The 57,671-nt window shown below is 69.1% G+C and carries 52 protein-coding genes, 1 tRNA gene and 1 CRISPR repeat array (1 of these 54 cut by a window edge); of the genes, 38 read left to right on the top strand and 15 right to left on the bottom strand.

Translation table 11 applies throughout. From position 1 onward, the window contains the following. From RUR_RS04215 to RUR_RS04195, 5 genes are all read right to left on the bottom strand, one after another. Positions 1-872, bottom strand: partial view of a chitinase gene (locus RUR_RS04215; RefSeq protein WP_283133513.1) — the 5' end (the start) only. 910 nt of this gene lie to the left of the window's left edge; the window shows 872 of its 1,782 coding nt (coding positions 1-872); its start codon is at positions 870-872; the stop codon falls past the left edge of the window. Next, entirely contained in the window at positions 869-2,710 is a 1,842-nt protein-coding gene (locus RUR_RS04210) for a cellulose binding domain-containing protein (protein ID WP_283133512.1), read from the bottom strand. The genes RUR_RS04215 and RUR_RS04210 overlap by 4 nt, the downstream gene beginning before the upstream one ends. A gap of 8 nt (positions 2,711-2,718) precedes the next feature. Further along, positions 2,719-4,281 carry a cellulose binding domain-containing protein gene (locus RUR_RS04205; RefSeq protein ID WP_283133511.1) on the bottom strand — a complete coding sequence of 521 codons (1,563 nt, stop codon included), beginning with the start codon at positions 4,279-4,281 and terminating at the stop codon, positions 2,719-2,721. Between the two features lie 252 nt (positions 4,282-4,533). Next, the gene (locus RUR_RS04200; RefSeq protein ID WP_283133510.1) at positions 4,534-6,774 is read right to left on the bottom strand and encodes a glycoside hydrolase family 18 chitinase; all 2,241 of its coding nucleotides are present in this window, start codon (positions 6,772-6,774) and stop codon (positions 4,534-4,536) included. 522 nt (positions 6,775-7,296) lie between these two features. Further along, positions 7,297-7,370 (bottom strand) — tRNA-Leu (locus RUR_RS04195). Positions 7,371-7,451: 81 nt separating this feature from the next. Here RUR_RS04195 and RUR_RS04190 point away from each other — a divergent pair. The 6 genes from RUR_RS04190 to RUR_RS04165 all read left to right on the top strand — a co-directional run bounded on the left by RUR_RS04190 (position 7,452) and on the right by RUR_RS04165 (position 13,374). After that, positions 7,452-8,039, top strand: coding sequence for an ANTAR domain-containing response regulator (locus tag RUR_RS04190; RefSeq protein WP_283133509.1), 588 nt, complete (start codon positions 7,452-7,454; stop codon positions 8,037-8,039). Positions 8,040-8,491: 452 nt separating this feature from the next. Continuing rightward, the gene (locus RUR_RS04185; protein WP_283133508.1) at positions 8,492-9,637 is read left to right on the top strand and encodes a branched-chain amino acid ABC transporter substrate-binding protein; all 1,146 of its coding nucleotides are present in this window, start codon (positions 8,492-8,494) and stop codon (positions 9,635-9,637) included. Positions 9,638-9,760: 123 nt separating this feature from the next. Beyond that, positions 9,761-10,726, top strand: coding sequence for a branched-chain amino acid ABC transporter permease (locus RUR_RS04180; protein WP_283133507.1), 966 nt, complete (start codon positions 9,761-9,763; stop codon positions 10,724-10,726). After that, positions 10,723-11,826, top strand: a complete 1,104-nt coding sequence (locus tag RUR_RS04175) for a branched-chain amino acid ABC transporter permease (RefSeq protein ID WP_346349012.1) — start codon at positions 10,723-10,725, stop codon at positions 11,824-11,826. The genes RUR_RS04180 and RUR_RS04175 overlap by 4 nt, the downstream gene beginning before the upstream one ends. Continuing rightward, positions 11,823-12,644 (top strand): ABC transporter ATP-binding protein, encoded by an 822-nt coding sequence (locus RUR_RS04170; protein WP_428846950.1) that lies wholly within the window; start codon positions 11,823-11,825, stop codon positions 12,642-12,644. Before RUR_RS04175 ends, RUR_RS04170 begins: the two co-directional genes overlap by 4 nt. After that, the gene (locus tag RUR_RS04165; protein WP_283133506.1) at positions 12,634-13,374 is read left to right on the top strand and encodes an ABC transporter ATP-binding protein; all 741 of its coding nucleotides are present in this window, start codon (positions 12,634-12,636) and stop codon (positions 13,372-13,374) included. Before RUR_RS04170 ends, RUR_RS04165 begins: the two co-directional genes overlap by 11 nt. Positions 13,375-13,623: 249 nt before the next feature. Here the strand turns inward: RUR_RS04165 and RUR_RS04160 are convergent, their stop codons facing one another. Continuing rightward, positions 13,624-14,196: a DUF4352 domain-containing protein gene (locus RUR_RS04160; protein WP_283133505.1), complete on the bottom strand. Its 573-nt coding sequence runs from the start codon at positions 14,194-14,196 to the stop codon at positions 13,624-13,626. A gap of 195 nt (positions 14,197-14,391) precedes the next feature. On the opposite strand from RUR_RS04160, the gene RUR_RS04155 reads away from it, so the two are divergent. The 3 genes from RUR_RS04155 to RUR_RS04145 are packed head-to-tail and all read left to right on the top strand — an operon-like array spanning position 14,392 to position 17,004. Continuing rightward, positions 14,392-15,309, top strand: coding sequence for an ABC transporter substrate-binding protein (locus RUR_RS04155; RefSeq protein ID WP_283133504.1), 918 nt, complete (start codon positions 14,392-14,394; stop codon positions 15,307-15,309). A gap of 4 nt (positions 15,310-15,313) precedes the next feature. After that, the gene (locus RUR_RS04150; protein WP_283133503.1) at positions 15,314-16,234 is read left to right on the top strand and encodes an amino acid ABC transporter permease; all 921 of its coding nucleotides are present in this window, start codon (positions 15,314-15,316) and stop codon (positions 16,232-16,234) included. A gap of 17 nt (positions 16,235-16,251) precedes the next feature. Further along, positions 16,252-17,004: an amino acid ABC transporter ATP-binding protein gene (locus tag RUR_RS04145; protein WP_283134005.1), complete on the top strand. Its 753-nt coding sequence runs from the start codon at positions 16,252-16,254 to the stop codon at positions 17,002-17,004. 719 nt (positions 17,005-17,723) lie between these two features. Here the strand turns inward: RUR_RS04145 and RUR_RS04140 are convergent. Further along, entirely contained in the window at positions 17,724-18,137 is a 414-nt protein-coding gene (locus RUR_RS04140; RefSeq protein ID WP_283134004.1) for a PaaI family thioesterase, read from the bottom strand. Between the two features lie 96 nt (positions 18,138-18,233). On the opposite strand from RUR_RS04140, the gene polA reads away from it, so the two are divergent. Further along, positions 18,234-20,933, top strand: a complete 2,700-nt coding sequence (gene polA, locus RUR_RS04135) for a DNA polymerase I (RefSeq protein ID WP_283133502.1) — start codon at positions 18,234-18,236, stop codon at positions 20,931-20,933. 252 nt (positions 20,934-21,185) lie between these two features. Further along, positions 21,186-21,604: a CRISPR direct-repeat array (repeat unit 30 nt; unit sequence GCCACAGATCATCCCTGGAGGGATCGCAAC). Between the two features lie 25 nt (positions 21,605-21,629). On the opposite strand, the gene RUR_RS04130 is transcribed toward polA, so the two are convergent. Continuing rightward, positions 21,630-21,878, bottom strand: a complete 249-nt coding sequence (locus RUR_RS04130; protein ID WP_283133501.1) for a hypothetical protein — start codon at positions 21,876-21,878, stop codon at positions 21,630-21,632. Between the two features lie 446 nt (positions 21,879-22,324). On the opposite strand from RUR_RS04130, the gene RUR_RS04125 reads away from it, so the two are divergent. From RUR_RS04125 to coaE, 4 genes are all read left to right on the top strand, one after another. After that, complete coding sequence (locus RUR_RS04125; protein ID WP_283133500.1) at positions 22,325-23,404, top strand: polysaccharide deacetylase family protein; 1,080 nt, start codon at positions 22,325-22,327, stop codon at positions 23,402-23,404. A 199-nt stretch (positions 23,405-23,603) separates the two neighbouring features. Next, positions 23,604-25,076 carry a 30S ribosomal protein S1 gene (gene rpsA, locus RUR_RS04120; protein ID WP_283133499.1) on the top strand — a complete coding sequence of 491 codons (1,473 nt, stop codon included), beginning with the start codon at positions 23,604-23,606 and terminating at the stop codon, positions 25,074-25,076. Between the two features lie 875 nt (positions 25,077-25,951). Then, on the top strand, positions 25,952-26,464 hold the full coding sequence (locus RUR_RS04115; protein WP_283133498.1) for a GNAT family N-acetyltransferase: 513 nt from the start codon (positions 25,952-25,954) through the stop codon (positions 26,462-26,464). 2 nt (positions 26,465-26,466) lie between these two features. Next, positions 26,467-27,045: a dephospho-CoA kinase gene (coaE, locus tag RUR_RS04110; RefSeq protein ID WP_283134003.1), complete on the top strand. Its 579-nt coding sequence runs from the start codon at positions 26,467-26,469 to the stop codon at positions 27,043-27,045. Here the strand turns inward: coaE and RUR_RS04105 are convergent. After that, the gene (locus RUR_RS04105) at positions 27,034-27,807 is read right to left on the bottom strand and encodes a sporulation protein (RefSeq protein WP_283133497.1); all 774 of its coding nucleotides are present in this window, start codon (positions 27,805-27,807) and stop codon (positions 27,034-27,036) included. The two genes, coaE and RUR_RS04105, sit on opposite strands and share 12 nt — an antisense overlap. A gap of 497 nt (positions 27,808-28,304) precedes the next feature. On the opposite strand from RUR_RS04105, the gene uvrB reads away from it, so the two are divergent. Both uvrB and RUR_RS04095 read left to right on the top strand, forming a co-directional pair. Further along, positions 28,305-30,413: an excinuclease ABC subunit UvrB gene (gene uvrB / locus RUR_RS04100; RefSeq protein WP_283133496.1), complete on the top strand. Its 2,109-nt coding sequence runs from the start codon at positions 28,305-28,307 to the stop codon at positions 30,411-30,413. A gap of 2 nt (positions 30,414-30,415) precedes the next feature. Continuing rightward, the gene (locus tag RUR_RS04095) at positions 30,416-31,348 is read left to right on the top strand and encodes a GNAT family N-acetyltransferase (protein WP_283133495.1); all 933 of its coding nucleotides are present in this window, start codon (positions 30,416-30,418) and stop codon (positions 31,346-31,348) included. On the opposite strand, the gene RUR_RS04090 is transcribed toward RUR_RS04095, so the two are convergent. Further along, on the bottom strand, positions 31,296-31,895 hold the full coding sequence (locus RUR_RS04090; protein ID WP_283133494.1) for a DUF4126 domain-containing protein: 600 nt from the start codon (positions 31,893-31,895) through the stop codon (positions 31,296-31,298). The genes RUR_RS04095 and RUR_RS04090 overlap by 53 nt on opposite strands. A 9-nt stretch (positions 31,896-31,904) precedes the next feature. Then, positions 31,905-32,573, bottom strand: a complete 669-nt coding sequence (locus RUR_RS04085) for an acyltransferase (protein ID WP_346349011.1) — start codon at positions 32,571-32,573, stop codon at positions 31,905-31,907. A gap of 146 nt (positions 32,574-32,719) precedes the next feature. Here RUR_RS04085 and pyrG point away from each other — a divergent pair, with 146 nt between their 5' ends. From pyrG to RUR_RS03985, 20 genes are all read left to right on the top strand, one after another. Continuing rightward, on the top strand, positions 32,720-34,417 hold the full coding sequence (gene pyrG, locus RUR_RS04080) for a CTP synthase (protein ID WP_283133493.1): 1,698 nt from the start codon (positions 32,720-32,722) through the stop codon (positions 34,415-34,417). Continuing rightward, positions 34,410-35,054 (top strand): NUDIX domain-containing protein, encoded by a 645-nt coding sequence (locus RUR_RS04075; RefSeq protein WP_283133492.1) that lies wholly within the window; start codon positions 34,410-34,412, stop codon positions 35,052-35,054. The genes pyrG and RUR_RS04075 overlap by 8 nt, the downstream gene beginning before the upstream one ends. A gap of 18 nt (positions 35,055-35,072) precedes the next feature. Then, a complete protein-coding gene (locus RUR_RS04070) occupies positions 35,073-36,023 on the top strand; it encodes a site-specific tyrosine recombinase XerD (protein WP_283134002.1) in 951 nt (316 codons plus the stop codon). A gap of 107 nt (positions 36,024-36,130) precedes the next feature. After that, positions 36,131-37,102 (top strand): ParA family protein, encoded by a 972-nt coding sequence (locus RUR_RS04065; RefSeq protein ID WP_428846948.1) that lies wholly within the window; start codon positions 36,131-36,133, stop codon positions 37,100-37,102. Positions 37,103-37,314: 212 nt separating this feature from the next. Then, positions 37,315-38,130, top strand: coding sequence for an ABC transporter ATP-binding protein (locus RUR_RS04060; RefSeq protein ID WP_283133490.1), 816 nt, complete (start codon positions 37,315-37,317; stop codon positions 38,128-38,130). A 194-nt stretch (positions 38,131-38,324) separates the two neighbouring features. Beyond that, a complete protein-coding gene (locus RUR_RS04055; RefSeq protein ID WP_283133489.1) occupies positions 38,325-38,603 on the top strand; it encodes a hypothetical protein in 279 nt (92 codons plus the stop codon). A 38-nt stretch (positions 38,604-38,641) separates the two neighbouring features. Continuing rightward, positions 38,642-38,902 carry a hypothetical protein gene (locus RUR_RS04050; RefSeq protein ID WP_283133488.1) on the top strand — a complete coding sequence of 87 codons (261 nt, stop codon included), beginning with the start codon at positions 38,642-38,644 and terminating at the stop codon, positions 38,900-38,902. A 74-nt stretch (positions 38,903-38,976) separates the two neighbouring features. Beyond that, complete coding sequence (locus RUR_RS04045; protein WP_283133487.1) at positions 38,977-39,237, top strand: hypothetical protein; 261 nt, start codon at positions 38,977-38,979, stop codon at positions 39,235-39,237. A 31-nt stretch (positions 39,238-39,268) separates the two neighbouring features. Beyond that, positions 39,269-39,529: a hypothetical protein gene (locus RUR_RS04040; protein ID WP_283133486.1), complete on the top strand. Its 261-nt coding sequence runs from the start codon at positions 39,269-39,271 to the stop codon at positions 39,527-39,529. Positions 39,530-39,588: 59 nt separating this feature from the next. Further along, positions 39,589-39,837 carry a hypothetical protein gene (locus tag RUR_RS04035; RefSeq protein ID WP_283133485.1) on the top strand — a complete coding sequence of 83 codons (249 nt, stop codon included), beginning with the start codon at positions 39,589-39,591 and terminating at the stop codon, positions 39,835-39,837. A gap of 287 nt (positions 39,838-40,124) precedes the next feature. Continuing rightward, positions 40,125-41,327 (top strand): dipeptidase, encoded by a 1,203-nt coding sequence (locus tag RUR_RS04030; protein WP_283133484.1) that lies wholly within the window; start codon positions 40,125-40,127, stop codon positions 41,325-41,327. Between the two features lie 4 nt (positions 41,328-41,331). Further along, the gene (locus RUR_RS04025) at positions 41,332-42,288 is read left to right on the top strand and encodes an Lrp/AsnC family transcriptional regulator (protein ID WP_283133483.1); all 957 of its coding nucleotides are present in this window, start codon (positions 41,332-41,334) and stop codon (positions 42,286-42,288) included. 513 nt (positions 42,289-42,801) lie between these two features. Further along, entirely contained in the window at positions 42,802-43,710 is a 909-nt protein-coding gene (locus tag RUR_RS04020; RefSeq protein ID WP_283133482.1) for a segregation and condensation protein A, read from the top strand. A gap of 42 nt (positions 43,711-43,752) precedes the next feature. Then, positions 43,753-44,334 (top strand): SMC-Scp complex subunit ScpB, encoded by a 582-nt coding sequence (scpB, locus tag RUR_RS04015; protein ID WP_283133481.1) that lies wholly within the window; start codon positions 43,753-43,755, stop codon positions 44,332-44,334. Further along, complete coding sequence (locus RUR_RS04010) at positions 44,331-46,208, top strand: pseudouridine synthase (RefSeq protein ID WP_283133480.1); 1,878 nt, start codon at positions 44,331-44,333, stop codon at positions 46,206-46,208. Before scpB ends, RUR_RS04010 begins: the two co-directional genes overlap by 4 nt. A 20-nt stretch (positions 46,209-46,228) precedes the next feature. After that, positions 46,229-46,594, top strand: coding sequence for a chorismate mutase (aroH, locus tag RUR_RS04005; protein ID WP_283133479.1), 366 nt, complete (start codon positions 46,229-46,231; stop codon positions 46,592-46,594). Continuing rightward, positions 46,594-47,643, top strand: coding sequence for a prephenate dehydrogenase (locus RUR_RS04000; protein WP_283134001.1), 1,050 nt, complete (start codon positions 46,594-46,596; stop codon positions 47,641-47,643). The genes aroH and RUR_RS04000 overlap by 1 nt, the downstream gene beginning before the upstream one ends. Positions 47,644-47,672: 29 nt before the next feature. Continuing rightward, positions 47,673-48,341, top strand: a complete 669-nt coding sequence (cmk, locus tag RUR_RS03995) for a (d)CMP kinase (protein WP_283134000.1) — start codon at positions 47,673-47,675, stop codon at positions 48,339-48,341. Positions 48,342-48,444: 103 nt separating this feature from the next. Further along, positions 48,445-49,821 (top strand): ribosome biogenesis GTPase Der, encoded by a 1,377-nt coding sequence (der, locus tag RUR_RS03990; RefSeq protein ID WP_283133478.1) that lies wholly within the window; start codon positions 48,445-48,447, stop codon positions 49,819-49,821. Positions 49,822-49,873: 52 nt separating this feature from the next. Beyond that, entirely contained in the window at positions 49,874-50,653 is a 780-nt protein-coding gene (locus tag RUR_RS03985; RefSeq protein ID WP_283133477.1) for a DUF4288 domain-containing protein, read from the top strand. Between the two features lie 162 nt (positions 50,654-50,815). Here the strand turns inward: RUR_RS03985 and RUR_RS03980 are convergent, their stop codons facing one another. Further along, the gene (locus RUR_RS03980) at positions 50,816-52,381 is read right to left on the bottom strand and encodes an MFS transporter (protein WP_283133476.1); all 1,566 of its coding nucleotides are present in this window, start codon (positions 52,379-52,381) and stop codon (positions 50,816-50,818) included. Continuing rightward, positions 52,378-53,058 carry an LppX_LprAFG lipoprotein gene (locus RUR_RS03975; RefSeq protein ID WP_283133475.1) on the bottom strand — a complete coding sequence of 227 codons (681 nt, stop codon included), beginning with the start codon at positions 53,056-53,058 and terminating at the stop codon, positions 52,378-52,380. The genes RUR_RS03980 and RUR_RS03975 overlap by 4 nt, the downstream gene beginning before the upstream one ends. 51 nt (positions 53,059-53,109) lie before the next feature. Here RUR_RS03975 and RUR_RS03970 point away from each other — a divergent pair, with 51 nt between their 5' ends. Both RUR_RS03970 and RUR_RS03965 read left to right on the top strand, forming a co-directional pair. Continuing rightward, the gene (locus RUR_RS03970; RefSeq protein WP_283133474.1) at positions 53,110-53,565 is read left to right on the top strand and encodes an SRPBCC family protein; all 456 of its coding nucleotides are present in this window, start codon (positions 53,110-53,112) and stop codon (positions 53,563-53,565) included. 2,068 nt (positions 53,566-55,633) lie between these two features. Further along, positions 55,634-55,924, top strand: a complete 291-nt coding sequence (locus tag RUR_RS03965) for a DUF6087 family protein (RefSeq protein ID WP_283133473.1) — start codon at positions 55,634-55,636, stop codon at positions 55,922-55,924. 221 nt (positions 55,925-56,145) lie between these two features. Here RUR_RS03965 and RUR_RS03960 read toward each other — a convergent pair whose 3' ends face one another. Further along, positions 56,146-56,547 carry a hypothetical protein gene (locus RUR_RS03960; RefSeq protein ID WP_283133472.1) on the bottom strand — a complete coding sequence of 134 codons (402 nt, stop codon included), beginning with the start codon at positions 56,545-56,547 and terminating at the stop codon, positions 56,146-56,148. Between the two features lie 129 nt (positions 56,548-56,676). Continuing rightward, entirely contained in the window at positions 56,677-57,492 is an 816-nt protein-coding gene (locus RUR_RS03955) for an alpha/beta fold hydrolase (protein ID WP_283133471.1), read from the bottom strand. Positions 57,493-57,671: the final 179 nt, after the last annotated feature.

Genomic DNA, 57,671 nt, shown 5'->3' with positions numbered 1-57,671 from the left:
CCGAAGGCCAGGTTGATCACGTCCCACTCCGCCGGCACGTCCGCCATCCGGACGTAGCCGGAGCCGTTGGCGAACGAGGCGTGCAGGTAGCCGACCATGACCCGCTTCGGCAGGTCGTTCGGCGGGGGAATGTCCCGGTTCGGCGTCCCGGTCACCTCGGTCGACTTGGCGGACTCGCCCACCGCGTTGAACGCCGACACCTGGAACCGGTACGCCCTGCCGGTGGTCAGGCCGGTCACCGTGTGGGCGGTGCCGGTCGGGGTGGCCACCGGTGTGGTCCCGCCGTCCTGGTAGAGGCGGTACCCGGTGGCGCCCGCCGAGCCGGTCCAGGTCAGCCGGACCGTGGTCTCGGTGACCCCGTCCACCTGGAGCCCGGTCGGCGTGGCGGGGGGCAGCGCCTGGCCCGGCTGCCCGTCCAGCACCACGTCGTCGGCGTGGAAGGCGCCCTGGCCGAACCAGCCGTTGACGTAGATCGTGACGCTCGTGGTGGTGGCGCCGGTGGTGAAGGAGGTGGTCAGCTGCCGCCAGGCACCCGAGGAGGCCCCCCAGGTGCTGACGTCGGTGGTCCCGGTGCCGGAGGCGCCGAGGAAGACGTAGCTGCCCTGGATCCAGGCCGACAGGGTGTACGGGGAGGACGGCCGGACGCTGACCGTCTGCTCGCACCGGCCGATGTCCCCGGACCCGGCCGAGGACTCCAGGGCACCCGCCCCGGTGCGGACCGGGGTGGTCACGACCCGTCCGGTGGATCCGCAGCTCCAGCCGGTCAGGCCGTTCTCGAAGCCCGGGTTTCCGGCGATGTTGGCGGCGAAGGCCGGAGTGGCCGGGACCAGTACGGCCGCGATCAGCGCGAGCGCTGCGAGTATCGCTCTCATCCGGTGAACCCCTTGAAGATGTTGGTGAACTCCCACGTCGACTGGGCGACGCCGCTGCAGCTGGGCAGGACCTGGCCGTTCGGGCAGCCGCCGTTGTCACGTCCGGTGGACCAGAAGCCGATGAAGGCGATTTGGTTGGCGTTGGCCCAGGTCAGCAAGGTACGGGCGTTCGCCTGGGTGGTGGTCATCCCGGTGTCGTTCCGGCCGATCATCGGGATCACGCCGAGCCGCTTCTTCAGCTGGGCGTCGGTCTTGGCCGGCCAGATGGCCTTCATCTGGTTGAGGGTGGCCTGGGCGGCCGCGGTCATCGCGGTGCCCCAGTCGCCGGTGTACCCGAAGTTCATCAGCATCGGGTTGACGTGCACGTCCAGGCCCTTGGCCGCGGCGTCCTGCAGGATCGAGTAGGAGAACGGGTCGACCCCGTAGTCCTGGCCCTGGATCCGCAGGGTGTAGCTGACCACGGTGCCGCGCTCGGTCTGCAGCTGCTTGAGGGCGGCGTTCACCTTGTTCGCGTCGATCGACGCCTCGACGTCCACGTCCAGGTGGTTGGTGCCGACCAGGTCGAGCACCTGCTTGTACGCGGCCAGCAGGGAGGCGGTGGTCCCGCAGACGTGCTCCAGGTACGGGCCGACGGCGCCGCCGGTGGCCACGACGACCTGCCCGCCCATGCCCTGGATGGCCCGGACGTCGTTGATGATCCGGGTGTCGTTGATCGGGATCGTGCCGCCCCAGGTCGGGGTGCAGCCGGTGCTGCTGCCGAGGGCGAAGGCGAGGGTGTAGTTCTTCACCCCGGTCGCCGCGGCCGAGGTGGCCATGGACGGCGTCGGGCGGGTGATGTCGATGTACGGCGCGTAGCGGATCTCGCCGGGCGGCGGGACGTCCCCGAGGGTGGTGCCGCTCACCGGGTCGCTGTAGGGGGAGCAGTCGTTGCTCGCGTCACAGGCCCGCACCTTGAAGGCGTACGGCGTGTTCGCGGTGAGCCCGTTCGCGGTGTAGGTCAGCGTGTTCCCGAGGACCTGGACCGGGGTGCCGTTGTCCCGGGAGACGTCGTAGCGGACGACGCCGACGTTGTCCGTCGAGGCGGACCAGGTGACGGTGAGGCTGGTCCGGGTGGGGTTGCCCACCGCCACGTTGCCGGGGATCGTCGGCGGGCTCGGCTCGTTCGGGCCGAGGGTGCGGGCGGGCAGGTTCGCGGTGTAGGCCGAGCAGTTGTTCGAGGAGTCGCAGGCCCGGACCTTGAAGGTGTGCGCGGAGTCCGTGGCGAGCCCGGTGGCGAGGAAGGTGAGCGTGGTCCCGGGCACCTGCACGGCGGCGCCGTCGTTGCGGGACACCTCGTAGCGGGCGATGCTCCCGCTGTTGTCGACGGAGGCGTTCCAGCGGATGCCGATGCTGTCCTGCGCCCGGGTGTCGACGGCGAGGCCGGTCGGCACGGTCGGCGCCTGGGTGTCCCCGGGCCCCTCACACGGGGCGCCGTTGAGCTTGCAGTTCAGCGGGACGCCGGTGCCGGTGTTGACCCAGCCGAAGACGGCGGAGGCGTTCGGCGCCAGGTTGCCGTTGTAGTTGCGGTTGGTGAAGGTGTAGTGGTTGCCGGTCTTGACCATGAGGGCGTCCCAGTAGGAGCCCACGCTGCTCCCGGCCGGCAGGTCGAACTCGACCTTCCAGGTCGGAAGGGTCGCGGTCCCGGTGTTGGTCACCCGGTACTGCCCCGTGTACCCCCCGCCCCACTCGCTCGCCTTGGTGAACACGGCGGTGTCGGCGTGCGCCGTACCGGCCGTACCGAGCAGGATCGCGGCCGTCGCCGTCACGGTGGCGACGGCCATGCTGATCAGTCTTCTCATAAAGGTGGTCACCCCAGGTACGAAGCGAAGATGCGGGAGAACTCGTACGGCGTCTGCGGGACGTTGGTGCACTGCCACAGCGGCCCGGTGCACGCGTTGCGGTCGCGGGTCACGTCCCAGAAGGCGAGGACGCCCAGCTGCACGCTCCGCGCGAACGTGACGAGCTGCCGGGCGTCGGCCTGGTTGTAGATGTAGTGGTCGTCGTTCTCGCCGAGCATCGGCGTCACGCCGACCATCTTCCACAGCTGGGCGTCGGTCTTGGCCGGGTACAGGGTGCGCAGCTGGGCGAAGGTGCTCTGCGCCGCCTGGACCGCCGCGTCGCCGTAGTCGACGTTGCGGTAGTAGTCCATGGCCATCACGTTCACCACGTCCACGTTCACCCCGGCGTCCCGCGCGGAGCGGACCACGTTCAGCCCCTGGGGGGTCAGTCCCTCGGGGAGCACCGGGAGGGTGAGCGAGACCTTCAGGGTGGGGTGGGTCTGCTGGAGCCGGGCGAGCACCTGCGACCTGCGGTTGACCGACGCGGTGTCGGCGACGGCGCCGCCCTCGATGTCGAGGTCGATGTGCTTCAGCCCGTAGGTGGTCACCACCTGGTTGTACTCGTTGTACAGGGCGTTCGCGTCGGTGCACGCCTGGGCCAGCTCGGTGTGCGCGGCACCGCCGAACGAGATCTTCACATCGCCGCCGGCCGCGCGCAGGGAGTCGATCCGGTCCTTGGCCCACGCGGTGTCCGGGTCGTAGGCCTGGAACCACGAGGCCTTGCAGGTCCCGCCCTGGGCGGTGACGAACCCGAGGGTGAAGCCCTTCAACCCCGAGGCGGCGGCCATGGCCGCCAGGTCCGGCGTCGGCCAGGAGCCCATGTCCACGTACGGGGCGTGCGTCAGGCCGGGCGGGGGCGGCGGGTCGCCGGTGGTGACACCCGGGACCGAAGGTCCGTACCCGGAGCAGTTCCCGGATCCGTCGCAGGCCCGCACCTTGAAGGAGTAGGTGGTGCGCGCGGCCAGCCCGGTCGCCGTGTACGTCGTCCCGGTCACCGAGACCGGCGGGTTCACGTCCCGTACCACGTCGTAGCGGGGCGCGACCCCGCTGTTGTCGGTGGACGCGTCCCAGGCCAGGCCGATGGTGGTGGCCGTGGCGCCGGTGACCCGGAGCCGGGCCGGCACCGTCGGCGCCTCGGTGTCGCCGCCGCCGGCGCACGGCCCGCCGTTGAGCTTGCAGTTGAGCGGGGTGCCCGATCCGCTGTTGACCCAGCCGAAGACGGCGGAGGCGTTCGGGGCCAGGTTGCCGTTCCAGGGGCGGTTGGTGAAGGCGTAGTGGTTCCCGGTCCTGACCATGGTGGCGTCCCAGGAGGAACCCACACTGCTCCCGGCCGGCAGGTCGAACTCGACCGTCCAGCCGGACATCGTGGTCGTCCCCGAGTTGGTGATCCGGTACTCCCCGGAGTACCCGCTGCCCCAGTCCTGCGCCTTGCCGAAGGTGGCCGTCGGCGAAGCCGCGTGGGCGGGGGTGGCGATCAGTCCGGAGGAGAGCACTAGTGCCGCCGTGGCGACCACTAAGGCCCGTAGTCTCATGACAAGCCTCGTGAAGGTGGGGGGTGGGGGGTCGGAAACGTATGCCGTACGGCCGGCGGGGGGTCAGATGCTCCGGCCGTACGGCATACGCGTCTTCTCGTTCACGCCGGCCGCCTCAGGCGTCCGGCCGTCAACGATGTCGTGGGTCCAGGTGCCGTCGGGACCTGGAGCGAGGTGAGCGGGCGTGGGGGTCGTGGTCCGGCGGGGCCGGGGTACGGCGGGCGTGGGCGCCCGCCGTACCGGATCAGATCGTCAGCGCAGGCCGGTGTCGATGGCGGTCATCAGCTCGCCGTCGTCCCCGCTCATCTCCCAGACCATCAGGCCGAGCAGGTTCTTGGACTTGGCCCATTCCGCCTTCCGTTGGATCGACCAGGCGTCGTCGAAGGTCCACCACTGCCCGTTGTTGCCGGTGAAGCAGTAGCTGGAGACCGACTGGACGTCGTGGTAGACGGTGCAGCCCGGCACCCGCTGGAAGAGGGTCTTGTAGCTGCGCGTCCCGGCTTCCACGGGGAAGTCGCCCGGTGCGGCGCCGTTGGCGGTCTGCCACTCGCCGTTCCGGCCCGCGGCCCCGGCCTGGACCTGCTGCCAGCCGCGGCCGTAGAACGCGATCCCGAAGCTGAGCTTGCGTGGGTTCACGCCCCGGTCGAGGTAGTGGTTGATCGCCTTCTCCACGCTGAAGTCCGGGTTGTAGGGGCTGTCGGAGTCGATGAAGAGGTTGCCCTGGTGCCCGGCCCGGTTGGGCTCCCAGCTGTTGTCGCTGCCCGCGCCGTGGAAGTCGTACCCCTGCACGTTGGCGAAGTCCAGGTAGTTGAAGATCTGGCTGATGTCCCAGCCCGCGTCGATCTTCACCGGGTCGGCGGGGGTGAACGCGGTCAGCAGGTAGGTCTTGCCCGTCTGGGCGCTCAGCGCGTCCAGCTCGCTCCGGAAGAGCGCGAGCAGGGCGGTGAGGTTCGCCTTGTCGTTCGGGCTGATGTGGTTGCCGGCGTGGCCCTCGGCGCCCGGCCACTCCCAGTCGATGTCGATGCCGTCGAAGACGCCCGCGGCGACGCCGGGGCCACCGCGCCCGTCGGAGATCGGCAGGTCGCCCTTGATGTACATGTCGATGCACGACTTGACGAAGGCGGCGCGCTTGGCCGGGGTCGAGGCGGCGTCGGAGAAGTACTTGGAGTAGGTCCAGCCGCCCAGGGAGATCAGCGACTTCAGGTGCGGGTGCTTCGCCTTGAGCTTCTTGAGCTGGTTGAAGTTCCCGGCGAGCTTCTGGTCCCAGACATCGCCCACGCCGTCCACGGACTCTCCGGCGCCGAAGGGCTTGGTGTAGTCGGCCCATGCGTCGCCCGCGTTGTCACCCTGGTTGGGGTCCTGCGGGTTCGGCGTCGTCGCCCTGTTCACACCGTTCATACAGGTGTGCTGGGTCGGGTGGATGTTGGAGAAGGCGTAGTTGATGTGGGTGAGCTTGGCCGCCGCACCGGTGGTGTCCAGGCTCTTCATGGTGTAGCCGCGGCCGTAGATGCCCCACTGCACGAAGTAGCCGACCTTGACCCGCTGAATCGGGTCGGGGCCCGTGGTGGTGCCGGTGACCGGGCCGCTCTTGGCCGACTCGTTGTTCGCGTGGTCGGTCGCGCTGACCGTGTAGGTGTGGCTGGAGTTGTTCGCCAGGCCCGTGATCACGGTGGAGGTACCCGAGGTGACGGTCTTGACGGGTGTGGTGCCCTCGTAGACGCGGTAGTCCCTGACCACGCCGCTGTTGTCGGTGGAGGGGTTCCAGGCGAGGGCGATGCTCGTCCCGGTCACCCCGGTGACCCGGAGGTTGCCGGGGACGGTCGGGGGCACCGTGTCGTTGCCGCCCCCGGTGGTGACGGTGACCGGCGCGCTCTTGGCCGACTCGTTGTCGGAGGGGTCGACCGCGGTGACCGTGTAGGTGTGCGTCGAGGTCGGGGCCAGGCCGGTGATCGTCGTGCTCGTGCCCGAGGTGACGGTCTTGACGACGGCGGTGCCCTCGTAGACGCGGTACTCCTTGATCGTGCCGCTGTCGTCGGTGGAGGCGTTCCACCGCAGGTCGACGCTGGTGAAGGTCTGAACCGGACTGGTCAGGCCGGTGGGCACGCTCGGTGGGGTTCCGTCACCGCCGCACGGCGCGCCGTTGAGTTTGCAGGCCACGGGTACGGCGTTCGCGCCGTTGCCCGAGCCCAGGAAGCCGAAGCTGACACGCCCGCCCACCGGGACGGTGCCGTTCCAGCTGAGGTTGTCGAACACCCAGTGCTGTCCGGTCCGGGTCATCCTGGCGTCCCACGCCGAGTTGATCTGGGTTCCGGCGGCGAGGTCGAACTCCACCTTCCAGCTTGTGAGCGGGGCGCTGGAGCCGTTGTTGATCGTGATCGATCCCTGCCAGCCCGTGCCCCAGTCACCGGTCTTGGTGAAGGTCGCGGTGGCCGCGGCGGCGTTCGCGCTGATCGGCGCGAACAGGGCGAGGATCAGAGTTGAGATTGCTGTCAAGATGAGAATCGGGAATGTACGTCGCATATTCGCTCCTCAGGCGAGTGGGCATCTGGGGGGTGATGAGAAGCGGTGCGTTTTGGGATACGCGTGGGCCTCCAGTGGTGCTGGGGAGGGGTCCATGCGTTTCCGCACTTGAGCGACGCGGATACGGGTGGTGCACGTGCCATGTGATCTCCAGGGTGAGGTAACTAATAGTAAAGTTTCCTATTAGTTGAGCGGATCGTAGCCCCCTGAGCAGCGCGTCGCAATACTTTCTCCGGGGCGATTTATAGGCACGGTAAACCAGTCCAGGTCGGCGACCGAACCAGCAGTCAAATTCGTCAGTCGTCGCCGGGGCTCGGCTGGGGGCGCTGGTACGGGTCGGGCTCCGGGGTACGTATGGGACACACCCGTACCCGATCGGAGTGATCACGCTCCGTCACGCAGGGTAAGCGGGTGTGGTACGAACCCCGGCGAAGTGGAACCACCGGGTTGTCACCGGGAGAGCCACCCGGAATCGGGTGTGTGGCCGGGCGTGGGTGCCCCGAGTGGGATTCGAACCCACACTAGACGGTGTTTGAGACCGTTTCCTCTGCCGGTTGGGATATCGGGGCGTCGTCCGGGCGCACCCCGGCCAGGGGTGGTGCCGTACCGGACGTGGTCCTAATGTAGCGGACATCTGTACCCTGGCGCTCGTGAGTGAGACGCAGCGGCGAGTAGTGATCGCCGAGGATGAGGCCCTGATCCGTCTCGACCTCAAGGAGATGCTGGAGGAGGACGGTTATACAGTCGTGGGCGAGGCCGGGGACGGTGCGACCGCCGTCCGGCTCGCCGTCGAACTCCGGCCGGACCTGGTCATCTTGGATGTCAAGATGCCGGTGCTGGACGGGATCTCCGCGGCGGAGCAGATCACCGCCGACCGCGTCGCCCCGTGCCTGATCCTCACGGCCTTCTCCCAGCGCGACCTGGTCGAGCGGGCCCGGGACGCGGGGGCGATGGCCTATCTGGTGAAGCCGTTCACCAAGAGCGATCTGGTGCCCGCGATCGAGATGGCGGTCAGCCGGCACGAGCAGATGGCCGCGCTGGAGGCCGAGGTGAGCACGCTCACCGAGCGGCTGGAGACCCGGAAGCTGGTCGAGCGGGCCAAGGGCGCGCTCATGCTGGAGCACGGCTGGAGTGAGCCGCAGGCGTTCCGCTGGATTCAGAAGGCCTCGATGGACCGGCGGATGACCATGCGCGAGGTGGCCTTGCTCGTGCTTCCGGACAAACCTGCCGAAAGCTGATTTTTCCTACCAGAGGTGCTGGGATCCCCGGGGGTGCGGGCTGTCCGTCGTACCTGAACATCAGGTTGTCGTGGATTCTTTGCGGGAGCCAGTTGTTTATACGAACAGTTGTCTGTACGAATGGACAGATTGCCCACTCGGGGTCCCGTAAATCATGCAGATTTGCCAGTGTGGTGGATCATGTGGCTGGCAGTGTTGCCACCCGTGGGATGGGTATGGGCAAGGGTCCGGATTTTCGCGTCGTCGCTGGCTAAGAACGGTGTGGTAACGAAGCGATAACTCAGGCCGCACGTGTATCGACCCGTTATGTCTTGGAGCTGTACTACACCAAGACCCGGGAGAAACATTCCCACCGGGGTGCTCCGCTTACCTGATCCGACGACGGATCCGGCGAAAGGAAGGCAACCTTGCGGCCCAAGATCGCTCGCCTTGGTGGCGCGCTAGCCGCCAGTATGGCGTTGACTCTCACCCTCGCAGCCTGTGGCGGCGGCGACAGCACCGAGCCGGCGGCGTCGGGAGGCGGGGACAGCCCCACCACCTTGAAGATCGGCTTCATGGGAGACCTGACGGGCGAGAACTCCGCCATCGTCATTCCCCCACGGAACGGCGCGAAGCTCGCCATCGACGAGTACAACGCCAAGAACCCGAAGATCAAGGTTGAGCTGGTGCCCTACGACAGCCAGGGCAACCCCGACCAGGCTGTGCCGCTGGCGCAGCAGGCCATCACCCAGGACAAGATCGTCGCTCTGATCGGCCCCGCGTTCTCCGGTGAGTCGAAGAACGTCGGCCCGATCCTGGAGCAGGGCAAGATCCCCAGCATCTCGGCGTCGGCGACCAACCCCGACCTGTCCAAGAACGGCTGGAAGTACTGGCACCGTCTGGTCGCCACCGACGCGGCCCAGGGCAAGGCGGTCGCCGACTTCCTCGCCAAGGCGACCTCGGCCAAGAAGGCCTACGTCATCGACGACAAGCAGGAGTACAGCGTCGGCATCGCCGACGTCGCCTTCGAGACGCTGAAGGCGGCCGGGGCCACGATCGAGCGGGACAAGATCGACCAGGACGGCTCCGACTACTCCTCCACCGTCACCAAGGTGAAGGCGTTCGCCCCCGACCTGATCTTCTACGGTGGCTACTACGCCCAGGCCGGCCGGCTGCTCAAGCAGCTCCGGACCGGTGGCGTGAAGGCCGCCTTCGCCTCCGGCGACGGCTCGCTGGACCAGAACCTCGTCAGCGGCGCCGGTGCCGACGCGGCCGAGGGCGCGGTCGTCGGCTGCCCGTGCTTCATCCCCTACGGTGTCACCGAGGGCCCGGTGAAGACCTTCGCCGACAACTACAAGAAGGCGTACAACGCCGACCCGGCCATCTACGCCACCGAGGGCTACGACGCGGCCACCGCGTTCCTCCAGGCCATCGAGAAGGGCCACACGACCGGCGAGGCGATCAACACCTACCTCTCCACGGTCGACTTCACCGGTGTCTCCAAGCCCGTCAAGTTCGGTCCGGACGGCGAGCTCGGCGCCACCACCATTCACATCTACCGGGTCAAGGGTGGTCAGATCACCTGGCTCGGCGACTCCACTGTCGCGAAGCTCGACTGACGAGCTTGGGCCAACCCCCCGTTAACCCCTGACGAGCGTGGAGGCGGGAGCGTTTCATCATCGCTCCCGCCTCCGCCGTAACCGGCGACACAAGGCCGTCGTCCCGTCTTGAAGGCGACCAACGTGCTCAACGACTTTATCGATCAGTTCGGCCCCTCCACCGTCGGGGGGCTTGCCGCGGGAGCGATTTACGCGCTCATCGCCCTGGGCTACACCATGGTCTACGGCGTCCTGCGGCTGATTAACTTCGCTCACTCCGAGATTTTCATGATCGGCACCTTCTCCGGGCTCGCCGTCATCATGACCCTCGGGGTCTCGGAACCGCAGTCCGGAATCGCCCTGATCGGGCTGCTCCTGCTGCTCTCCGTGGTTGCCATGGTCGGTTCCGGTGCCGCGGCCGTGGCCCTGGAACAGATCGCCTACCGGCCCCTTCGCAAGAAGGGATCCTCCCGGTTGGCGGCGCTGATCTCCGCCATCGGCGCCTCGATCTTCCTGCAGGAACTCTTCGCCATCGTTGTCATCCCGCACCTGTACGACCACCCCCGCGGCCGCGACAACATCGGCACCCAGCAGCTCTTGGACAAGGAGCCGCTCTTCACCCTGGGCAACACCGACGTGCGGCCCGACCACCTCATCGTCATCGTGGCCTCCATCGCCATGATGATCGCGCTGGACTTCTTCGTGAACCGCAGCCGGATCGGCCGCGGCATCCGCGCCACCGCGCAGAACCCCGAGACCGCCGTGCTCATGGGCATCAACATCGACCGGATCGTGCGCATCACGTTCTTCGTCGGTGGCTGCATGGCGGGTATCGCCGGCCTTCTCTATCTCCTGCAGTTCGAGGAGACGCGATACAACATCGGTTTCGTCCTGGGTATCAAGGCGTTCACCGCCGCGGTCCTCGGCGGCATCGGCAACCTGCGCGGCGCCCTGCTCGGCGGGCTGGCCCTGGGTCTCATCGAGAACTGGGGGGCGATCTTCTTCGGCTCCGCCTGGAAGGACGTGATCGCGTTCACCGTGCTCGTCGTGATCCTCATGTTCCGTCCCACCGGCATCCTCGGTGAGTCCCTTCAGGTGGCCCGCGCATGAAGACCGCTGTCGAGAAACCCGCGAAGAGCGGCAACCCGCTGACCGGCGCCCGGCGCGGCTTCGGCCGGGCCATGGACCGGGTCCGCGACCGTTGGGCCGACGCGCCCTGGTGGCAGCGGTGGACCGTGTACGTCCTGCTCATCGGGCTGGCGCTGATTCTGCCGAGCGACTTCTTCGCCTCGTTCATGTCGCCGCACACCCACTGGCCGTCCCTGCTGTTCAACCCGATCGGCGTCTACATCCTGCTCGCCGTCGGCCTGAACATCGTCGTCGGCCACGCCGGACTGCTGGACCTCGGGTTCGTCGCCTTCTACGCCATCGGCGCGTACAACATGGCGCTGATCGGGACCAAGTTCGGCTGGAACTTCTGGGCGATCCTGCCCATCGGCATCCTCATGACGGCGGTGTCGGGGATCATCCTCGGCGCACCCACCCTGAGGCTGCGCGGCGACTATCTGGCGATCGTGACCCTGGGCTTCGGTGAGATCGTCAGGATCATCGCCGAGAACACCGACGCCATCGGCGCCTCGCGGGGCATCACCAACATCCCGCACCCGCCGAACATGTTCGGGCTGGAGTTCCTGCTCGACCCGCTTCCGTACTACTACCTGCTGGTCGGCGTGGTCGTCGCCGTGATCATCTTTGCGCGGCGGCTGGAGCGCAGCCGGGTCGGCCGGGCGTGGACGGCGATCCGGGAGGACGAGGACGCCGCCGAGATCATGGGCGTCCCGACCTTCAAGTTCAAGCTGCTCGCCTTCTTCATCGGCGCCATGATCGGCGGGCTCACCGGTGTGGTCTGGGCGAGCAAGGTCATCGCCATCCAGCCGGCCAACTTCCCGTTCATCCTCTCCGCCACCATCCTGGCCGCCGTGGTCCTCGGCGGATCCGGCAACCTTCCCGGGGTCATGGTCGGGGCCTTCCTCATCGCCTGGCTCCCCGAGCGTTTCCGGGGCCTCGCCGACTACCGGATCCTCGCCTTCGGCGCGGCACTGGTGATCATGATGGCCCTGCGGCCGGAGGGTCTGCTGCCGTCGAGGCAACGAAAAGCGGAGCTGTCCGAGGGATCGGGCACCGAGGCGTCCGCGGAGGTGGGCAAGTGACGACGACCGATGCCGAGCGGAACGGCGACGCGCCGCTGGATGTGCGGCCCGTACTGCTGGAGATGCGGAACGTCACCATGCGGTTCGGTGGTGTCGTGGCGCTGAAGGACGTGGCGCTCCGGGTCCGCGAAGGCGAGATCTTCGGGCTCATCGGCCCGAACGGCGCGGGGAAGACCACGGTCTTCAACGTGGTGACCGGCGTCTACCGGCCGACCGGCGGTTCGATCCACTTCGACGGCTCGAAGATCAGCGGCCTCAAGCGCTACCAGGTGACCAAGCGCGGCATCGCCCGGACGTTCCAGAACATCCGCCTCTTCCACAACATGACGGCGATGGAGAACGTCCTGGTGGGGGCCGACGCCCACCACCGGACCGGCGCGGTCGGCGCGGTCCTCGGGCTCCCCTGGCACCGCCGGGAGGAGAAGAACGGCCGTGAGGAGGCCCTGCGCCTGCTCGAGTTCGTCGGGATCCCGGGCCGGGCGAACGAACTCGCCAAGAACCTTCCCTACGGCGACCAGCGGAGGCTGGAGATCGCCCGGGCGCTGGCCACCAAGCCCAAGCTGCTGCTCCTCGACGAGCCGGCGGCGGGCATGAACCCGGCGGAGAAGCTCGACCTGCAGGAGCTCATCCGCAAGATCAGGGATTCCGGCCACACCGTGCTGCTCATCGAGCACGACATGGCGCTGGTCATGCACATCAGTGACCACATCGGGGTGATCGACTTCGGGCAGAAGATCGCTGAAGGTCTTCCGCGCGAGGTGCAGAACAACCCGAAGGTCATCGAGGCGTATCTGGGGGCTCCGGCCGATGCTTCTTGAGATCTCGGACATGCGTGTCCACTACGGAAAGATCGAGGCGCTCAAGGGCATCTCGCTCGAGGTCGACGAAGGGGAGATCGTCACTTTGATCGGTGCGAACGGCGCCGGCAAGACGACCACCCTGAAGACGATCTCGGGGCTCCGCCCCGTGTCCTCCGGTTCGATCCGCTTCCAGGGCAAGAACATCACCAAGGTCCCCGGGCACAAGCGGGTCCTCCTCGGCATCGGGCAGTCGCCGGAAGGCCGCGGCGTCTTCCCCGGCATGACCGTCCACGAGAACCTGCTGATGGGCGCCTACGCCCGCAAGGGCGACCTCAGCAAGGACCTGGAGGAGGTCTACGGGCTGTTCCCCCGGCTCGCGGAGCGCAAGACGCAGTTCGGCGGGACCATGTCCGGCGGTGAGCAGCAGATGGTCGCCATCGGCCGCGCGCTGATGACCAAGCCCCGGGTGCTGCTGCTGGACGAGCCCTCCATGGGTCTCGCCCCGCTCCTCGTCGCCCAGATCTTCGACATCATCAGGGAGATCAACAGGCGGGGCACCACGGTGCTCCTCGTCGAGCAGAACGCCTCCCAGGCGCTCCAGCTCGCGCACCGCGCCTATGTTCTGGAGACCGGCCAGGTGCTCAAGAGCGCCCCCGCCGCCGATCTCCTGAACGACCCGGAGGTCCGCGCCGCCTACCTCGGCGGCGACCTCGGCCAGCCGGAGGAGGAAACCTCCGAAACCGGCTGACCCCCACGGGCGAACCACCATAACGACCGATGCCGTGGACGGACTTCCCCTCCGTCCACGGCATCGCTCGTGTTATCCGACATCGACCGCGGGGGTTTGTGCCGCACAAAAGCCGCGCGGCACAAACCCCCGCGCGCATTCGCCCGCCGCAAAGAACACGGCGTGCGAAGTGCGGACGTAGCGACTCGGGCACCCAAGATCCAGCCGTGCTTGCGACCTTGGGGGTTCCGCCGACAGGTGCGGGCGCGGTTAGCGGGGGAGGGGGATGTCGGTGCCCACGAGGTCCTTGCCGTCGGTGAGGCTCGCGCCGCCGTAGGCGCGGAGGGCGGCGGGTACGGCTCCGGCGGGGATGTCGTACCAGAGGTCGAACTCCAGGCGGACGGAGGCGCCGAGGCTGAACGGCTCGATCGGCTGGCGCTTGATCGTCATGGCCTGCGGGTCGGGGCGGTGCTCGGCGCCCGCGGAGTCCAGGAGGAGCTGACGCCGGGGGTCGAGGACGGTGTTGGTCCGGCCGTTGTTGACGACGACCAGCCGGAGGCGGACGAAGCTTCCTTGGGCGTCGAAGTCCGCGTGGCTGCCGACGATCGACGGCAGGCCGGTGGTCAGGCCGATCGGGGTGAACGCGGTGTCGCCGTCGGAGACGGGGGCGACGCGGAGCGCGACCTCGTCGCGCCGTACCGGGCGGGGGGTCAGCTCGTAGGCGGGGGTGGGCTCGGCCGCGCCGGGGCCCGGCGTCCGGCTCGGCCCGGCGTCGCCCGTACAGCCGGCCACGGCGAGGAGGGCGGCGAACACGCCGGCCAGAAGCGGACTGGGGTTCCGCACCCGTCGACTGTAAACACGATCACATGGGGTTTCAATATCGCCGGGGATTCGGCGGGCAGTTCGTACCAGGCCCGTTGTCCGATTGTTTCAATCCGGTGACCTGCACAGTTGTGGGGTGTGTCCAGAATGCCCCTAGCAGGATAGGTCTTGATATTTCACAGCCTTAACGCAGAAGGTCTCAAAAGGGAGGACATCGTGGTCCTTGGTTCGGTGCCCGGTCGGCGTATGGTCGTCGGCGCTCTCACTCTGGCCGTGGGCCTCGGTCTCTCCGCCTGCGGCGGTGGGACGGAGCAGGCGGCCCCGAGCTCCGCGCCGTCCGCGCCGTCGAGTTCCGCCGGCAATGAGTTCAGCGCGATGCTCCCCGATGCCGTCAAGTCCGACGGGAAGCTCCTCTTCGGGACCGACGCCTCGTATCCGCCGAACGAGTCGATCGACCCCGCCACCCAGAAGATCGTGGGCTGGGAGGTCGATCTCGGTGAGGCGCTCGCGCAGAAGCTCGGGCTCCAGGCGCAGTTCGAGAACGCCGGCTTCGACACGATCATCCCGGGCCTGCAGTCCGGCAAGTACGAGCTCGGCCTCTCCTCCTTCACCGACAACAAGGAGCGCGAGAAGGTCGTCGACTTCGTGACCTACTACTCCGCGGGCACCGCGTGGGCCGTGGCCAAGGGGAACCCCAAGTCGCTCAACGTCGACGACGCCTGCGGGAAGAAGATCGGCGTCCAGCAGGGCACCGTCCAGGTCGACGACCTCAAGGCCCGGAGCGAGAAGTGCACCGGGGCCGGCAAGCCGGCCATCGAGTCGGTCGTCCGCAAGAACCAGACGGAGGTCAACGCCGACCTGGTGTCGGGCAAGATCGACGGAATGCTGGCCGACTCCCCGATCGTGGGCTACGCGGTGAAGCAGACCGGGGACAAGCTGGAGATCGTCGGCCAGTCGTACGACACCGCGCCCTACGGCGTCGCCATCCCCAAGTCCGGGGGGCAGATGAAGGACGCCGTCCTCGCCGCGCTCAAGGCGCTCATCGCCGACGGCACCTACAAGCAGATCCTGGACAAGTGGGGTGTCGCCGACGGCGCCATCGCCGACCCTGTGATCAACGGCGCCCAGAGCTAGCCGCGTGAACGCCAAGGACGATCAGGTGACGGTGGGCGAACCGGAGACCATCCGGGCCGTCCCCGTCCGCCACCCAGGCCGCTGGGTCGCCGCCGCCGTCGTCGCGGTCCTGGTGGCGATGCTCGTCAACAACCTGCTCACCAACGAGGCCTACAACTGGTCCGAGCAGTGGAAGTACCTGTTCGCCGAGCCGGTGCTCAACGGGGTGCGGAACACGATCTGGCTCACCCTCGCGGCCATGGTGGGCGGGGTGCTGCTCGGCATCGGGCTCGCCCTCATGCGGCTGTCCGCCAACCCGCTGCTGCGCTGGGCCGCCTGGCTCTACCTCTGGATCTTCCGGGGGACCCCGCTCTACACCCAGCTGCTGATCTGGGGGAACATCGGCGCCCTGTTCCCCGCGCTCGGCATCGGCATCCCCTTCGGGCCCCAGTTCGCGTCGTGGGAGACCAATGCGCTCTACAGCGCGGCGGCCGCGGCCGCGATCGGCCTGATCCTGAACGAGGCGGCCTACATGGCCGAGATCGTGCGTGCCGGCATCCTGTCGGTCGACCCGGGCCAGCAGGAGGCCGCGCACGCGCTCGGGATGGGCCGGATGCTGACGATGCGGCGGATCGTGCTCCCGCAGGCGATGCGGGTCATCGTCCCGCCGACCGGCAACGAGACCATCTCGATGCTGAAGAACACGTCGTTGGTGACGGCCGTCCCGTACCTCGAACTGACCTTCACCGCGCAGACGATCTACTCCAGCACCTACCAGATCATCCCTATGCTGATCATGGCGTGCATCTGGTACCTGGCGCTCTCCTCGGTCCTGATGATCGGTCAGTACTACCTGGAGCGGTACTACGCCAAGGGGTCCGTCCAGGGTGACGCCGGACGCGGGCTGCGGGCCCGGCTTGTCGGGGGAAGCGGAGGTGCCGCGTGAGCGAGCAGGGTCGGCCGATGGTCAAGGCCGAGCGGGTCTGCAAGCGTTTCGGCAGCGTGGAGGTGCTCAAGGGGATCGACCTGGAGGTTCAGTCCGGCGAGGTGATGTGCGTCGTCGGCCCCTCCGGCTCCGGCAAGTCGACCTTCCTGCGGTGCGTCAACCACCTGGAGAAGGTCAACGCGGGGCGGCTCTGGGTCGACGGGCAGCTGGTGGGCTACCGCCAGAAAGGCGACAAGCTCTACGAACTCCGGGAGAAGGAGGTGGCCGCCCAGCGCCGGGACATCGGCATGGTCTTCCAGCGGTTCAACCTCTTCCCGCACATGACGGCGCTGGAGAACGTGATGGAGGCGCCCGTCCGGGTCAAGGGGGAGAACGCCAAGGAGGTGCGGATCCGCGCCGGGGAACTCCTGGATCGGGTCGGCCTCGGGGCCAAGAGCGGGAGCTATCCCGCCCAGCTCTCCGGCGGCCAGCAGCAGCGGGTCGCGATCGCCCGGGCCCTGGCCATGAAGCCCAAGCTGATGCTCTTCGACGAGCCGACGTCCGCGCTCGACCCCGAGCTGGTCGGCGAGGTCCTCGACGTCATGCGGGACCTCGCCCGCGACGGCATGACCATGATCGTCGTCACGCATGAGATGGGGTTCGCCCGCGAGGTCGGCGACTCCCTCGTCTTCATGGACGACGGCGTCGTGGTGGAGAAGGGCGTCCCGCTGGACGTCCTCACCAGTCCGCAGCATCAGCGCACCAAGGCGTTCCTGTCCAAGGTGCTCTAGCCTGCCCCGTGATCCCGGTGGCGTGCCGACCCGCAGGGTCCGTACCCCACCGGGATCACGGGTTTTCGGAGAGTCCGGTACGGCCTGCGGCGGGTTCGTCGTGTCTGCGGAGCGTGTGTCCGCCGGCCGGCCGCGTGGATCGGCTCCGTGGTGCGCCGACCCGTGAGATCCGTACGTCGTTGGGGGTCATGGAGCAGGCGATGGTCGTCGCACCGGTTTGAGAAGGGTGTTCGGGGAGTTTGGTACGGCCTGCGGCGGGTTCGTTGTGTCTGCGGAGCGTGTGTCCGTCGGCCGGCCGCGTGGATCGCCGCCGCGGTGGTGCGCCGACCCGCAGGGTCCGTACGTCGTAAGGGTCACGGACTATGGGGCTGGTCGTCGCACCGGTTTGAAGGTTTTTGGATGTTCCGTACGGCCTGAGGCGGGTTCGTCGTCTCTTTGGGGCATAGACCCGGACGACGGGCCGTGGGAGCCGCCACGACCGGATGCGCGAGGCGAAGGGCCGAGCGGCACCCGGCCGGGTGTTCGCGGGGTTTGCGGGCCGGGGGTGACCTTTGGCGCCGTGCGGAACCTCCCCGGTTTCGCGCGTTTTCTACTCAGTCACCCCGGGCACCTTCAACATCCAACGCTAGCGACGCGTGGGGCGGGAGCGCAAAGGGAGTCGAAAGCTGTCCCTTAAATGTTGTAACTCCATGGGACGGGTGATCCGTCCGGAAACGGGGTCAGCGGTCGCGCAGCATGCAGGTGATGCGGGCGGTGCAGATCCGCTGGTCCTGGTCGTCGCGGATCACGACCTCGTAGGTGGCCAGGGTCCGGCCCGCGTGCGCCCGGGTCGCGACGGCGGTGACGAGTCCCTCCGTGGCCGGCCAGTGGTGGGTGGCGTTGATGTCGATCCCCATGGCGATCCGCTCGGGACCGGCGTGGAGCGCCGCCCCGATGGAGCCGATGGTCTCGGCCAGCACGCAGCTCGCCCCGCCGTGCAGCACCCCGTACGGCTGGGTGTTGCCCTCCACCGGCATCGTGGCGACCACCCGTTCGGCGCTCGCCGCCAGGATCTCGATGCCCATCCGCTTGGTCAGGTCGCCGTGCGCCTCCCCGAAAACCCGGGTAAGCCGCTCCAATTCCTCAGGGTCCATCTTGGTCAAGATCGGCTCTCCCTTGGTGTGCCGCCGTGGTGTCACCGTGAACTCGGTGTTTCTGTCTGAGGCGCAGCCTAGGATGCTGTTGTGCCGATGACGGAATCGACCCCAAGCCAGGCCGAGAGCCGGGATCGCCTGCTGCTGCTCGACGGGCATTCGCTCGCCTACCGCGCGTTCTTCGCCCTGAAGGACGTGGACATGGCGACCACCACCGGGCAGAAGACGAACGCGGTCTACGGTTTCACCTCGATGCTCATCAACGTGCTCCGGGACGAGCGGCCCACCCACGTCGTGGTCTGCTTCGACCGGTCGGAGCCGACCTTCCGGCATGAGACCTATGCCGAGTACAAGGCGAACCGTTCGGAGACCCCCGACGACTTCAAGGGCCAGGTCAGCCTGATCTTCGAGGTGCTGGACGCGCTCCGCGTCCCCCACCTGTCCCTGGCCGGGTACGAAGCCGACGACCTCATCGCCACCCTGGCCACCCAGGCCGCGGCCGTCGGCATGGACGCGCTCGTGGTGACCGGCGACCGGGACACCCTCCAGCTGGTGGACGAGCGGATCACCGTCCTGATGACCAGGCGCGGCATCAGCGACATGACCCGGTTCACCCCCGAGGCCGTCGTGGAGAAGTACGGGCTGACGCCGCGTCAGTACCCCGACTTCGCGGCGCTGCGCGGCGACCCCAGCGACAACCTCAAGAGCATCCCCGGCGTGGGCGAGAAGACCGCGGCCAAGTGGATCGTCGAGTTCGGCTCCTTCGAGGAGCTGGTCAACCGGGTCGACGAGGTCAAGGGGAAGGTCGGCGACAAGCTGCGCGAGCACCTCGGGCAGGCGATGACCAACCGGCAGCTCACCGAGCTCCGCCGGGACGTGCCGCTGGACGCCGAGGTGGGCTCGCTGCGGATGGGGCAGTGGGACCGAGACGAGATCCACAAGCTGTTCGACACCCTCCAGTTCCGGGTGCTGCGCGACCGGCTCTACGCCAGCCTGTCCACCGCCGAGCCCGAAGCCGAGGAAGGCTTCGAGGTCGACCTGACCGTGCTCGGCCCCGGTCAGGTGGAAGCCTGGCTGAACGAGCACGCCGTCGGCGAGGGCCGCAGCGGGCTCGCCTTCCGCGGCACCTGGGGCAGCGGCACCGGCGACCTCGACGGGCTGGCCGTCGCGGTGCCCGGCGGTGCGGCGGCCTTCCTCGACCTGACCGCGCTGGCCGAAGCCGACGAACGGGCGCTCGCGGCCTGGCTCGCCGACGAGACGCGGGACAAGACCGTCCACGACGTCAAGGGGCCGATGCTCGCCCTCTGGTCGCGCGGACTCGACCTCGCCGGGCTCAGCTGCGACACCGCGCTCGCCGCCTACCTGGCGCTCCCCGGGCAGCGCTCCTTCCCGCTGGACGACCTGGTCCTGCGGTACCTCCAGCGCGAGCTCCGGCAGCAGGCCGACCCGTCGGGACAGCTCACCCTGGACGGCTCCGGCGAGGAGGACCACGCCCGCGACCTCGCGCTGCAGGCCTTCGCGGTGCGGGAGCTCGCCGACGCCCTCGAAGCCGACCTGGAGAACCGCGGCGCGACCCGGTTGCTGCGCGAGGTCGAGCTGCCGCTGGTCCGGGTGCTCGCCCGGATGGAGGCGGCCGGGATCGCCGCCGACCGGCCGTACTTCGCGGGCCTGGAAGCCGAATTCGGCGCCGCGGTCAAGCAGGCCGTCGAAGAGGCGCACAAGGCCGTCGGCGAGCAGTTCAACCTGGGTTCCCCCAAGCAGCTGCAGGAGATCCTCTTCGTCAAGCTGGGCCTGCCCAAGACCAAGCGGATCAAGACCGGGTACACCACCGACGCCGACGCGCTCGCCTGGCTCGCCGGGCAGACCGAGCACGAGCTCCCGGTGATCCTGCTCCGGCACCGGGACCAGACCAAGCTCCGCACCACCGTCGAGGGACTCGTCAAGGAGATCGCCGACGACGGGCGGATCCACACCACGTTCAACCAGATCGTCGCGGCCACCGGCCGCCTCTCCTCCGAGAAGCCCAACCTGCAGAACATCCCGATCCGCACGGCCGAGGGCCGCCGGATCCGGCAGGGCTTCGTCGTGGGGGAGGGGTACGAGTGCCTGCTCACCGCCGACTACAGCCAGATCGAGCTGCGCATCATGGCGCACCTGTCCGAAGACGGGTCGCTGATCGAATCGTTCGCCTCCGGGCACGACTTCCACCAGACCATCGCGGCGCGGGTCTTCGACCTCCCGCCCGAGCAGGTCGGCCACGAGCTGCGCAGCCGGATCAAGGCGATGAACTACGGCCTCGCCTACGGACTCTCCGACTTCGGCCTCTCCGGGCAGCTCGGCATCTCCACCTCCGAGGCGCGGGCGCTCAAGGAGGAGTACTTCGAGGAGTTCGGCAAGGTCCGCGACTACCTGGAGGCGATCGTCGCCCAGGCCCGGCAGGACGGCTACACCGAGACCATCATGGGCCGCCGCCGCTACCTGCCCGACCTCAGCAGCGACAACCGGCAGCGCCGGGAGATGGCCGAGCGGATGGCGCTGAACGCCCCCATCCAGGGCTCCGCCGCCGACATCGTCAAGGTCGCCATGCTCGACGTCCAGCGCGCCATCGACGAGGAGGGCCTGCGCTCCCGCATGCTCCTCCAAGTCCACGACGAACTCGTCTTCGAGGTCGCCCCCGGCGAACTGGAGCCGCTCAAGGAGCTCGTCTCCCTCCGCATGGGCGGCGCCCACGACCTCCGGGTCCCCCTCAGCGTCTCCATCGGCGTAGGCCGCACCTGGGAAGACGCCGGCCACTAAGACCCCACCCCGGCCAGGCTCAACCTGGCCGGGGCCACTCACCCAACGCCTCAGCGAGTTCCGGCCGGTACCCGACCGCCGGATCCCACAAGGTGGCCCATCCAAGACCGCGACGACGGACCCGGGCCAAGCCCACCCGTCCCGCAATTCGATCAAGGTCTGACCTGCAACGATGCACTACCGCCGGGTCGCTGCAAGAAACGCCCCACAACCACTTGCAACTACCACCCTGACCTGCGACTTTACCCTCGGGCCACAGATCATCCCTGGAGGGATCGCAACAACTCTGGCGAGCGTGCCACCGTGCCATCCAGGGGCCACAGATCATCCCTGGAGGGATCGCAACCTGTGGACGGCCACGGCGTACACGGCGGCTCCTTGAGCCACAGATCATCCCTGGAGGGATCGCAACGACGGAACGCCGAAGTCGCCGACCCAGCTCCACGCGCCACAGATCATCCCTGGAGGGATCGCAACGGAAGGTCCCGATGTTGATCAGAGATGCGGTTGCGGCCACAGATCATCCCTGGGGGGATCGCAACGCGGCCATGGCAATGCCCCCTCATTCGACGGGATGCCACAGATCATCCCTGGAGGGATCGCAACGCTCCCTGGCATGCGGCGAGCAGGAGGACTAACTCGCCACAGATCATCGCTGGAGAGATCACGACCCGGCCCACGATGTGGGGGTGCGGTCTAGCGGTGGGCGTCGGCTGGGTCGCGGAGGGTGAGAGCCTTGGGTTCGGTCAGGCCCGCGCGTGTGCCCGCGCGGAGTCGGGCTCGGACCTGGGCGCCGGTGCGGGGGCGGGGGTTGGGTTGTCTGCCGCAGCCGCAGGTTTCGAAGCCGTCATAGGTTAGGCCCGCCTCCAGAACCGCGGCGACCGCCGCCCAGCTGCGGGTGTCTCCCTTCCGGGGTGCGGCGAAGTTGTTTCCGGCGGAGATCATCGGTACCCGGCAGCCTGGGGAGCGGTGTTCGGCATGGTCCCATCGGTACTTGTGGCTGCGGCGGCATGGGACGCACACGTAGTGGACTCGGAATCGGACGTTCGGATACCTGCACACGGACGCCTAGGTAGGCGTACCGCCCGTTCTGTCCCTCTGCGTCACTTGGTGATTCGGATTTCTCCCTGATTTTTCAGACTTTGTAGCGCTGGACTGCGATCCGCGAGCAGGGATGATCGGGGTCGCGTACGTCGACGGGTTCGGGTGGTTCACGGCGTTGAGCTGGTCGGATGTCGCTCGGTGGCGGTGTCGCCACTCCGGTGGGACAGGGCGGGGCTATGCCGATCACAGTGACGATCTTGGGGTGTCACCCGGGTGTCGGTGGTCAACGGGACAGGAGTGACTGTCCTAGGGTGATGTGAATGGGTCGGGGTCGAAACACCTTTTTGGTGCGTACTGTCGGTATTGCCAATCTGCTGGTCCTGGTGGCCGCCACCGTCGTCCTCTCGGCGGCGCAGGTCGAACCGGACCCGGTCGCTACCCCCGGCGCCGTTGAGACCCCCACGGCACCGGAACCCGCACCGACACCGCGGCTCCCGCAGCCGACGCTGCCGCCTCCGGTGGACGCGACACGGGAGTCGGCCGCCGCGGCGCAGGCGAACGAGCTCGGTCTGGTGCCGGTCCTGATGTATCACCGGATCCTGCGCAAGCGCCTGGTCTCCCTGGACCGTACGCCCGGTCAGCTCCGTGCCGAGTTCGTCCGGCTGGCTCGATCCGGTTTCGTCCCGGTGACCGCGACCGAGTTCGCGACCGGGCGGATGGAGATCCCGGCCGGCTCGCACCCGGTGGTGCTCACCTTCGACGACGGGCATCCCAGTCACTTCGGGCTCGGCGACGACGACCTGCCGAAGAAGGGGACCGCGGTGGAGGTCCTGTACGAGGTGGCGCGGGAGTACCCCTCGTTCCGCCCGGTCGCGACGTTCTGGGTGAACGGGTATCCGTTCGGCCTGCGGGACCGCAAGGACCAGGCGCGAGCCGTGCAGTGGCTGCGCCGGCAAGGGTTCGAGGTGGGAAACCACACCTGGGACCATCCGCTGCTGCGTTCCCTCAAGCATCGGAAGGTGGCCGAGCAGATCGCGCGGACGCAGCGCCTGGTCCGGCAGCTCGGCGGCGGCGACCCGTCCACGCTGGCGCTGCCGTACGGGGCCATGCCCAAGCGTCCCGGGTGGGCTCGGAAGGGGACCTGGGACGGAGTCCTCTATGATTTTGCGGGAGTTTTTCTCGCCGGTGCCGAGCCGTCGGTCTCGCCGTATGCGAAGGGATTCGATCCTGGAGCCATCCAGCGGATCCAGTCCAACGGGAGGAAGGGGGAGTGCCGCCGCTGGTGTTCGGACTACTGGCTCTCCTGGCTGGACAGGCATCCGGACCGGCTGTACACCTCCGACGGAGATCCGCAGAAGATCTCCTTTCCGGGGGCGCTCGGGGGTAATATCGGTGCCAAAATGAAGGACCGGGCCAACCCCTATTGAGCCCTGCGATTGACCGCACCCCAAAGGTCTCATATCCTGATCGCTGCGCTGTGGGCTCGCACACGCCTCGGACGGAGCGGGCTTGCGCTCGGTCATGTCGACCAGGTTCCGGATATCGGATCGCCGCTCGGCAGAACGATAGAGGGCCCTACGCGCACGGCAAAATCGACTTCTGTCCGCGTTCGGAGCCATTCCACACATGACGAGCAGCACCGAGGCCACCTCGACCACCCCGCAGGTAGCGGTCAACGACATCGGGTCCGAGGAAGCCTTCCTCGCAGCGATCGACGAGACCATCAAGTACTTCAACGACGGCGACATTGTCGAGGGCACCGTCGTCAAGGTCGATCGAGACGAGGTCTTGCTCGACATCGGCTACAAGACCGAGGGTGTCATCCCCTCGCGAGAGCTCTCGATCAAACACGACGTCGACCCCAACGAGGTCGTCACTGTCGGTGACCACGTCGAAGCCCTCGTTCTCCAGAAGGAGGACAAGGAGGGTCGGCTGATCCTGTCCAAGAAGCGCGCGCAGTACGAGCGCGCCTGGGGCACGATCGAGAAGATCAAGGACGAGGACGGGATCGTCACCGGAACCGTCATCGAGGTCGTCAAGGGTGGTCTCATCCTCGACATCGGCCTCCGTGGCTTCCTTCCGGCGTCTCTCGTCGAGATGCGCCGTGTGCGTGACCTCCAGCCCTATGTGGGCCGTGAGCTCGAAGCCAAGATCATCGAGCTGGACAAGAACCGCAACAACGTGGTCCTGTCCCGTCGCGCCTGGCTGGAGCAGACCCAGTCCGAGGTCCGCCAGACCTTCCTCAACACCCTCCAGAAGGGACAGGTCCGCAAGGGCGTCGTCTCCTCGATCGTCAACTTCGGTGCGTTCGTGGACCTCGGCGGCGTCGACGGACTCGTCCACGTCTCCGAGCTCTCCTGGAAGCACATCGACCACCCCTCAGAGGTCGTCGAGGTCGGCCAGGAGGTCACCGTCGAGGTTCTCGACGTCGACATGGAGCGCGAGCGGGTCTCCCTGTCGCTCAAGGCGACGCAGGAGGACCCCTGGCAGCAGTTCGCCCGTACCCACCAGATCGGCCAGGTCGTCCCCGGCCGGGTCACCAAGCTGGTGCCGTTCGGTGCGTTCGTCCGGGTCGAGGAGGGCATCGAGGGCCTCGTCCACATCTCCGAGCTGGCCGAGCGCCACGTGGAGATCCCCGAGCAGGTCGTCCAGGTCGGCGACGAGATCTTCGTGAAGATCATCGACATCGACCTCGACCGGCGCCGGATCTCCCTCTCGCTCAAGCAGGCCAACGAGGGTGCGGCGGGTGCCGACGTCGAGTTCGACCCCACGCTGTACGGCATGGCGGCGACCTACGACGACCAGGGCAACTACATCTACCCCGACGGCTTCGACCCCGAGACGGGCGAGTGGCTCGAAGGGTTCGACAAGCAGCGCGAGGAGTGGGAGCGGCAGTACGCCGAGGCCCAGGGACGCTTCGAGGCTCACCGCAAGCAGGTCGAGAAGGCCCGCAGCGAGGAGGCCGAGGCGGCCGGGCCGTCCACCTACTCCGGTGAGACCCCTCCGGCCGGCGGCACCAGCCAGTCGACCGGTGGCGCCCTCGCCTCCGACGAGGCTCTCGCCGCTCTGCGCGAGAAGCTCTCCGGCGGCCAGAGCTAACCGAACAAGCGTAAGAGGACCCCGTCTACGGACGGGGTCCTCTTCGTTTCAGATCAAGCCGAGGTCACCACCGAGATCGGCCTGGCGTGGCCCGTACACCCCCGGCCCGGGTGATCGTTGCGCTGTACGCAACCTCCAGGGGGCACAGACTGCAATGATCACCCGGACAGTACGCAGGCCGCCGCCACTGCACCGCTCAAGAAAGCGGGCGCGCTGTGACGACAATGCCGCGAGCTTCGCAAAACCCTCCTTCCCGGCGCCAAGCCTTGACGGGCGCGGAGGCGTAGGTGCTGCCTGCTCTGTCGGGATGTCCGGGCTTGATCGGCGGCGACCGGCGTGGTGTTCGGCTGATCCTTGTGTTCTGCGCACTCCATGGGGTGCGGAGAGCGCAATGATCGTCTATGCGCAGGGGGTACGGGCGGTGCCGGGCCGATCCCGGTGGCCTTCCGGGCTCGAGTGGCGGTGGCCCGTACGGCGCCGGGGTGATCGTTGTGGTGTGTGAGCCCTTTGATGTCCGGGCTTGATCGGCGGCGCCCGGCGTGGCGCCCGGCTGATCCTTGTCTTCTGCACACTCTGTGGGATGCGGAGAGCGCAATGATCGTCTATGCGCAGGGGGTACGGGTGGTGCCGGGCCGATCCCGGTGGCCTTCCGGGCTCGAGTGGCGGTGGCCCGTACGGCGCCGGGGTGATCGTTGTGGTGTGTGAGCCCTTTGAGGTGCGGAGAGCGCAACGATCACAGGGTTTTGGCTGTGCCCCGGCCTGGGGTATCCGCTCCGGTACGGCCTTAGGCGGCGTGAGCCGTACCGGGTCGGGATTCGGGGGAATGATCGGGAACCGGTCGACCGGTGCGGGGGTGCGGTCGTAGGGTTGCGCGGGTGAGTGGTGGATCTTCGTCGGCGGTGGTGCCGGTGATCCGGCCCGCCGAGCCGGGGGACGTGGGGGAGCTGCTGACGCTGCAGCGGGCGGCTTACGTCGCCGAGGCGCAGCTGTACGGCGATCCGTTCATCCCGGCGCTGGTGGAGTCCCTGGAGCAGATGCAGGGGTTTGTCCGCGACGGCACGGTGGTCAAGGCGAGTGTGGGCGACCGGATCGCCGGGGCGGTACGGGCCCGCGTGATCGAGCGGACCTGTGTGATCAGCCGGCTGTTCGTCGCCCCGGACCTGCGGGGACGCCGGATCGGTGCAGCGCTGGTGGCGGCGGTGGAGGCCGGGTTCGAGGCGGAGGTGTACTCGCTCTCCGTCGGGCACCAGTCGGAGTCGAGCCTGCGGCTGTTCCGGCGGCTCGGCTACCGGGAGACCGGCCGGGAGCGGGTGGACGACCACCTCTTCCTCGTCCAGCTGCGCAAGGGCGGCCGGGACGGCGCGGATCGGTATGCTGTGGGCCCGTGAAGGTGGGACTGACCGGAGGTATCGGGTCCGGCAAGACCGAGGTGACGCGGCGCCTGGCCGAGCATGGGGCGATCGTGATCGACTCGGATCGGATCGCGCGCGAGGTGGTGGAGCCGGGGACCCCGGGGCTGGCCCGGGTGGTGGCCGAGTTCGGGGAGTCCGTGCTGCGGCCGGACGGCACGCTGGACCGGGGGCGGCTCGGCGCCGTGGTCTTCGCCGATCCCGAGCGCCTGGCGGCGTTGAACGCGATCGTGCATCCGCTGGTCCGGGCGCGTTCGACGGAGTTGCAGGAGGCGGCGCCGGCGGACGCGGTGGTCGTGCACGACGTCCCGCTCCTGGTGGAGAACTCGCTGGAGTCGCTCTACGACCTGGTCATCGTGGTGGACACGTCGGAGGACGTGCGCCTGGACCGGTTGACCCGGCTGCGCGGGATGTCCGAGACGGACGCCAAGGCGCGGATGGCGGCCCAGGCGACCAGGGAGGAGCGGCTCGCCGTCGCCGACATCGTGATCGACAACAACGGGTCGCCGGACTCCCTGGACGTCCAGGTGGCCGAGGTCTGGCAGGAGTTAGCCGAATAGGCCCTTGCGCTTGTTGGCGAGGGCGTTGAGCCGGTTGCGCAGGGCGCCGGCGAAGTCACCCTGGTCCTGGTGGCCCATGGTGAACCGGTCGTAGGCGTCGTGGCTGCCGCCGAAGGCGCCGCGCTTGTCGACTTCGAGGATGACGTCGACGGCCGAGGGGCTCGCGATGAAGGTGACCTCAAGCTCGTTGAAGGAGCCGCGGAACTCGCGGCTCGCGTAGTACTCGATCTCCTGGAAGAACGGCATCTGCGAGCCGACGAGGGTGCCTTTCTCCAGGTCGGCCTTCTTGAACCCGAAGCCGAGCTGGTCGGTGGCGCGCATGAAGCGCTCCTGGGCGGGGAGCGGGTTGACGAACAGCGGGTCCAGGTCGCCCTTGTCCAGGGATCCGGCGAGCTCCAGCTCGGTCTTGACGCCGAGCTTCATGCCGCGCAGCGGCTGGCCGTTGACGGCGCTGATCGGGGTCTCCCACGGGACGGGGATCTCGAACGGGATCGACTGGGCGGATCCCGCCGCCAGCTTGAACCGGCTTGCGACGGTCGTCCGGCTGAAGCTGTAGTTCGTCTTGTACTCGCTGTCCCCGGATTCGACCTCGACTTCGGCGATGAGGTCGAGGGTGATCGCGTCGACGCTGTAGTCCGTCGACTCGCTGCGGAAGTTGACCTGTCCACGGAGCAGGTCGCCTGGGCGCACCTGGGCGTTCTGCAGGACGGTGTCGACGTCGACACCGGCGCCGAACGCGGCCTTCAGCTTCCTGAAGATCATCTAAGTACCTTTCGAGCTGGGGATTGCGGGCTCTGACCCGCCAACGGCTGAGGCAGATCAGGGGTTCCGTAAAGGGGAAGACCGTTTCCCCAGGTCATACGTTATCGGACATCACCTTGCAGAACGCTTGCAACGGATACATCCCTCACAGAGTGTGATGATCATGGACGGTACGGGCTCCGCCAGGCGGGCGGTGCCGGTTGCGTCGGGGTGCCGGGGCCGGGGTTTGCGTGATCATTGTGGTGTTCGCACCCCGGGGTGGGCGCAGAGCGCAACGATCACGGGTGGTACGGGCTGCGCCGGGCCCCGGGAGCGGGTCTCCTGCCCCGGCGCGGCGCCCGTACACCAACAGAGCCATGTGAAAGCTGAAAAATCCCAAAATTTCAGTCTTCATCTGTTCCAGAACCTCGGTGGAGACGGGCGATCCCACGGCGGGGCCGGACTCCCGCCCGGCTTCGCGGCAGGAATGTCGGTCGGACGGCGTAGGTTTAGGAGGCGTGAGGCCCGTGACAGATTTGCAGCGCAGGGTGGCGCCGTTCCAGGTGGTCACCGAGATGACCCCGGCCGGCGACCAGCCCGAGGCGATCGACGACCTCGAACGGCGGATCCGCGCGGGGACCAAGGACTGCGTCCTGCTCGGCGCGACCGGAACCGGGAAGACGGCCAGCATGGCCTGGCTGATCGAGCGCCTGCAGCGGCCCGCGCTGATCATGCAGCCCAACAAGACGCTCGCCGCGCAGTTCGCCAACGAGCTCAGGGAGATGCTGCCGAACAACGCCGTCGAGTACTTCGTCTCCTACTACGACTACTACCAGCCCGAGGCGTACGTCCCGCAGACCGACACCTACATCGAGAAGGACTCCTCGATCAACGACGAGGTGGACCGGCTCCGGCACTCGGCGACGAACTCGCTGCTCACCCGGCGCGACACCGTCGTGGTGGCCAGTGTCTCCTGCATCTACGGCCTCGGCACCCCGCAGGAGTACGTGGACCGGATGGTACGGCTGCGCGTCGGCATGGAGATCGAGCGCGACGTGCTCCTGCGCAGGCTCGTGGACATGCAGTACGCGCGAAACGACCTCGCCTTCACCCGGGGCACCTTCCGGGTGCGCGGCGACACGATCGAGGTGATCCCGCAGTACGAGGAGCTCGCCGTCCGGATCGAGATGTTCGGCGACGAGATCGAGAAGCTCGCCACCCTGCACCCGCTCACCGGTGAGGTCATCACCGAGGACACCGAGCTCTACATCTTCCCCGCCTCCCACTACGTGGCCGGGCCCGAGCGGATGGAGCGGGCGACCCGCGACATCGAGGCGGAGCTCGCCGAGACCCTGGAGACGATGGAGCGGCAGGGCAAGCTGCTGGAGGCCCAGCGGCTGCGGATGCGGACCACCTACGACCTGGAGATGATGCGCCAGGTGGGGACGGCCTCCGGGATCGAGAACTACTCCCGGCACATCGACGGCCGGGAGCCCGGGAGCGCCCCGAACACCCTCCTCGACTACTTCCCCGAGGACTTCCTGCTCATCCTGGACGAGTCCCACATCACGGTGCCGCAGATCGGCGCGATGTACGAGGGCGACGCCTCGCGTAAGCGCACCCTGGTGGAGCACGGGTTCCGGCTCCCCTCGGCGATGGACAACCGCCCGCTGAAGTGGGAGGAGTTCCTGGACCGGATCGGCCAGACCGTCTACCTGTCCGCGACGCCGGGCCCGTACGAGCTGGGCCGGACCCAGGGCGACGTGGTCGAGCAGGTGATCCGGCCGACCGGGCTGGTCGACCCGGAGGTGGTGGTCAAGCCGACGAAGGGGCAGATCGACGACCTGGTGCACGAGATCCGGGTCCGCGCGGAGCGGGACGAGCGGGTCCTGGTCACCACCCTGACCAAGAAGATGTCGGAGGACCTCACCGACTACCTGCTGGATCTGGGGATCCGCGTGCGGTACCTGCACAGCGAGGTGGACACGCTGCGCCGGATCGAGCTGCTGCGCGAGCTGCGGGCGGGCGAGTTCGACGTGCTCGTCGGCATCAACCTGCTCCGGGAGGGCCTGGACCTGCCGGAGGTCTCCCTGGTCGCCATCCTGGACGCCGACAAGGAGGGGTTCCTGCGTTCGGGGACCTCGCTCATCCAGACGATCGGCCGGGCGGCGCGGAACGTCTCCGGCCAGGTCCACATGTACGCGGACACGATCACCCCGTCCATGGCCAAGGCGATCGACGAGACCAGCCGGCGGCGGGTCAAGCAGGTCGCCTACAACCAGGAGCGGGGCATCGACCCGCAGCCGCTCCGGAAGAAGATCGCCGACATCCTGGACTCGCTCGCCCGGGAGGAGGCCGACACCGAGACCCTGGTCGGGAGCGCCCGCAAGCAGAGCCGGGGCAAGGCCCCGGTGCCCGGGTTCGCTCCGCAGCGCACGGGCCGGCACGCCGGGGAGATCGCCGGGAGCATGCCCAGGGCGCAGCTGGAGTCGTTGATCGAATCCCTCACCCAGCAGATGCACCAGGCCGCGGCGGACCTGCAGTTCGAGGTGGCCGCCCGCATCCGGGACGAGGTGAAGGAGCTCAAACGCGAGCTGCGGGACATGCGCGAGGCCGGTGTGACCTGAGCATGACCGACCTGGAGGCCTTCACCGAGGCCGTCCGAGACCGGCATGCCGAGATCGACCCGCTGCTGCCCGGCCCGGCCGAGCTGCCCGAGGGGGAGCCGCTGATCGTCGCCGGGGCCGTCGGGGTGCCGCGCCGGATCCGGCTCGCCGCGGACTCGGTGGACCTGGCCTGGGGCGCCGAGGACCAGTTCCGTCTCCCGCACCTGGTGGCCGGGCCGGAGCCGGCCCGGGCGCTGGACCGGCTGCTCGGGGCGTGGCGGGAGCACATCGCCCGGTGCGCGCCGGGCGAGGACTCCGCGGCGACCCTGACCTGGCCGAGCCGGGACGTGGAGGCCGTGCCCGCGCTGCTGCGCCGGGGTTTTCAACCGCACGCGGTGGCTTCGGTACGACTGCGCGGCTGGCCCGGGCCCCGCTACCGGGCCCGGAACGTGGTGGTGCGCACCGCGTGCCCCGGCGATCTGGACGCGGTGGTGGCGCTGTGGCACGCCGAGATCCGCTACGACGCGTTCTTCGGCCAGGTGGGGGAGCGGCGGGGGATCGCCCGTCGGCTCCGCGCCGAGATGGCGCAGGCGCTCGCCGTACCGGATCCGTGGGTCTGGCTGGCCGAGCTGGACGGGGCGCCGGCGGCGCTCGCCTACGTTCAGGATCCGACGTGGACGGGGCCGATGGTCCGGGCCGAGCCGACCGCGTACCTCACCTGTATGTCGGTGGCGCCCTCGCTGCGGGGCAGGGGGGTGGGGGCGGCCCTCGCCGGGCATGTGCACCGCCGTCTGGACGCCGTCGGCGTGGAGGCGACCCTGTTGCACTACTGCGTGGCCAATCCCGTCTCAGGGACCTTCTGGGCGCGCATGGGGTATCGCGCGCTCTGGACCTCGTGGCAGGTCAGTCCCGCGACGGCGATCCGCCCCGTCTCCGCCGCCGCCGCCTCCTCCTGAGGACCAGCCGGACCGCGATCACCGCCACCGCGATCAGCACCACGACCACCAGGGCCGGCAGGAAGATCGCGACAAGGCTCATGCCCAGGGAGCCCGCGTCCTCGGCGGTGCTGACCACGGGCGCCCCGACGCCTCCGGTGGTGGCGTTGACCAGCGGCCTGGTGCCGGACTTCACCAGGTGCACCGTGAGCGCGACGACGATGCCGAGCAGCCAGCCCGCCCAGGGGTTCTCCCGCATCCACGCCGATTCGTCCAGGGCGGCGGCCGCCGAGGTCGCGGCGGAGACCACCCCGCCGGAGGCGGGCCGTACCACGGTCTGGACGACGTCGTTGACGTGGTCGACGACGGGGACCTTGTCGAGGACGACCTCGGCCGCCAGCAGGAGTGTCAGGACGGCGATCGCCCAGCCGCTGGAGAGCCAGGAGAACTCGGCGGGGAGTCTGACCACGTCGGAGAAGTGCGCCAGCAGCCCGACGACGAGGAGCGGGATGTAGGCGTTGAGCCCGGCCGCCGCGGAGAGGCCGAGGCCGGTGAGGACCGCCAGCATCAACCCATCTTACGGTCGTCCGCCGGAATCCGCGGGGTGGTGCAACGGCGCCGGGCCGGCCGTCCGCCAGCCGTGACCGGGCAGGTGTTCGCGGACGACCCGGGCCGGGACCCCGGCGAGGACGCAGTTGTCGGGGAAGACGCCGCGGACCACGGCCCCGGCGGCCACCACGGTGTGCCGGCCGAGCCGGGAGCCCGGCAGGATGATCGCCCCGGCGCCGAGCCAGGAGCCGGCGCCGATGACGACGGCGGAGTTGCGCGGCCACTGCCGCCCGATGGGGGTGTCGAGGTCCTCGTAGGCGTGGTTCTGGTCGGTGATGTAGACGTAGGGCCCGGTGAATACGTCGTCGCCGATGTCGATCGACTGGTGGCCGACGATGTGGCTGCCCCGTCCGATGGAGCAGCCCGCCCCGAGCCGGACGATCGCGGCCGGGCCGAGGTCGAGCCCCGGGGCCATCCCGGCCGAAAGTGAGACGCGTTCTCCGATGAGCGTGCCGGCCCCGATCTCGATCCACTTCTCGCCGAAGACCGAGCCCGGGGGAAAGGCGATGAAGACCCCGGCGCCGAGGGAGCGGAACCGGTAGCCGGCCGGGGTGGACGGAGTGATCGCGCCGTAGGTCGCGGCGAGGGACCACAGCCGGTGGATCAAGCCGCTGATGAGACGTCGACCTAGTGCCATGGACGCACAAGTTACCGTTAGGTCGGACGACTCCGTCCCGGGACGGGGCTCCAGGCCGTTCCCGCATCTCACAGGCAGGGCCTGATATCCTGAGAGCCCGTGGGCACGGTGGCACCGGCCGCCACGCATCGACCACGGGAGCTTTCTTGCGCAGCGCCTCCAGATCTGCCGCCTTTTCTCGTCTATCGCAGACCAAACATCTCTTCGTCACCGGTGGTGTCGCCTCCAGCCTCGGAAAGGGCCTCACCGCCTCCAGCCTTGGGCGCCTGCTGAAAATGCGTGGCCTGAAGGTCACGATGCAGAAACTCGACCCCTACCTCAACGTCGACCCCGGCACGATGAACCCGTTCCAGCACGGTGAGGTCTTCGTCACCGACGACGGGACCGAAACCGATCTCGACGTCGGCCACTACGAGCGGTTCCTCGACACCGAACTGCGCGGCTCCGCCAACGTGACCACGGGCCAGGTCTACTCCAACGTGATCGCCAAGGAGCGCCGCGGGGAGTATCTGGGGGACACGGTCCAGGTCATCCCGCACATCACCAATGAGATCAAGGACCGGATCCGGGGAATGGCCGCCCCTGACGTGGACGTGGTCATCACCGAGGTCGGCGGTACGGTCGGCGACATCGAGTCGCTCCCGTTCCTGGAGGCGGTCCGGCAGATCCGGCACGAGATCGGCCGGGACAACTGCTTCTTCCTGCACGTCTCGCTGCTGCCGTACATCGGCCCGAGCGGTGAGCTGAAGACCAAGCCGACCCAGCACTCGGTCGCCGCCCTGCGCAGCATCGGCATCCAGCCGGACGCGATCGTCTGCCGGTCGGACCGGCCCATCACCACCTCGCTGAAGCGCAAGATCTCCATGATGTGCGATGTGGACGAGGACGCGGTGGTCTCCGCGGTGGACGCCGCCAGCATTTACGACATCCCCAAGGTGCTGCACTCCGAAGGCCTGGACGCCTACGTCGTCCGCCGCCTCGGGCTGCCGTTCCGCGACGTGGACTGGACCGACTGGGACAACCTCCTGCGGCGGGTGCACCACCCGGCCAGGGAGGTCACGATCGGCCTCGTCGGCAAGTACATCGACCTCCCCGACGCCTATCTCAGCGTCACCGAGGCGCTCCGCGCCGGGGGCTTCGGCAACGACGCCCGGGTCAACATCCGCTGGGTGAAGAGCGACGACTGCGAGACGCCCGAGGGCGCCGCCCGCGAGCTGGACGGGGTCGACGGGGTGGTCGTCCCCGGCGGGTTCGGCGTCCGCGGCATCGAGGGCAAGGTCGGCGCGGTCCGGCACGCCCGCGAGGCCGGGGTGCCGCTGCTCGGCCTCTGCCTCGGCCTGCAGTGCGTGGTGATCGAGGCGGCCCGCTCCCTGGCGGGCATCGCCGACGCCAACAGCGCGGAGTTCGCCGAGCAGACGCGGGAGCCGGTCATCTCCACCATGGCCGACCAGAAGGACGTCGTCGCCGGCGACCGGGACATGGGCGGCACGATGCGGCTCGGCCTCTACCCGGCGGTCCTGCTGGAGGGTTCCCTCGCCGGTGAGCTGTACGGCGCTTCGCGCGTGGAGGAGCGGCACCGCCACCGCTACGAGGTCAACAACTCCTACCGGGACCGGCTGGAGAGCGCCGGGCTGGTCTTCTCCGGCCGGTCGCCCGACGACCGCCTGGTGGAGTACGTGGAGCTGCCGCGGAAGGTCCATCCGTTCTTCATCGCCACCCAGGCCCACCCGGAGCTGCGGTCCCGGCCGACCCGGCCGCATCCGCTGTTCGCCGGGCTGATCCGGGCCGCGCTCGAGTTCGCCGAGCACCGCGGCGTCGAGGCCATCCGGAGCAAGCGTGGCTGACCTCTCCGTGGACGACGTGCGGGACGCCGCCGCGAGCTGGGAGGTCACCACCACGGTCGACCACTTCCACGGACGGGTCGTCACGGTGCGGACGGACTCGGTCCGGATGCCCGGCGGCGACGTGGTCAACCGGGACTACGTGGTCCATCCGGGCTCGGTCGCGGTGCTCCCGCTCGACGACGACAACCGGGTGCTGATGCTGCGGCAGTATCGGCATCCCACGCGGCGGTTGCTCTGGGAGCTCGCGGCGGGCCTGCGGGACGTCCAGGGCGAGCCGCTGTGGCGGACGGCCGCCCGGGAGCTGGCGGAGGAGGCGGGCTGGCAGGCGCGGCACTGGCACACGCTGGTCGACGTGTACACCTCGCCGGGGATGACCGACGAGCGCTCCCGGGTCTTCCTCGCCCGCGGCCTGTCCCCGGTCGGCCCGGACGGAGGCGAGTTCCTCGCGGAGGGGTTTCGCCGCAGGCACGAGGAGGCGGACATGCCGCTGGTCTGGGTGCCCCTCGCCGACGCGGTCCGCAAGGTGCTGGCCGGGGATATCCGCAATTCCCTCGCGGTGATGGGTATTCTCGCGACGTGTGCCGCTTCCGCGGACGGTTTCACCGGACTCCGTCCGGCGGACAGCCCGGAGTCCTAGCGAAATACAGGTGGTGAACTGAGTCAGAACCTCGGCGCGGTCGTCGACACCTACCTCGCCCATCTGGGTGTCGAGCGCGGTCTGGCCGCCAACACGCTGGCGTCCTACCGCCGTGACCTGCGTCGCTACCTTGAGGATCTGACCGCCCGCGGCCGGCGCAGCCTGGACGAGGTGACCGAGGACGACGTGATCGCCTTTCTCGGGAGCCTCCGGGAGGGTGACGCCGAGCATCGGGCGCTGGTGGCCAGCTCGGCCGCGCGGGCGGTCTCCGCCGTGCGCGGCCTCCACCGGTTCGCGATCAAGGAGGGGCTGGTCGGCCACGACCCCGCCCATCTGGTGAGCCCGCCACGGCAGCACCGGCGGCTGCCCAAGGCGATCACCGTGTTCGAGGTGGAGCGGCTGCTCGCGGCCTCGGGGCCGGCCGACGCGCCGCTGACCCTGCGCAACCGCGCGCTGCTTGAGGTCCTGTACGGCACGGGGGCGCGGATCTCCGAGGCGGTGGGCATGGCGGTGGACGACGCGGATCTCGACCCGGGGGAGGCGGCCCAGGTTCGGCTGCGCGGCAAGGGAGGCAAGGGCAGGATCGTGCCCCTGGGGCGCTACGCGAAGAACGCCGTGGATGCGTATCTCATCCGATCGAGACCTCTTCTCGCCGCCCACGGCCGTGGTACGGCGGCGCTCTTCCTCAACGCCCGGGGAGGCAGGCTCACCCGCCAGGGAGCCTGGGAAGTGCTCCAGGGTGCGGCGGAACGCGCGGGATTATCCGGCGTTTCTCCACATATGTTGCGTCATTCCTTTGCGACTCACCTTCTCGACGGCGGGGCGGACGTTAGAGTGGTCCAGGAACTGCTCGGCCACGCCTCGGTCACCACGACGCAGGTTTACACCCTCGTCACGGTGGATAAACTCCGCGAGGTCTATGCGGCGGCACACCCTCGGGCCCGTGGCCGGCCCGGCGGCACCGGGTAGAGCTCCGGGCAAGCGGCGTACGGCGTGCCGTCTTGCCGTATAGATGTTGACGCCATAGTGTCCGTCCGGATGGCCCGGTTCGGGGCTGTCAGGGAGGTTCGGAGTTGGTGAGTCTAACCAGGGCGGAGTCCGCCCGCGGTTCCAGTCCCACAGTGTCGCGTGGGTCGGCGTCCGCCAACCCCGAGAACCCCTGGGGTGACACCAAGACGGCGACCGTGACGGTCGGCGACACGATCGGCCCCACCGGTCGGCCTCGCCCGTACTTCCCGGAGCCCATCCCGCTGACCGAGCACGGCCCCGCGCGGGTCATCGCCATGGTCAACCAGAAGGGGGGCGTCGGCAAGACCACCACCACGATCAACCTCGGCGCCGCGCTCGCCGAAGTCGGCCTGAAGGTGCTCCTCGTCGACTTCGACCCGCAGGGGGCGCTCTCCGTCGGCCTGGGGATCAACCCGCTCCAGCTCGACCTGACCGTCTACAACCTGCTCATGGAGCGGGGCATCACCGCGCACGACGTGCTGCTCAAGACCGGCGTCGACGGGATGGACCTGCTGCCCAGCAACATCGACCTGTCCGCCGCCGAGGTGCAGCTGGTCACCGAGGTCGCCCGCGAGCAGGTTCTCGGCCGGGTGATCGCGCCGCTGCTCCCCGAGTACGACGTCTGCCTCATCGACTGCCAGCCTTCGCTCGGCCTGCTGACCATCAACGCCCTCACCGCGGCCCACGGCGTCATGGTTCCGCTGGAGTGCGAGTTCTTCGCGCTGCGCGGCGTCGCCCTGCTGATGGACACCATCCAGAAGGTCCAGGAGCGGCTCAACCAGGACCTGGTGATCGAGGGTCTCCTCGCCACCATGTACGACGCGCGCACCCTGCACGGCCGCGAGGTGCTCGCCCGGGTGGTCGAGGCCTTCGACGAGCAGGTCTTCCACACCGTGATCAACCGCACGGTCCGCTTCCCCGACGCCACCGTCGCCGGGGAGCCCATCACCTCCTTCGACCCGTCCTCCCTGGGCGCCAACGCCTACCGCGAACTGGCCCGCGAGGTCCTCTCCCGCTGGCAGTACGCCGAAGAGGAGTGACACCCGCGCTCCGGGGTGCCGAGCCCGTTTTCCCACCACACGGAAGCCGTTCGCCGGGCTGATTCCGGGGTCGTCTTGACGTGCCCACCGTGGAGTGGCTTTACTAAGGCTTGCCTAACCTAAGCCTTTTTCTCCCTGTATGGGGTTTTCGAGGGCGGTGGGCGCTTCGGCTCCGCCCCGGGAGCCGGCGGTACAGGAACGGAGAGACCGGATTGGCCAGCCCCGCACGGCTCAGCGTCGACGAGCTGACCCTCGCCTACGAACAGCGGATCGTCGTCGAACGCCTCGCACTGGCCATCCCCGACCGTGAGTTCACCGTGATCGTCGGGCCGAACGCCTGCGGGAAGTCCACCCTGCTCCGGGCGCTGGCCAGGATCCTCAAGCCCAAGTCCGGCTCGGTCGTGCTGGACGGCAAGCGGCTCACCGAGATCCCGTCCAAGGAGATCGCCCGCAGGATGGGCCTGCTCCCGCAGTCGCCGATCGCCCCCGACGCGATCACCGTGGCCGACCTGGTGGCCAGGGGGCGTTACCCGCATCAGGGGTTGCTCCGGCAGTGGAGCCGTACCGACGAGGCCGTCGTGCAGAACGCGATGGCCGCCACCGGGGTGACCGACCTCGCCGCGCGTTCGGTCGACGAGCTGTCCGGGGGGCAGCGCCAGCGGGTCTGGCTCGCCATGGCGCTCGCGCAGGAGACCTCGATCCTGCTCCTGGACGAGCCGACCACCTACCTCGACATCGCGCACCAGATCGAGGTGCTCGACCTCTGCGCCGAACTGCACGAGACGCGGGGCCGTACGATCGTCGCAGTCCTGCACGACCTCAACCACGCCTGCCGGTACGCCACCCATCTCATCGCGATGCGCGACGGCGCGGTGGTGGCCGAGGGCAAGCCCGGCGAGATCGTGGACGCGGACCTGGTCGAAGCGGTGTTCGGCCTGCCCTGCCGGGTGATCGAGGACCCCGAGTCCGGCACCCCGCTGGTGGTCCCCGCCGCGGCCCGGACCCGGAGTAGGCTCGCCGCGTCGTAGCCCGCCGCGGACGTCGCGTTCCGGCGGCAGAGATTATCCGGACCAATACCCTGATTTATGCGTTATTTTCCTGTCCGGAATGGTATTCGGTGAAAAAACGATAGAAGATCCTCATTTATTGGGGATTGTCGATTATGTAGTCCCGATTCACACTGCGAGGCAGGACAGCCTTACTTGTGAGGAAAGGGGCTGCTTTGACGGAGCCAGTCTTCCGGCGGCTCACCACCGTCACCGCCGCCGTGGCGATCGGGCTCGCCGTCTTCGCCCCGGCCGCCGAGGCGAGGAGCGCCGCCCCGGCCGTCGCGAACGTCGAGATCTGGTCGTACTACGGTCCGTTCGACAGCATTGCCGAGTGTGAGCGGACGCGCCGGGAAATGGTCGCGAACGGCGACATGGGCGTAACCAGAAACTGCCAGTACCGCGACTACCCGGCGCCGTGGCTCGACGGCTGGTATTTCCCCTACATCCTCTAATTCTGTCCGGAATCCGCTGTCGGATGAGGAGGGTTTCCGTGGTTGATCGAGTTGTGCGCAGGGCCGCCGTGGCCGTCGCGGCGGTGGCGATCGGGTTGAGCGCGTTCGTCTTCACGGCGCCCACGGCCACCGCGAGCTTCTGGATGCTCTCCGGGCCGTACCCCACCCGGACCGTGTGCCAGGCGGAGCGCGTGGAGATGGTGGCGAACGGCGGCGCCAACGTGACGCGCGGGTGCCACTATCGCGATTGGAGCTGGGGCGTCGAACCGGGCTGGTACTTCGAGTTCATCACCTACTGAGTTCTGGATCGCGCATTTCCAGGGACCGGCCCCGGGCCGATCCGGTGAACGGGTCTGTGAGGAGTGGATTTCCCATGGTTGATCGAGTTGTTCGCAGGGTCGCCGCGATCGCGGTGGCGGTGGCGATCGGGGTGGGCGCGTTCGCGTTCACCGCTCCGGCCGCCTCCGCGCTGCCTTGGATGATTTCCGGGCCCTACGACAGCCAGGCCGCGTGCAACGAGGCGCGCAACGAGTTGTTCGAGAGCGGTGGCGCCAACGTCGTCGCGAACTGCCAGTGGCGGAACCGGACACAGACCCTTCCTCAGGGCTGGTACTTCCGGTTCATTGCCTACTGACTCGTTTCCCGCCCAACCGGATGGAGTTGTCGTGGTTGATCGAGTTGTGCGCAGGGCCGCCGCGGTGGTGGCGGGGACGGCGCTGGCGCTGAGCGTGTTCGCCTTCGCCGCTCCGGCGGCTTCGGCCGACTTCTGGATGCTGTCGGGGCCGTACCCCTCGGACCCCGAATGCGAGCAGGCGCGCTACGAGCTGGTGCAGAGCGGCGGGGCCAACGTCACCCAGGGCTGCCAATGGCGGAGCGCGACGCAGCACTATCGCGCCGGCTGGTACTTCAAGTTCATCGCCTACTGACCCCGCTGTCGCGAAGACTGTTGCGCCTGGATCGACGGTCCGGCGCGGAGAGGATGTCGATGAAGCAGCGTATGCTCCGCGGGCTCGCCGTGGTGGCGGCCGCGACGGCGATCGGTCTGGGGGTGGCGACGCCGCCCGCCTCCGCCTTCTCCTGGACGTTGATGGGCCCCTACTACGAATACGAGGAGTGTCTCACCGTGCGGGCGGGCATGCTCGCGAGCGGCGCCGCCTCCGTCGCCGTGGCCTGCCACTTCCGGGAGCCCCCGATGGTCGCGCAGGACGGCTACTACTTCATGTACCGGCCCTGACGGGCCGGTCCCCGCTGAAGATCATCCGATGGCCGGAACCTCGGCCGCCTCGGGTGACGGGCACCGTACGGCCGCCGAGCCCGGGCTGCTCGCGTCGGCCGTACGGCTGCCTCGGCTTCGCCTTTGGCCCGACGGCCACCTCCGGATCGTGAATGCCGGCACGTTCCAGCCGGTGCGACTGTTCCGTTCGGCGCCACCGCGTTCAGACGGGTGACGCAGATGGCGTAACTTTGCATACCTTCGTCATAGGATGGGTGTTATTGCCACCAAGTGATGAGGGATGACGGATGCTGCCGGTTTCGAAGAACTACTCGGGTTACCGTTCGTACGAGTACCTGCGGGCCGGAGTCGACTACCAGGACTTCGAGCTCTGCCGGGAGATCGACCGGGTGCCCGCCTACGCGGGGCTGACGCTGGGCGACGCGCAGCGCGCCCGGGTGGAACGGCTGCTGACCGAGAGCATCGTGATCTCGCTGCACGAGCACCCCGTCGTCATGCCCGAGGACGTCACCCAGCTCGTCGACCTCATCCGCACCGGCCGGGACCGCACCGGTTTCGAGGGCCTGGCCCGTTCGGGTATGACCGCGGTCTTCGACAACTTCATGGACGGCACGTCCTGCGTGACCAGCCTCGCCGGCTGGAAGTGGACCGACGTCATCGCCGACCTCGGGTTGCGGTTCAGCGACATCGCGCACCAGGACTACGTGGTCCACGCCACGAGCGTGCGCGACATCCGCGCCGCCAAGGAGAACGGGCGGCTCGCCCTGGTCGCCGGCCTGGAGGCGGCCACGATGATCGAGAACGAGCTGGACCGCATCGACATCCTGTACGGCTTCGGGGTCCGGCAGATGGGCATCGCCTACAGCGAGGCCAACGGCCTCGGCTCGGGCCTGAAGGAGGACCGGGACGGCGGCCTCACCAAGTTCGGCCAGGCCGCGGTGGAGCGGATGAACCGCCTGGGCATGGCCATCGACATCTCCCATTCGGGCGACCTGACCTCGATGGACGTGATCCGGCACTCCACCGTCCCGGTGTTCATCACCCACGCGGGCTCCCGTACCGTCTGGAACAGCAAGCGGATGAAGCCGGACGAGGTGATCAAGGCCTGCGCGGAGCGCGGGGGCGTCATCGGGATCGAGGCCGCGCCGCACACCACCCTGTCGGCGGCCCACCCCCGGCACAGCCTGGACTCGGTCATGGACCACTTCACCCATCTGGTGGACCTGGTCGGCATCGAGCACGTCGCCTTCGGCCCGGACACGCTCTTCGGTGACCACGTCGCCCTGCACGAGATGTTCTCCGGATCCATGTCGACCGGGGACCGCCGCGACAACCATCCCCGGGTGGAGTACGTCGACGGCCTGGAGAACCCGGCCGAGTGCTTCTGGAACATCGTCGGCTGGCTGGTGGCCCGCGACTACTCCGACGACGAGATCCGCGCGGTCGTGGGGGAGAACGTGCTCCGCGTGCTCGACCAGGTGTGGATCTGACACCGTGCTCGACAGCGTTGACCTGCTGATCGTGCAGCTGCTCCAGGAGGACGGGCGCGCCTCCTGGACCGAGATCGCCAAGCGGGCGGGCGTCACGGTCTCGACCGCCTACCGGCGGGCGACGGCTCTGCTGGAGAGCGGCTCGATTCTCGTCACGGTCCTGCCGGCCACGGATCTGTATCCGGAGACCGCCCGCATGTACGAGGTCCGGGTGCGCTGCCGCCCCGGCACGCAGCGGGCGGTCGCCCACCGGCTGGCCGGCCGGTCGGACACCCGATGGGTGGCGATCGTGACCGGCGAGTACGACGTGGCCGCCGAGGTCGTCGTCCCCCAGGGCGAGGACGTCGCCGCGGTGCTGCTCGACGACATCCAGAACGACCCCGACGTGGTGGCCACCCAGACCGACATGGTCCTGCGGTCGCGGGCCGTGGCCAGGGACTGGTCGCGTGGCGGTGCGCGCGACGGGCACGAGTGCGACCCGTCCCACCTCGACTCCGTCGACCGGACGATCCTGGCGGCGCTGCGCGACGACGGGCGGCGCAGCTACGCTGACGCGGCGTCGGCGCTGGGGATGAGCGAGAGCACGGTACGGCGCCGCTGCGCGGACGTCTTCCGGCGCGGCTGCGCCGGCGTGGTGACCCTGGTCCAGCCCCATCTGCTCGGCTACCAGCAGGAGGTGCTGATCCGCCTCGACCTGCTCCCGCAGCACGTCGAGGGGGCCGTCCGGACCCTCGAAGGACAGGAGGGGGTCCACTACTTCGCCACCACCCTGGGGGCCACCTCGCTGGTCTGTGAGCTGATCATGAAGACGCACGACGACCTGCACGCCTTCATCCGCGACGTGGTGACCCCGCTCCCCGGCCTGACCAGGCTGACCGCCGACGTCGAGCTGATCGTCTTCAAGCGGGGCTTCGTGGTGTGCCCCTGGGCGTCCGCCGACCCCGCGCGTCCCTCGCGCTAGCCCCCCGTTTCCGGCACGGACGCCGCGGCTCGTCCGCGGGGAGGGGGAGCGCGCCATGCGGCCGTACGGGCCGCGCGGAACGGTTCCGGTGCTCCCCAGCGGGTGATCGTCGCGCTGTCCGCACCTCTTTGGGTGCGCAAAGCGCAACGATCACCGGGATGTGCGGTGGCGGGTCGTGTACGGGCTGTGCCGCTTGATCGGGTGAGGCCCTGGTGGTCGGCCCGGCTTGGCCCGTACCGCCGGTCTCGGGTGATCGTTGTGTTGTGGGCACCTTATGCGGTGCGCAGAGCGCGACGATCACCCGGAGGCGAGGACCGGCCGCGGCACGGCGCCGTACGGGCTGCGCCGCGGTACTCCGGTACGGCCGTCAGGTGATCGTTGTGCTGTCCGCACCCCATTGGGTGCGCGGAGCGCAATGATCAACCGGAGATACGCCGAGACCGAGAGGCCGTGCCGCAGGCGCCGTACGGAAACCGTGTGTGATCGCGCGGACACCCGGCGACACAGGGGAGAATGGCGGGTGTGACGGAGAAACGGGCGAAGGAGCCGGCCGACGTCTTCCAGGTGCGCCTGGAGGTTTTCGAAGGACCGTTCGACCTGCTCCTGGGGTTGATCTCCAAGCGGAAGCTGGACATCACCGAGGTCTCCCTGCACCAGGTGACCGACGAGTTCATCGCCTACATCCGGGCGCGCGGCCCGGAGTGGGACCTCGACCAGACCAGCCGGTTCCTGCTGGTGGCGGCGACGCTGCTCGACCTGAAGGCGGCGCGGCTGCTGCCCAAGGGCGAGGTGGAGGACGAGGAGGACCTCGCCCTGCTGGAGGCCCGGGACCTGCTCTTCGCCCGGCTGCTGCAGTACCGCGCCTACAAGGAGGTCGCCAAGGTCTTTTCCGGCCGGCTGGCGGCCGAGGCGCTGCGGTTCCCCCGGCTGGTGCCGATGGAGGCGCGGTTCGCCGGGCTGCTCCCGGTGGTGCTGCTGGGGATCGGGCCGGAGGAGTTCGCCAAGGTCGCCGCGCGGGCGTTCACCCCCAGGCCGAAGCCCACGGTCTCGGTCGAGCACATCTACCAGCCCCTGGCGAGCGTCCGTGATCAGGCCGCTATCCTCGTGGATCGGTTGCGGCTCGTCCGCAGCGCCACCTTCCGGGCGCTCGTCGCCGACTGCGAGGGCACCTATGAGGTCGTCGCGCGGTTCCTGGCGGTGCTGGAGCTGTTCCGCGAGGGGGTTGTCGCGTTCGAGCAGGCCGAGGCGCTGGGTGAGCTGACGGTGAGCTGGACGGGGGCCGACGACGGGGACGTGGTGGTGGCGGACGACTACGACGACGATCCGCGGCCGGCGGTCGGGGATCCGGCCCTGGCGGCCGGGCCCGCTCGCGACGATCCAGGTGGAATTCCTGGAAATACCTCATCAAACCATGACGAATAAGACAGAGTGTCTTCTGTCAAGAAATGTCTCGGGGAAACGGCCATGCTTCAGGAAGACGAGCAGACGCGACACGACGAGCCGCCGGGCCCCGGGCTCCGAACGGCCCTGGAGGCGATCCTGATGGTCGTCGACGAACCGGTCGCCGCGATCACGCTCGCCCAGGTGCTGGAGCGTCCACGCGATCAGGTGATCACGGCCCTCCGGGAGCTCTCGGCGGAATATACTGTTACCGGACGGGGTTTTGACCTCCGGGAGGTCGCGGGCGGATGGCGTTTCTACACACGCGATACCTGCGCGCCTCTGGTGGAGCGGTTCGTCCGTGACGGCCAGCAGGCCAGGCTCACTCAGGCGGCACTCGAAACCCTGGCGGTGGTGGCGTACCGGCAGCCGGTGAGCCGTGCCAGGGTGGCGGCGATCCGCGGGGTCAACAGCGACGGTGTCATGCGCACGCTGGCGGCACGGGGTCTCGTCGAGGAGGCCGGATCCGACCCTGACAGCCAAGCGGTGCTCTACCGGACGACAAGCTATTTTCTGGAACGGCTCGGCCTGCGTGATCTCGATGAGCTCCCTGAGCTGGCCCCGTTCCTGCCAGACGACGTGGAAGGCCTGGAGGACCAGAGGTGACCGGTAACAGAAGCAACCCGCAGAGCCGGGGAGGCTCGGGGCGAGGCAACCCCTCCGGGCGGGGCGGTGCCTCGGGAAGGCCGGCCTCGGGCGGTGGCAGGACGGGCTCCTACGGCGCGTCGGGCCGGGGCGGTTCGTCCGGCCGGTCGGGTTCCTCCTACGGCGGTGGCTCGAGCCGCGGCGGCTACGGCGACTCGCGCGGCTCCCGGGGCGATTCCCGCGGTGACTCCCGCGGTGACTCCCGTGGCGGCGGCGAAGGCCGGGGCGGCTACGGCGGCTCCCGCGGTTCCTCCGGCTACGGCGCCGATTCCGACCGGCGCGGCGGACGCGGTGGCGGCGGCGAGGGACGCGGCGGCTACGGCGGGTCCGGTTCCTCCGGGTACGGTGCCCGCGGTTCCTCCGGGTACGGCGCCGATTCCGACCGGCGCGGCGGCTACGGCGCCTCGGGACGAGGTCGTCCCTCCGGCGGCGCGCAGGGCGATTCCCGCGGCGGCTCCCGCGACTTCCGTGGTTCCCGCGATTCCCGCGATTCCCGTGACTACAGGGACAGGGGCGGAGACAGGGACTTCCGCGATTCCCGCGGTCCCCGCAGAGACGACTACGGCCGCGGTGACGGCTCCCGCGCCGCCGGCGGCCGGTCCGGGTCCTCCTACGGTGCTTCCGGCCGCGGCGGCTTCGAAGGCCGTGGCTCATCGGGCGGCTTTGAGGGCCGTGGCCCGTCAGGCGGTTTCGAGGGCCGCGGTTCCTCGGGCGGCTTCGAAGGCAGAGGGCGGTACGGCGGAGGCGGCTCGGGCTCCTCGGGCCGCGGATTCTCCGGCGGCCGGTCCGGTGCCCCGCGCGGCGACTTCCGGGGTTCCCGGGACGGCACGCGTGAGGAGAGCCCCCGGAGCCCGTACGGCTCCGGATCCGCGAACCGGGACCACTCCCGCGGATCAGGCACGACCGGGGGTTCCCGGGCACGCTACGGCTCCGGCGGCGCACGCCGTGCCTCCGACCGGTTCGACGGCGTTCGCGGCGGGGCGCCGAGGGCGGCCGAGCCCACCTCGGCGCCGGTTCGCCCGGGCGGTGTCGCCGGTGCCCGGACTCCGCGGCGCGACCCGGACTTCTACCCCGACGGCCACGTCGAGGAGCGGGACACCACCGAGGTCCCCGACGGCGTCCGCCTGCAGAAGGTGCTCGCCCAGGCCGGCGTCGCGAGCCGGCGGGCCTGCGAGGAGCTGATCGGCGAGGGCCGGGTCACGGTCGACAACCAGGTGGTTCGCCGGTTCGGCGCCCGGGTGGACCCGGCCAAGCAGGTCATCCACGTGGACGGCAAGCGGATCCCGACCGCCCCCGAGCTGGTCTACTTCGCGATCAACAAGCCGATCGGCGTGGTGAGCACGATGGACGACCCCGAGGGCCGGCCGACGATCGCGCAGTACACCGCCGACCGGCCGGAACGCCTGTTCCACGTGGGGCGCCTGGACATCGAGACCGAGGGTCTGCTGCTGCTCACCAACGACGGGGAGCTCGCCAACCGGCTCACCCACCCCCGCTACGGCGTGCTGAAGACGTACTGGGCCAAGGTCAACGGGCCGCTGCCCAAGGACGCGTCCCGGCGGATGCGCGGCGGCGTCGAACTGGAGGACGGCCTCGCCAAGGCGGACGACTTCAAACTCGTCCAGGAGCACGGGAACCAGGCGCTGGTCGAGGTGACGCTGCACGAGGGGCGCAAGCACATCGTCCGGCGGATGCTCGCCGAGGTCGGCATCCCGGTCATCGACCTGGCGCGCATCCAGTTCGGGCCGGTGAAGCTCGGCCGGTTGAAGCCGGGGACGATGCGTACCCTTACCCTCACCGAGATAGGCGAGCTGTACTCCACAGTGGGCCTGTAGCAGTCCCGACGAAGGGAGACATGACTGTGGTGCGAGCGATCCGGGGCGCGGTGCAAGTCGACGCCGACGACCACGATTCGATCGTGGAGGCGACGACGGAGCTGGTCGCGACGGTGATGGAGCGGAACGGGCTGACGACCGACGACGTCATCAGCGTGATCTTCACCTCCACGCCCGACCTCACCGCCGAATTCCCGGCACTCGCGGCGCGCAAGCTGGGCTTCCACGAGGTCCCGCTGATCTGCGCCTCCGAGATCGACGTCCCGGGGTCGCTGCCCCGGGTGGTCCGCCTCATGGCGCACGTGGAAACCGATCGGCCGCGCAGCCAGATCCAGCACGTCTACCTTCGGGGTGCCGCCGTGCTCAGGCTGGACATCGCGCAGTGATCCGCAGCGTGCTCGTTCTCGGGACAGGGCTGATCGGGACGTCGATCGCCCTGGCCCTGCGCGAGCACGGGGTCAGGGTCCTCCTCTCCGACGTCGACGAGGAGTCGATGTGGCTCGCCCGCAACCTCGGCGCGGGTGAGCCGTGGAGATCCGGTGAGCGGGTGGACCTCGCCGTCCTCGGCGTCCCCCCGCAGGTCGTCGGGGAGGTCCTCGCCGGTCTGCAGAAGGAGGACGCCGCCCGCGTCTACACCGACGTGGCGAGCGTGAAGGCGATGCCGGTCGCCCAGGCCCGGGCGCACGGCTGCGACATGACCTCGTTCGTCCCGGGCCACCCGATGGCCGGGCGGGAGCGGTCCGGACCGGCTGCCGCCCGCCGGGACCTGTTCCTCGGGCGGCCCTGGGCGATCTGCCCCACCTCGCAGACCGCGCCCGAGGCGCTGGATCTGGTCCGGCACCTCGCGGCCCTGTGCGGCGGCAAGATCATGGAGCTGGGGGCGGACGAGCACGACGCCGCGGTCGCCCTCGTCTCGCACGTGCCGCACATCACCGCCGCCGCCGTCGCGGCCAGACTCGCCGAGGCGCCGGAGGGCGCGCTCGGGCTGGCCGGGCAGGGGGTTCGCGACGTCACCCGCATCGCCGGGGGCGACCCCGGGCTCTGGACCGGCATCCTCGCCGGGAACACGCGGCCCGTCGCCGACGTCCTCGACGCGCTCTGCGCCGACCTCGCCGAGGCGGCCCGGGCCCTGCGGGCCGGGGAGACGGTGACCGACCTGCTCCGGCGCGGCGTCCGGGGCCGATCCCGCATCCCCGGCAAGCACGGCGGCCCCGCCAAGCCCTACACCGTCGTCCAAGTGGTGATCGAGGACATCCCCGGCGAACTCGCCCGGCTCTTCCAGGCGGCCGGCGAGGCGCGGGTCAACATCGAGGACGTGGTTCTGGAACACTCGCCTGGACTCCCGGTCGGCGTCGCCGAGCTTTCGGTACGGCCGGAGGAGGCGGCCGTACTCGCGGAAGCCCTGCGGGCGCACGGCTGGCATGTACCGAAATGAAAGCCCCTGAGCGGAGAGGTAAAGACGTGCTGGATGCGCTGGTCGTCGCAGTGGACGGGCCTTCGGGCTCGGGTAAGTCGAGTGTGTCGCGCGGGGTGGCCCGCACCCACGGTCTGCGGTACCTCGACACCGGCGCGATGTATCGGGCGGTGACCTGGTGGATGCTGGAGAACGGCGTGGACCCGGCCGACCCCGCCGCGATCGCCGCCCGGGCCGAGGAGCCCGTCCTTGACGTGTCCACCGATCCGGACGCCGTCGGCATCGCCGTCGGCGGTCTCGACGTCTCCGGCCCGATCAGGGGTGCCGAGGTGACCGCCGCGGTGAGCGCGGTCAGCGCGGTCCCCGAGGTCCGCGGCCGGCTCGTCGCCCTGCAGCGTCAGATCATCGGGGTGGGCGGCATCGTCGTCGAGGGCCGGGACATCGGCACCGTCGTCGCCCCCGGCGCCCCCGTCAAGGTCTACCTCACCGCGAGCGCGCAGGCCCGGGCGGTCCGCCGTTCCGCCGAGCTGCCGGGGACCGTCAACGTGGACCTGACCAAGGCGGAGATGGAGCGCCGCGACCGTCACGACTCCACCCGGAAGGCCGATCCGCTGGCCAAAGCCGAGGACGCGATCGAGATCGACACCACCGCGATGACGCTTGACGAGGTCGTCGCCAGGGTCGTCGGACTGGTGAACGACCTCGTGGACGTGCGATAGAATCGCTCAAACTTGCGATTTTCGTGTTGGGCCTCTCCGCTGATCAGCGGCTTCGTGAGGCATTTCCCCCATTGCGGCGGTACGCCATCAGGGAGCATGCAGCGTGAAAGAATGGACCGCGGCTGAGTTCGCCACCGAACTCCCCGAGGCGGACACGACGCCGATCCCCGTCGTCGCCGTCGTGGGGCGGCCCAACGTCGGCAAGTCCACCCTCGTCAACCGGATCCTCGGCCGCCGGGAAGCCGTCGTCGAAGACGTGCCCGGGGTCACCCGGGACCGGGTCACCTACGAGGCGACCTGGCGAGGCCGCCGGTTCACCCTGGTCGACACCGGCGGCTGGGACCCCGACGCCTCCGGGATGGCGCTGCGCATCGCCGAGCAGGCCCAGGTCGCCGCGGAACTCGCCGACGTCGTGCTGTTCGTCGTGGACGCCACCGTCGGCGCCACCGACGCCGACCAGGCGGTCAGCTCGGTGCTGCGCCGGTCCGGCAAGGCCATCGTGCTCGCCGCGAACAAGGTCGACGACGTCCGGGGCGAGTCCGACGCCACCTCCCTGTGGTCGCTCGGGCTCGGGGAGCCGATCGCCGTCTCCGCCCTGCACGGGCGGGCCAGCGGCGACCTCCTCGACGTCGTCCTCGACGCGCTGCCCGACACCCCGCTCGACCTGCCGCGCGGCGAGGGCGGCCCCCGCCGGGTGGCCCTCGTCGGCAAGCCCAACGTCGGCAAGTCCTCCCTGCTCAACAAGCTCGCCAAACAGGATCGCGTGATCGTCGACGCCGTCGCCGGCACCACCCGCGACCCCGTGGACGAGCTGATCGAGCTGGGCGGGAAGACCTGGCGGTTCATCGACACCGCCGGCATCCGGCGCCGGGAGCGCGAACTGCAGGGCGCCGACTTCTACGCCGGGATGCGCACCAAGTCCGCCTTGGACCGCGCCGAGGTCGCCGTCGTCCTCATCGACGCCTCCGAGACGCTCACCGAGCAGGATCTGCGGATCATCTCCATGGTGGTGGAGTCGGGCCGCTCGATGGTCGTCGCGTACAACAAGTGGGACCTCCTCGACGACGACCGGCGCTACTCCCTGGAGCGGGAGATCGACCGGCAGCTCGTCCGCACCCCCTGGTCCCTGCGGGTCAACATCTCCGCCAAGACCGGCCGCCACGTCGAGAAGCTGGTCCCGGCCATCGAGACCGCGCTGGACTCCTGGTCCACCCGGGTGCCCACGGCGCGGCTCAACCAGTTCTTCACCGAGCTGATCGCCGCCACCCCGCCGCCGGTGCGCAGCGGCAAGCAGCCGAAGATCCTCTTCGCCACCCAGGCGTCCGCCGAGCCGCCCAAGTTCGTCCTGTTCACCACCGGCTTCCTGGAGGCCGGCTACCGCCGGTTCATCGAGCGGCGCCTCCGCGAGGAGTTCGGCTTCGCCGGCAGCCCCATCGAGATCACCATGAAGATCCGGGAAAAACGAGCGGCGAAGAAGTAGCCTCCCGATCTACCCTGGCCCTCGCATCGGCAGCACGCGATCGGGGGCTTTGGTGACTGATCAGGAAAAGCGGCTCTATGTCGCCGTGGGCATCGTCCGCGTGGACGTGGCCGACGGACGCACCCCGCCGCGCCACAACGAGGAGCTGTTCCTGGTGCGCGCGGCGTCCCCGGCCGAGGCCGAAAGCCTGGCCCTTGCGCGGGGACGCGCGGAGGAGGACTCCTACGACAACCAGTACGGCCATCGGGTGACCTGGTCCTTCGTGGGCCTCGCCGAGGTCTGCGAGGCCATGCACGGGCACGCGGACGGCCACGTCAACCCGCTGACCCGGAGCTTCCTCGACCTGTCCGCCTACGCCGATCTCTTCGACTACCCCCACCTGGCGGAGGGTGTACGGCCCGAGGCCGTGCCTTCCGCGCGGACGACCGCCGCAGCACCGGCGATCGACAAGGTCGCCTGGATCCACCTGCGGGACGGAAGGATCCTCAGCACCCGATCGCGGGGCAGGGACGCCTGCTACCTGCCCGGCGGCAAACGCGAACCGGGGGAGTCCGACATCGACACCCTGGTCCGGGAGATCGGCGAGGAGCTCGGTGTGGCCGTCGTCCCCGCCGGTGCGACCCACCTGGGCACCTTCCGCGCCCAGGCGCACGGCCATCCGGACGGTACGGAGGTCCGGATGACCTGCTACACCGCGGACCACAACGGCGTCCCGGCGCCCCACGGGGAGATCGAGGAGGTCGTCTGGCTCGGCTACGCCGACCGGGACCGCGTCTCCCCGGTCGACCGGATCATCTTCGACCACCTGCACCGGGCCGGCCTGCTCACCTGACCCGTCGTCCTCATCCGGCGGTCGCGACGACCGGCCGTTCGGCGGCGCCCGCATCCCCGGGCCATCCCGTCGGCGGCCGATGCCGCCGACGATCGTCCGTACCCGGTGTCCTGGGATGCCGGTCTGCTCGGAGCCGGCCTGGGGCGTGCGTGCCGGGCCGGGCTATGAGGTCGTCGTGGTTTCGGCCGGCTCCGCGGCGGGTTCGGGGGCTTCGGCGGGGGCGGGCGTGAGGAAGAGGGCGGCGAGCAGCCCGGCGGCGCAGAGGACCGCGGTGATGAGGAAGATCTCGCCGTATTCGGTGTGCAGGGCGGTCTTCACCGCGGCCTCGTACTCCGCGAGCTGCTTGGCGTACACGGCGGGTTCGACGCCGATCGGGAGGGGCGTGTCCAGGTCGGCGGTGAGCGTCTGGAACCGGTGGAAGCCGTAGGCGGAGAGCGCGGCGACGCCGAGGAGCATGCCCATCATCCGGGCGACCACCACCGCGGCCGAGGCCACCCCGTGCTGGGCGGCGGGGACCGCGCGGAGCACCGCCGACGAGAGCGGCGCGATCACGAGGCCGAGCCCGAGCCCGGTGACCACCAGGTCGACGTCGATCCGGGGCAGGACCCCGTATCGGGCGTCGAGGGCGTCGATCGGCCAGCCCGAGATGAGCAGGTACCCACCGGTCGCGATCGCCATGCCGATCACGGTGATCGGCCGGTCGCCGTACCTGCGGGCCAGGAGGCCGCCGAAGAGGGCGGCGACGGCGAGCGGCACCAGGAATCGGGCGAGCAGCAGCGTTCCGCCGACCGCGTCCGTACCGAGCAGGGTCTGCGCGACGAGCTGGACGTCGACCAGGGTGACCATGAGCGCGGCGCCGGTGAACAGGCTGACCCCGAGGGTGGCGAGGAAGGCGCCCCGCCGTACCCCGGTCAGGTCGATCAACCGGGTCTTGGCGCGGATCTCCCAGAGGACGAACAGCGCTCCGGTCACCACCCCGGCGGCGATCACGCCCGGTCCCCACGGCGGCAGGGCGGACCGCTCCGGTTCGGGGTTGTAGACCCCGGCGACCAGCAGCCCGAGGGAGAGGGCGAGCAGCGTCGCCCCGACCACGTCGACCCGGGTGGGCGGCGCGGTCCTTCGCGGGGGCGGGGGGATCGAGCGGTGCACGGCCACGGCGGCGGCGATCGCCAGCGGGACGTTGACCCAGAAGATGCCGCGCCAGCCGTGGAAGACCGTCTCGGCGAGGGCGGGGAGGCCGAACAGGGCTACCAGGCCCGCGCCGTACAGCGGCCCGAGGACGCTGCCGAGCTCCTGGGCGGCGCCGAGGAAGCCCAGCGCCACGGGGCGGCCGTGCTCGGCCCAGAGGTCCCCGATCAGGGCCATGGTGATCGGCAGGAGCGCGCCTCCGGCGATCCCCTGGAGTGCCCGGCCGCCGACCAGGGGGACCAGGTCCGTGCCGAGCGCGGTGATCACCGAGCCGAGGGCGAAACCGGCAAGGCAGAGGTGGATGAGGAGCCGCCGGCCGTATCGGTCGGAGAGCTGCCCGAGCAGCGGCATGGCGGCGACGTAGCCGAGGAGGTACCCGGTGACGAGCGGGGTGGTCCGCTCCAGCCGGTTGATCGGGATGTCCAGGTCGCGGGCGATGTCGATGAGCACGGTGACGACCACGTAGGCGTCGAGTGCCGCGAGCAGGACCGCCGTGCCCGCGACGCCGAGCGCCAGGTTTCGCCGTCCGGGGCGGATCATGTCGCCGGTGGCTTGATCGGGGGGACCGCGTCGTAGTCGGAGAGGGTGACGGCGACCTTGCCGCCGGTGAGCGGCAGCAGTGCCTTGAGCGGACGCTTGTTCGCGGCGCTGAGCCAGATCTGCCCGTTCACCGCCGCGGTCACCCCGGGCACGACGGACGAGACGACCCCCTTCGGGATGTTGACCTTGACCCGGTAGGCGTCCTCCCCGTTCACCTGCTCACGCGCCTCCGTCTGCACGTCGGTCGCGGTGGACAGCACCTTGGCCACCCCCGTCTCCGGGTCGAGCAGCGCCGTCGGATCGTAGATCGCGGCCACGGCGGCCCGGGGAAGCTTCTGGTAACCCCCCGTCAGCCCCTTGAGGTACACGGTGTCCCCGAGGACGGTGAACGCGAACTCCACCCGCTGCCCGCCCTGCTCCATCTGCAGGGTGCCCTCGGCGTCCCCGCTCTTCAGCAGCTTCCCCCGCGCCTGCCGGATCGGGATCGGCGGGCTTCCCTCGGTCTCCACCGCGAAGGCCACGCTCCGCACCTGCCCCAGCGCGGTCACCGCCTCGCGGATCAGCTCCGGAGCCTCGGGCAGCGACCCGCCGGGCGCCGCCGAACTCGTCGTGCATCCCGACACCAGGGCGGTGGCCAGGAACAGCGGCACGAGGACGCGTACTCTGCGTAGGGACATGAGCGGATCGTACCCAGCCGTTGGGCCAGGTGCGGGCTCTACGCTGAAGGCGTGAACCCGATCCGCCACCTCGCCGTCTCCGTCGTCGCCGCTGCGCCCGCCGAGCGAGTCTTCGAACTCATGACCGACTGGCCTCGGCACCGCGACTGGATGTTCCTCACCGACGCCGAGGTCGTCCACGGCGACGGACACGGCCCCGGCTCACACCTGGCGGCGTTCACCGGCCTCGGCGGGCTCGGCTTCCTCGACACCATGGAGATCACCCACTGGGACCCGCCCCACGAGGTCCGCGTCCGCCACCTCGGCCGTGTCGTCCGCGGTCACGGCGCCTTCCGCGTGGTTCCTGAAGGACCCGAGAGGTGCCGCATCACCTGGGAAGAGCGGCTCGAACTCCCCCTCGGCGTGCTCGGCGAGATCGGCTGGGTCTTCGCCAGGCCGGTCGCCGTCGCCCTCCTCACCTGGTCCCTGAACCGCCTGGCTCACCTCGCCGCCCACCCCTGCCCGTAGCGCGCGCGGAGTATCCGGTACGCCTTCGCGGGCCCGTCTGGTGGTTTAGTCGGAGAAACCGGTGCAAGCCCGTAAGAACGGTCGGGGTGAGAACCTGGACGTGCTAACCGTGTTAAGGGAAGTCCGGCTTACAGGAACAGTATTTTTTGACATTGGCCGCGAGGTTCGTGCCGCACAAAAAGCGCGCGGCACGAACCTCGCGCGCATTCGCCCGTCGCAAAGAGCGCGACGTGCGAAGTGCGGACCTAGCGCGACCATCCCTAAGATCCAGCCATTCTTACAACAAGAAGCCGAAATCCCGTATGAAACCCCTGGTTTACTGGCGGTGGCCTTGATCGGCTTATTCATACCTGGGTGGGCACGTGCGCGCTCGAAACGCGGCAGCGTCTGGACTGAGTGATTTTCGCGTCGCGTTCTTTGCGGCGCGAAAATCAGGAGGGAAGACGCTGCCTTAGCAGCGTTTCGAGCCGGCCGAGCGGAGGCTCGGCCAAAAAATACAGGCTCTTAACGGCGACTTCACTTGACACGGTTAGCACGTCCAGGTTTCCACCCCGACCGTTCTTACGGGCTTGCACGGGTTTATCCGACTCAATCAACAGGTGTGGCCACGAAGGCGGATGCTCCGCGCATGCCACTCCGGCAGCCCACCTACCGTGCCCCGTCCTTGCCTGTCACCCCTAGATGCCCGCCCCGATATCCGGCAAGCTCGGGGTCTCCCGTTGATCGGGTGAACGTCAGGGGTTTTCAAGGTCATGCAGCGCAAAGCGCAGTCGCCATCCCCGAGGGGGTTGATGAGTGACGCGTACGCCATCGACTGTGCCGTCGCGGACTACCTGTCTCAATTCCTTCAAGGGTTGATGAGAGTGACATTCCCGGGGAGGTGACCAACTGCCACAGGCGGTTGCTATCCCCGAGGGGTTGATGAGTGACATCGCTCGCGGTGTTCGGCGCGACGGTCCTGGTCGTGTCGCTATCCCGCAACGAGCTGATGAGTGGTCCTATGCGTTGACGTCGAGGGCAACAGCGGGTTGCTATCCCGGGATGGGGTTGATGAATGAATTGAGCCTACGCCTGGGGGTTGGAGCGGCAGTTGCCACATCTCTTCGAAGGTTGATGAGAGCGAAATCATCGGAGTGGTGACCAACTACCACGGGCGGTTGCTATCCCTTAGAGGGCTGATAGGCATGGCGTCACATTATGGCCAATCTCACCAGATGTGGCCGATGTTCCGCGGAGAGTGAGATTCTCCAAGGGCTCACTGATAACGCATGCGGGAGATTGTCGTCATTCTCGGCACGGGGCTGCAATCCCTTCCGGGTTGATGAGTAACCCAGCTGCTCAACAGCGGCCTCTACCGCGATCCGGAGTTGCGATCCTTTCAGGGTCGATGAGTGCCCCGGATGGTCGATGCGCTGTGGAAGCTCGGACTCGTTGCTATTCCTTCAGGGTTGATGAGTGACTATGCCCCTCCCCGCGGCCGGCGCCGAATGGCCACGTTGCGATCCCTTCAGGGTTGATGAGTGACCGCGCACATGCTCGACCCGGAGGCGGGGCAGTTCGGGTTGCGATCCCTTCAGGGTTGATGAGTGACCCGAGGGTAAAGTCGCAGGTCACGGGGTGTTCTTCGGCGCTGAGATTGCCGGGTTTTGCAGCGATCCGGCGGTAGTGCGAAAGCGCTGGTCAGAGCGTTGAATCTCTGGATTGTTTCTGATGTCAATGTGCGGGTTTTCGCGGCCAATGTACACGTCGGTACGTGGGTTTGAGACAGGCTTGGGCTGCTTGGTCGGCTGAATTCTGGGAGCTCGATGGAGACCTGCCTGGGCCTCTCACCTGGGCGTGGGGGCCGGGCTGGAGCACCGCCACGGTGGGGGAGTTGTGTGCCGTTGCCGCTGATCGTGTGTCCGGTTCTTGGAGCGTCGGTATGGCCTGCGGGATGGAGACGGCACGTACGACAAGGAGGGCCTGAGCGGCGGCAGCCCGTGCGAGACTCGCGAAGTCAACGATGCATGGGCAGACGATCTCGCCGATTTCCGGTCGGGCGCGATTGTGGCCTGGGACCATCGGTCGCATGGGTAAGCACAGCCGGCCAGGACCGCCGAACCAGCCGCCGCGCGACGTTCCGCGTGTGGACGCCGCCGATCCGCTCGCCGCGTACAACGAGCGCCGTCGCCCGCGGATGGATGTCTACCGCCGCCAGCGGCCGGTCTACGGTGGCGCCGGCCACCTCCGGCCTGGCGAGCCGCGCGTCCTTGAGGAGTGGGACGGCTTCGCCTATCAGATGGTTGGAGTCGCCGACGACCTCGCCTCGGCCCTGACGTGGGTGAACGAACCGCCGATTGGAGACGGCCCGGCCGTGTGACGGGCTTTGCCTGACCGCCCTTCCTTCGAAGGTCGGCGGCCAGGCGTCGTCCGGCGACGAGGCCGAGGTGGGCTGACGGTGTCGGGTCGGGGATGTCATGCCTACGGTCGCGGCCATCGCAGGCCGTGACCGTAGGCGGGAATCGAGCGGGGGTGCCGGTGACCGGCTGCCGGCTTTCCTGCGTGATCACCAGGACCTTGAGCCCGGAACCGCTTGCGCCGTCAAACGGCGTCGAGGGCCTCGGTGATCTTGCGGGCCATCTCGGCCATGGGCGGGCTGAGCTCGTCCCGCTGGGTCCGGGTGGCGGCTTCGATGGCGACGAGGACCGTCCTGCGGAAGTTGTCGGCCTCCGCCGGAGCCTGCTCCCTGAGCAGGCTCATGGCCGCCGTCAGGGCCGGCAGCACGTGATCGGCGAGTTCGGCGGTGGTCTTGAAGTTCAAGCCCTTCGGCGTCTTGGCGAGCACGTGCCCGACCAGGCCGGTCGCGGAGCCGAGGGCGATGGAGCCGTGGGTGGCGGCCCGGTGGGGCCGGCCGGCGACTCCGGCGGCGGTCATCAGCGCGACGGCGCCGTACGCGGCGGTCCGCAGGGTGAGCTTGTCCTGGTCGGTAAGGGTGACGGACATGGTGATGTGCTCCTTTGAATCGGGGAGGGAATCCGGGTGAACGGGGGACGGCGGTTTCGGCGGCCGGGTGGCGCCGTGACACCGGCGAAGGCCGCCGCCCGGCCGGTCGTCGGCGTGCCGGCGCTGTGTTCAGTGACCCTCGCGGCCGAGGGAGGCGACTTCGCGTACGGCCTTGGCGATGGCCGGGGCGTCCTTTCTCAGGATGGCACCGTGGTTGCTCGCGACCTTCGCGCTGACCCGGATGTTCGGGTTGCGGCCGGTCACCGCCTCCAGGCTGGTGCGGATCCGTTCCTGCCCGTCCCCCTTGCTGCCGAAGGACGCTCCCGAGGCGACCACGTACCGCACCGGAACGGTGATGTCGTCCAGCACGGGGCCCAGCTCGCGCTCGCGGGAGATCCTGCCGAGCTCGATGTTGATGGTCGCCATCTGCGCGGCGTTCATCCGCGGGACCAGGCCCGTCGGGCGCAGCAGCGGCATGAACCAGCCCATCCGCCCGAACAGCTTCCGGATGTGCCGCTCCATGGCCTCGTCGAGCCAGTCGTACGGGAACGCGCCGTCGACCATGACCGCGCCCATGGCACGGCCGGGATTGCGGCCGGCCCAGTGCGCCGCGACGAACGCCCCGTAGGACCAGCCCACCACCAGCGCCCGGTCCACGCCTCTGGCCGCGAGAACGGCGTCGACATCCCGGACGGCGGTGTCGAAGGAGTAGTCCGCCGAGGGTTTTGACTTCCCGCGGGCCCGCCCGTCGTAGGTGATGTGCCGCCACCGCGTCCCCAGCTCGGCGATGACCCGCCGCCAGTACCCCTGGGTGGCGAACTGGCCGTTGAGGTAGATCACGGGGATACCGGAGCCGCCGCTGTCGGTGACGGCCAGAGCCGTGTCGTCGACCGGCACCATGCCGGTCCACGTCGAATCGGTCCGGGGCTTGCCGTGCTTCGTCATGTGGTCCACCCGGTTGCGTCAGGCGTCCTGGACGCCTTCTCCAGGCCCTGCGTGTGGATCGCCGGTCCCTGGACCTGTTTGGCTGCCATTCGGATATCCGTTCTCTTGGTACGGTTCGTTGCCCGTGGCGCGGTCGATCGCGCCGGCGGGCCGTTCTCGCTTCCAGCCGGCCCGCGCCT

This window comes from Rhizohabitans arisaemae (assembly GCF_025996515.1).
Lineage (GTDB): Bacteria > Actinomycetota > Actinomycetes > Streptosporangiales > Streptosporangiaceae > Rhizohabitans > Rhizohabitans arisaemae.
This window is presented reverse-complemented; position numbering and strand designations above follow the sequence as displayed.

Excerpts from the sequence above, each read along its gene's own strand:
- RUR_RS04210 (WP_283133512.1), bottom strand. The coding sequence starts at position 2,710 with ATGAGAAGACTGATCAGCATGGCCGTCGCCACCGTGACGGCGACGGCC.
- RUR_RS04205 (WP_283133511.1), bottom strand. The coding sequence starts at position 4,281 with ATGAGACTACGGGCCTTAGTGGTCGCCACGGCGGCACTAGTGCTCTCC.
- RUR_RS04185 (WP_283133508.1), top strand. The coding sequence starts at position 8,492 with ATGGCGTTGACTCTCACCCTCGCAGCCTGTGGCGGCGGCGACAGCACC.
- RUR_RS04175 (WP_346349012.1), top strand. The coding sequence starts at position 10,723 with ATGAAGACCGCTGTCGAGAAACCCGCGAAGAGCGGCAACCCGCTGACC.
- RUR_RS04165 (WP_283133506.1), top strand. The coding sequence starts at position 12,634 with ATGCTTCTTGAGATCTCGGACATGCGTGTCCACTACGGAAAGATCGAG.
- RUR_RS04145 (WP_283134005.1), top strand. The coding sequence starts at position 16,252 with ATGGTCAAGGCCGAGCGGGTCTGCAAGCGTTTCGGCAGCGTGGAGGTG.
- RUR_RS04140 (WP_283134004.1), bottom strand. The coding sequence starts at position 18,137 with ATGGACCCTGAGGAATTGGAGCGGCTTACCCGGGTTTTCGGGGAGGCG.
- polA (WP_283133502.1), top strand. The coding sequence starts at position 18,234 with ATGACGGAATCGACCCCAAGCCAGGCCGAGAGCCGGGATCGCCTGCTG.
- RUR_RS04130 (WP_283133501.1), bottom strand. The coding sequence starts at position 21,878 with ATGATCTCCGCCGGAAACAACTTCGCCGCACCCCGGAAGGGAGACACC.
- rpsA (WP_283133499.1), top strand. The coding sequence starts at position 23,604 with ATGACGAGCAGCACCGAGGCCACCTCGACCACCCCGCAGGTAGCGGTC.
- RUR_RS04105 (WP_283133497.1), bottom strand. The coding sequence starts at position 27,807 with ATGATCTTCAGGAAGCTGAAGGCCGCGTTCGGCGCCGGTGTCGACGTC.
- RUR_RS04095 (WP_283133495.1), top strand. The coding sequence starts at position 30,416 with ATGACCGACCTGGAGGCCTTCACCGAGGCCGTCCGAGACCGGCATGCC.
- RUR_RS04090 (WP_283133494.1), bottom strand. The coding sequence starts at position 31,895 with ATGCTGGCGGTCCTCACCGGCCTCGGCCTCTCCGCGGCGGCCGGGCTC.
- RUR_RS04085 (WP_346349011.1), bottom strand. The coding sequence starts at position 32,573 with ATGGCACTAGGTCGACGTCTCATCAGCGGCTTGATCCACCGGCTGTGG.
- RUR_RS04045 (WP_283133487.1), top strand. The coding sequence starts at position 38,977 with ATGGTTGATCGAGTTGTTCGCAGGGTCGCCGCGATCGCGGTGGCGGTG.
- RUR_RS04035 (WP_283133485.1), top strand. The coding sequence starts at position 39,589 with ATGAAGCAGCGTATGCTCCGCGGGCTCGCCGTGGTGGCGGCCGCGACG.
- RUR_RS04030 (WP_283133484.1), top strand. The coding sequence starts at position 40,125 with ATGCTGCCGGTTTCGAAGAACTACTCGGGTTACCGTTCGTACGAGTAC.
- RUR_RS04020 (WP_283133482.1), top strand. The coding sequence starts at position 42,802 with ATGGCGGGTGTGACGGAGAAACGGGCGAAGGAGCCGGCCGACGTCTTC.
- scpB (WP_283133481.1), top strand. The coding sequence starts at position 43,753 with ATGCTTCAGGAAGACGAGCAGACGCGACACGACGAGCCGCCGGGCCCC.
- aroH (WP_283133479.1), top strand. The coding sequence starts at position 46,229 with ATGACTGTGGTGCGAGCGATCCGGGGCGCGGTGCAAGTCGACGCCGAC.
- RUR_RS03980 (WP_283133476.1), bottom strand. The coding sequence starts at position 52,381 with ATGATCCGCCCCGGACGGCGAAACCTGGCGCTCGGCGTCGCGGGCACG.
- RUR_RS03975 (WP_283133475.1), bottom strand. The coding sequence starts at position 53,058 with ATGTCCCTACGCAGAGTACGCGTCCTCGTGCCGCTGTTCCTGGCCACC.
- RUR_RS03965 (WP_283133473.1), top strand. The coding sequence starts at position 55,634 with ATGGGTAAGCACAGCCGGCCAGGACCGCCGAACCAGCCGCCGCGCGAC.
- RUR_RS03960 (WP_283133472.1), bottom strand. The coding sequence starts at position 56,547 with ATGTCCGTCACCCTTACCGACCAGGACAAGCTCACCCTGCGGACCGCC.
- RUR_RS03955 (WP_283133471.1), bottom strand. The coding sequence starts at position 57,492 with ATGACGAAGCACGGCAAGCCCCGGACCGATTCGACGTGGACCGGCATG.